The sequence below is a fragment of the Burkholderia latens genome (assembly GCF_902499045.1).
Classification (GTDB): Bacteria; Pseudomonadota; Gammaproteobacteria; order Burkholderiales; family Burkholderiaceae; genus Burkholderia; species Burkholderia latens.
Map to the genome: position 1 here is coordinate 1 of NZ_CABVPL010000062.1, position 44,688 is coordinate 44,688.

The 44,688-nt window shown below is 65.6% G+C and carries 33 protein-coding genes; 10 read left to right on the forward strand and 23 right to left on the reverse strand.

All coding sequences use genetic code 11. The features are described 5' to 3' along the window. The 17 genes from BSE24067_RS28965 to BSE24067_RS29045 all read right to left on the reverse strand — a co-directional run. On the reverse strand, nt 1-2,429 hold a 2,429-nt coding region (locus BSE24067_RS28965), incomplete at its 3' end, for a type VI secretion system Vgr family protein (RefSeq protein WP_174904943.1). Between the two features lie 105 nt (nt 2,430-2,534). Continuing rightward, complete coding sequence (locus tag BSE24067_RS28970) at nt 2,535-3,098, reverse strand: hypothetical protein (RefSeq protein ID WP_151064522.1); 564 nt, start codon at nt 3,096-3,098, stop codon at nt 2,535-2,537. Further along, the gene (locus BSE24067_RS28975) at nt 3,079-3,864 is read right to left on the reverse strand and encodes a TagF domain-containing protein (RefSeq protein WP_244122351.1); all 786 of its coding nucleotides are present in this window, start codon (nt 3,862-3,864) and stop codon (nt 3,079-3,081) included. Before BSE24067_RS28975 ends, BSE24067_RS28970 begins: the two co-directional genes overlap by 20 nt. Further along, a complete protein-coding gene (tssM, locus tag BSE24067_RS28980; RefSeq protein WP_151064523.1) occupies nt 3,861-7,769 on the reverse strand; it encodes a type VI secretion system membrane subunit TssM in 3,909 nt (1,302 codons plus the stop codon). The genes BSE24067_RS28975 and tssM overlap by 4 nt, the downstream gene beginning before the upstream one ends. Nucleotides 7,770-7,783: 14 nt before the next feature. Beyond that, complete coding sequence (gene tssL, locus BSE24067_RS28985) at nt 7,784-9,088, reverse strand: type VI secretion system protein TssL, long form (protein WP_151064524.1); 1,305 nt, start codon at nt 9,086-9,088, stop codon at nt 7,784-7,786. Then, nucleotides 9,085-10,434: a type VI secretion system baseplate subunit TssK gene (gene tssK, locus BSE24067_RS28990; RefSeq protein ID WP_151064525.1), complete on the reverse strand. Its 1,350-nt coding sequence runs from the start codon at nt 10,432-10,434 to the stop codon at nt 9,085-9,087. Before tssK ends, tssL begins: the two co-directional genes overlap by 4 nt. A gap of 1 nt (nt 10,435) precedes the next feature. Further along, the gene (gene tssJ, locus BSE24067_RS28995) at nt 10,436-10,978 is read right to left on the reverse strand and encodes a type VI secretion system lipoprotein TssJ (RefSeq protein WP_151064526.1); all 543 of its coding nucleotides are present in this window, start codon (nt 10,976-10,978) and stop codon (nt 10,436-10,438) included. A 132-nt stretch (nt 10,979-11,110) separates the two neighbouring features. Then, on the reverse strand, nt 11,111-11,593 hold the full coding sequence (locus BSE24067_RS29000) for an Hcp family type VI secretion system effector (RefSeq protein ID WP_059573638.1): 483 nt from the start codon (nt 11,591-11,593) through the stop codon (nt 11,111-11,113). A 204-nt stretch (nt 11,594-11,797) separates the two neighbouring features. Beyond that, a complete protein-coding gene (tssC, locus tag BSE24067_RS29005) occupies nt 11,798-13,297 on the reverse strand; it encodes a type VI secretion system contractile sheath large subunit (protein ID WP_151064527.1) in 1,500 nt (499 codons plus the stop codon). Nucleotides 13,298-13,345: 48 nt separating this feature from the next. Then, entirely contained in the window at nt 13,346-13,882 is a 537-nt protein-coding gene (gene tssB / locus BSE24067_RS29010; RefSeq protein WP_151064528.1) for a type VI secretion system contractile sheath small subunit, read from the reverse strand. Nucleotides 13,883-14,238: 356 nt separating this feature from the next. Next, complete coding sequence (locus BSE24067_RS29015) at nt 14,239-15,912, reverse strand: OmpA family protein (RefSeq protein WP_151064529.1); 1,674 nt, start codon at nt 15,910-15,912, stop codon at nt 14,239-14,241. Next, a complete protein-coding gene (locus tag BSE24067_RS29020; RefSeq protein WP_244130579.1) occupies nt 15,909-16,586 on the reverse strand; it encodes a DotU family type IV/VI secretion system protein in 678 nt (225 codons plus the stop codon). Before BSE24067_RS29020 ends, BSE24067_RS29015 begins: the two co-directional genes overlap by 4 nt. A 60-nt stretch (nt 16,587-16,646) precedes the next feature. Further along, a complete protein-coding gene (locus BSE24067_RS29025; RefSeq protein ID WP_151064550.1) occupies nt 16,647-17,210 on the reverse strand; it encodes a fimbrial protein in 564 nt (187 codons plus the stop codon). Nucleotides 17,211-17,250: 40 nt separating this feature from the next. Further along, nucleotides 17,251-20,076 carry a fimbria/pilus outer membrane usher protein gene (locus tag BSE24067_RS29030; RefSeq protein WP_151064531.1) on the reverse strand — a complete coding sequence of 942 codons (2,826 nt, stop codon included), beginning with the start codon at nt 20,074-20,076 and terminating at the stop codon, nt 17,251-17,253. 36 nt (nt 20,077-20,112) lie between these two features. Further along, nucleotides 20,113-20,844, reverse strand: coding sequence for a fimbria/pilus periplasmic chaperone (locus tag BSE24067_RS29035; RefSeq protein ID WP_151064532.1), 732 nt, complete (start codon nt 20,842-20,844; stop codon nt 20,113-20,115). A gap of 91 nt (nt 20,845-20,935) precedes the next feature. Then, nucleotides 20,936-21,484 (reverse strand): fimbrial protein, encoded by a 549-nt coding sequence (locus tag BSE24067_RS29040; RefSeq protein ID WP_151064533.1) that lies wholly within the window; start codon nt 21,482-21,484, stop codon nt 20,936-20,938. A 441-nt stretch (nt 21,485-21,925) separates the two neighbouring features. Then, a complete protein-coding gene (locus tag BSE24067_RS29045; RefSeq protein ID WP_151064534.1) occupies nt 21,926-23,416 on the reverse strand; it encodes a hypothetical protein in 1,491 nt (496 codons plus the stop codon). Nucleotides 23,417-24,326: 910 nt separating this feature from the next. Here BSE24067_RS29045 and BSE24067_RS29050 point away from each other — a divergent pair. The 5 genes from BSE24067_RS29050 to BSE24067_RS29070 all read left to right on the forward strand — a co-directional run bounded on the left by BSE24067_RS29050 (nt 24,327) and on the right by BSE24067_RS29070 (nt 31,861). Continuing rightward, nucleotides 24,327-27,281 (forward strand): autotransporter family protein, encoded by a 2,955-nt coding sequence (locus tag BSE24067_RS29050; RefSeq protein ID WP_151064535.1) that lies wholly within the window; start codon nt 24,327-24,329, stop codon nt 27,279-27,281. Between the two features lie 266 nt (nt 27,282-27,547). Next, on the forward strand, nt 27,548-28,693 hold the full coding sequence (metX, locus tag BSE24067_RS29055) for a homoserine O-succinyltransferase MetX (protein WP_151064536.1): 1,146 nt from the start codon (nt 27,548-27,550) through the stop codon (nt 28,691-28,693). Next, a complete protein-coding gene (gene metW / locus BSE24067_RS29060) occupies nt 28,690-29,298 on the forward strand; it encodes a methionine biosynthesis protein MetW (protein WP_040142505.1) in 609 nt (202 codons plus the stop codon). The genes metX and metW overlap by 4 nt, the downstream gene beginning before the upstream one ends. A 114-nt stretch (nt 29,299-29,412) precedes the next feature. Further along, the gene (locus BSE24067_RS29065; RefSeq protein ID WP_151064537.1) at nt 29,413-30,834 is read left to right on the forward strand and encodes an AmpG family muropeptide MFS transporter; all 1,422 of its coding nucleotides are present in this window, start codon (nt 29,413-29,415) and stop codon (nt 30,832-30,834) included. Next, nucleotides 30,824-31,861: a M48 family metallopeptidase gene (locus BSE24067_RS29070; RefSeq protein ID WP_151064538.1), complete on the forward strand. Its 1,038-nt coding sequence runs from the start codon at nt 30,824-30,826 to the stop codon at nt 31,859-31,861. The genes BSE24067_RS29065 and BSE24067_RS29070 overlap by 11 nt, the downstream gene beginning before the upstream one ends. A gap of 26 nt (nt 31,862-31,887) precedes the next feature. On the opposite strand, the gene BSE24067_RS29075 is transcribed toward BSE24067_RS29070, so the two are convergent. Continuing rightward, a complete protein-coding gene (locus BSE24067_RS29075) occupies nt 31,888-32,832 on the reverse strand; it encodes an AraC family transcriptional regulator (RefSeq protein ID WP_151064539.1) in 945 nt (314 codons plus the stop codon). 229 nt (nt 32,833-33,061) lie between these two features. On the opposite strand from BSE24067_RS29075, the gene BSE24067_RS29080 reads away from it, so the two are divergent. Beyond that, the gene (locus tag BSE24067_RS29080) at nt 33,062-34,114 is read left to right on the forward strand and encodes an NAD(P)-dependent alcohol dehydrogenase (RefSeq protein ID WP_151064540.1); all 1,053 of its coding nucleotides are present in this window, start codon (nt 33,062-33,064) and stop codon (nt 34,112-34,114) included. A gap of 99 nt (nt 34,115-34,213) precedes the next feature. Here the strand turns inward: BSE24067_RS29080 and BSE24067_RS29085 are convergent, their stop codons facing one another. From BSE24067_RS29085 to gatC, 5 genes are all read right to left on the reverse strand, one after another. Then, nucleotides 34,214-34,987, reverse strand: coding sequence for an exodeoxyribonuclease III (locus tag BSE24067_RS29085; protein ID WP_151064541.1), 774 nt, complete (start codon nt 34,985-34,987; stop codon nt 34,214-34,216). Nucleotides 34,988-35,064: 77 nt separating this feature from the next. Continuing rightward, the gene (locus BSE24067_RS29090) at nt 35,065-35,904 is read right to left on the reverse strand and encodes a polyphosphate kinase 2 family protein (protein ID WP_151064542.1); all 840 of its coding nucleotides are present in this window, start codon (nt 35,902-35,904) and stop codon (nt 35,065-35,067) included. A 126-nt stretch (nt 35,905-36,030) separates the two neighbouring features. After that, a complete protein-coding gene (gene gatB / locus BSE24067_RS29095) occupies nt 36,031-37,506 on the reverse strand; it encodes an Asp-tRNA(Asn)/Glu-tRNA(Gln) amidotransferase subunit GatB (protein WP_151064543.1) in 1,476 nt (491 codons plus the stop codon). A 4-nt stretch (nt 37,507-37,510) separates the two neighbouring features. Then, entirely contained in the window at nt 37,511-39,001 is a 1,491-nt protein-coding gene (gene gatA / locus BSE24067_RS29100) for an Asp-tRNA(Asn)/Glu-tRNA(Gln) amidotransferase subunit GatA (protein WP_060102881.1), read from the reverse strand. Nucleotides 39,002-39,070: 69 nt separating this feature from the next. Beyond that, on the reverse strand, nt 39,071-39,370 hold the full coding sequence (gene gatC, locus BSE24067_RS29105; RefSeq protein ID WP_006407213.1) for an Asp-tRNA(Asn)/Glu-tRNA(Gln) amidotransferase subunit GatC: 300 nt from the start codon (nt 39,368-39,370) through the stop codon (nt 39,071-39,073). A 368-nt stretch (nt 39,371-39,738) separates the two neighbouring features. On the opposite strand from gatC, the gene BSE24067_RS29110 reads away from it, so the two are divergent. The 4 genes from BSE24067_RS29110 to mrdA all read left to right on the forward strand — a co-directional run. Continuing rightward, the gene (locus tag BSE24067_RS29110) at nt 39,739-40,782 is read left to right on the forward strand and encodes a rod shape-determining protein (protein WP_004189550.1); all 1,044 of its coding nucleotides are present in this window, start codon (nt 39,739-39,741) and stop codon (nt 40,780-40,782) included. Nucleotides 40,783-40,921: 139 nt separating this feature from the next. Beyond that, a complete protein-coding gene (gene mreC, locus BSE24067_RS29115; RefSeq protein ID WP_151064544.1) occupies nt 40,922-41,995 on the forward strand; it encodes a rod shape-determining protein MreC in 1,074 nt (357 codons plus the stop codon). Continuing rightward, nucleotides 41,995-42,507, forward strand: coding sequence for a rod shape-determining protein MreD (gene mreD, locus BSE24067_RS29120; RefSeq protein WP_151064545.1), 513 nt, complete (start codon nt 41,995-41,997; stop codon nt 42,505-42,507). Before mreC ends, mreD begins: the two co-directional genes overlap by 1 nt. 72 nt (nt 42,508-42,579) lie before the next feature. After that, nucleotides 42,580-44,688 (forward strand): penicillin-binding protein 2 (gene mrdA, locus BSE24067_RS29125; RefSeq protein WP_174904941.1); only part of this gene is annotated, 2,109 nt, incomplete at its 3' end.

Consider the following 44,688-nt stretch of genomic DNA (forward strand, 5'->3'; position numbering starts at 1 on the left):
GGCGGAGGCGTTTCGCTCGGCGGAGGCGTTTCGCTCGGCGGAGGCGTTTCGCTCGGCGGAGGCGTTTCGCTCGGCGGAGGCGTTTCGCTCGGCGGTGGCGTCTCGCTCAGCGGCGGCGTTTCGCTTGGCGGTGGCGTTTCGCTCGGCGGCGGCGTCTCGCTCGGCGGCGGCGTTTCGCTTGGCGGCGGCGTCTCGCTCGGCAGCGGCGTCTCGCTCGGCGGAGGTGGCTCGCTCGGCGGCGGTGGCTCAACGCTTGGCGGCGGCGGCGGCGGAACAATCGTCGGCGGTGGCGGCGGCGGCGGCAGAAGCGGCTTGGTGATCTTGAACATGAAAGTGGGGAACGGAATCGGCGGAATCGCCCCGCCCCCGCCACCGCCACCGGCACCACCATCCCCGCATCCAGGATTCAGTTGCAGCGGCGAACCCTGAACCACGACCTCGTTACTGCCAACGATCCGGATCTTCGTGCCGACCAGCTTGATCGTGCCGTCAGCCGTCATGTTGATGGCCGACGCACCGCACACGATGGAAAGCGCACCACCGACGTTCAGCGCATAGGCGCCGCCCACCGACGTCGACATCGCACCGCCCACCGCAATCGCATACGCCCCCCCGACGTTCAGCGCACAAGCACCGCCGATCATCGTCGACTCGGCGCCGCCCACTGCGTAGCTTGCGGCGCCGCCCACGATGCTGCTGAACATGCCGCCCACCGCACGCGTGTGCGTCAACCCTACGCCGATCGACAGATTCACACCGACGGTGTGCGATTCGTTGTTCTTCGTCAGGCGGTTCATGTCCCGCTCCGCCTGCATGTGGAATTCCTCGGCCCCCTTCTTGTCTTCGAACCGGATGCCACTGTAGTTTTCGCGGCCACCCGTAATCGTCTTGCTCTTGAAGCCGCTTTTCGTGGCTTCCGCAGGCAGGTCCCACGGCGGCGGCGTCACGGTGTTGTACAGGCTGCCGAGAATCAACGGACGATCCGGATCGCCGTTCATGAAGCCGACGATCACTTCCTGCCCGATGCGCGGGATATAGATGCCACCGAAATTCACGCCCGCCCATGCCTGGCTGACACGGACCCAGCACGAATCCGTCGCATCGTTGCGCGCATATCGGTCCCACAGAAAGCGTACCTTCACGCGGCCGAACTCGTCCGTCCACACTTCGTGTCCCGGCGGACCCACGACGATCGCCGACTGAGGACCACTCGTGGTCGGCTTCGGTGTCTCGCGCGGCATCCGGAACACTTCGCTCGTCGGCTGCACGATCAGCTCGTTATTGCATTCGTACCGGTAACCGCTCCCGGATTCGTCGGCAATCTCGGTCAGCATCAGCGCCGCTTCGATGATCAGATACTCGCGGTTGGCCTCTTCGTGCTTGTGTTTGGTCAGCGTGAAGGTCTGGCCGCACGCGACGCCGCGCACATTGCCCTTGCCGAACGCACGCGTGCCGGGAGCACGGCGCTCTTCCATCCGGACGCGACTGATGAGGTCGCCATGCTTGCTGTCGGTATAGTCGCCCGGCCACTCGAACAACTCGCCTTCGCCCCAATTCGTCTCGCGCGGCTGATGGTTCGACGTCACGAGCAGCGCCCGCGGCCGCGTGAAGTCGAAATCGTCGACTACCACGCGCCCCGGCCGCAGCGATTCATCCGTCGAGAAATAATTCAGATACTCGATGTCGATCTTGCCGCCTTCCGGGTGATGCCGAATTTCGTGATAGGCGGCACTCGGCGAGCGGCGATGCGCGCCGATGTGATCGCACAGCACGAGCCGGTGCTTGCCGTCGGAGTGCTCGAAGAACCAGTAGATCCCCCACTCTTCCATCAGGCGCTGGATGAAATCGAAATCCGTCTCGCCGTATTGCACCTGGAACGCCCGCGGTTCATTGCGCGTGCTCTCTCCCTGCACCGTGTACTTGTCGACGTCGAGGCGCTTGTCGACCGGATACGGGTAATCGCTCAGCACGGTGTCGATGATCTCGACCACCGTCTTGTCCTGAAAGATCTTGTAGTCGCTCGTCAGCGTGGCGAGCCAGAGCCACGGCCGCAACACGATGCGGTAAACGTTGTAGCGCCCTTCCGTGCGCAGGAAACCCGCTTTCACGACGAGGCCGCTGATTTCCCGCCCGCCGGCGCCGACACCACCTTCCACGCCCGTCCCGATGCCCTCCAGTTGCACACTGACGGTCATCTCGGTGCCGATCATCGCCTTCAAATCGAGATTCGCGCTGGTCGACAACGGCACGTGGAAATCGTCCGGCGTGCGCAGCAGCAACTCGTACGCGTAAAGTTTCCCGAGATGCTCTCCACCGCGAAGCGACAGGAATCGGAGCGCGGGCTTGCCAAGCAGCCGTGGCATCGCATCGCTGCGAATCACCACCGTGCGCTCCTGATTGATCAGTCCTTCCGAAGAATTGATTGACATGCGATCTATTCGCTCCCACTCACCCAAAACAAAGATGCGCCCGCGCGCATTGGCCTATATCCGCATGCACGCCGTATGGCGCCGTCGTCATGCGATTCACCTGCATCATCTGCTGGACGCGCGCGCCGGATACAGGACACGGACCGCCGCCAGCTTCAGCAGCACGTCGATCAGCAAATCGGCGCCGATGCTCGTCGCGGCATCGACCAGATAGCTTGCAGCCAGGTCGAGATCGCCCGGCTCGCGCGCATCGACCACTTTCCGTCCGAACGCAACGACGCGGCGCATGCAGTAGACCGCCCGTACGTCCGGAACCGACGGTGCGCCGTCCCCGGGATCGATTCCAGCGACCCACTCGACCGGCGCCGCATGTACACCCAGCCATTCGGCCAGCATGCTCGCGATCGTCGCCAAGTTGCCGTTCGCGCATAGCGCCGCGACTTTCGCGTCGTCCACGTCGCGCAGTTGCCACGCAGCCAACCACAACGTGCGCTCGAGCTTCTTGATATGCGGCATGCGACGAAACGCGACAATCTCTCGATATTCGCGATGCCGGCTGCGCAGGGTCGTGCAATTCGAAGCGATTGCCCGCTCGAGCGCGCGCGTGCTCTGCTCGTGCTCGCACGGCAATTGATCGAACGTGTATGTATCAGCATTCCGTATGTTCATGAGTCCGCTCTTGCTCGATATCGACGGCGCAATTCGATTCCGGTTCGTCCGCACCGCGCGTGATAGCTGCGTCGCGCGCCGGCGAACTGGCGATCCACCACTGATCGACGAAACCGCCGCGATCGTCTTGTTGCCAGAACCATCCGCCATCGCTCTGCGTCGTGCATCGCGGCCAAGCCGCCCAAGGCGCGTTCGACACGCCGGTCAGCACGCGCGCAGGATCGTCGCCGCGGTTCGCCAGTTGCATTTCCGGGCGCGCCGGGCGTGCGGCCGCCTTTCGGCCGCGCCCGCCCATGCGCGGCCACGCGAATGCGTGCGCCGCATCCCATACCGCATCAAGTTGCGCGTACAACGATGACGCCAGGGTGTCCGGGTCTGCCGGTTGCGCACGCGGCGGCACGTACGCGGCCAGCACGCGCGCCATCTGGAACAGCACACCGCGCGGCTCGCGCAGTCTGCGTTCCAGCCAGCGGCGCGACACGGTGCAGCACACGATGCATGGATGCGGCCGTCCGGCCCGATCGCGCGAAGCGGCCATCACGCCGACGACATGCCGCCCGTCGCCGAACGGCGAACATGCGGGCGCCAGCACGAAGCTCCACGGCAACGCATGTGCGCCGTGTTCGCCGGACAGATGCGCGATCCATTCGGGATGACGCGTGAGCCAGTGTTGCCATTGGAGAGCCTGCGCGACGGTCGTGCGGTGCCGGATCTGCTCGACCGACGCGGGGAGACGCCCCCACAACGCCGGTATGCCGACCGTCACGCGAGCCCCCCTGGGCAATGAAAGCCCGTCAGCAGATTGCTCGTCAGAGGATTCGACTGGCCGCTCGTCATCAGCTCGAGCGCCGCATGCCGGCCGTCGAAATCGAATGCGAGCGTCAGACGGCTGGCCGATGCCGTGCCGGTCAACCGGCCGCGCTCGATCAACCGGAACAGCGCCCACGGCCCCGTCGCGACGATCGTCGACGTATCCGGGCGGATCGCCGGCCGTGCCGAGATCTCCGCTATCGCACCGCCGCGCGGTCCGGGCCAACTCAACGCGAACGGTGTAACCGGGCCGTGCACATAGCGCTGCGTCTGACCGTCGACGTCGATCAGCAATTCGGTGATCTCCGGGTCGACCGCGGCCACCTTCGCATCCATCTTCCACGCCATCCGCTTCGCACCTTGATCGCGGAAGAACACCTCGCGGATCGCGGCCGCGCGCTCGAACGGCGCGAGGCTGGGCCCCTTGATCGGCGGCATGCCGGGGCTCAGCGACTTGTAGCGCCACGGCTTCGCGTTCGTATCGACATAGCTCGCCAGCGATTTCTGGAAGAACTCGTCGAACACGCCGCCGCTCGCGAACATCCGGTTGAAGTCCTCCACGTCGACTTCCTGACTGCTGCGCACGAACGGGTATTTGCCGTCGATCGTGCGCCGACAGCTTTGCCCGACGCTCGTGTCGACCTGCATCGCGAGCAGCCCGCCGACCTCCTGCCCGACCTTGTCCGCCACCTGCGTCGCGATACCGCCCAGGACGAGCCGCAATGGCGCTGGCAGCTTTTCGGCTTCCGTCTGCAGTGTCGTGCCGATATCCAGCGCCGGCGGCATGCTGTTGGCCGACAGTGCGTTGCTCGCAACGACGAGACGCGTGTATTGCTCGTTGATCAACGTCAGGATCGCGTCGAGCTGCAAGGCCTTGCCGCCCACCGAAATCGGCTTGTCCGTCATAGCCGGACCGCTGCCGGTATCGGCCTGGCCGGTGGTGACCTCGCGCAGCGCGGCAAAGCGGTTGTCGACGAACTCCTTCTCGAGCCGCGTTTCCGGACGCTGCGCGGCGATCTTCCCGGCTTCGATCGCCGCAGTTCGTGCCGCCGACGATCTCCGGCCAACCGCTGCCAGCGCGAGGTCGTTCAGCGACGACGGGTCCTGCGCATTGATGACCGACAGCGACGTTTCCCTGACCACCGCACGCGCCAGCCTCACCAGCGGCGAATCGGGCGCGGCGAGTGCGCGCAGCGTCGCCTGGTCGAGCGCCAGCGTGCCGTCCCGCCCGTTCTCGCCGCTCGTGGCCGGCCGAATGTCTGCGAGAAATTGCTGCCAGTAGTTCCCGTAATCGATCAGATACTGGCGGCGAATCTCGTCGGCGAGCGACGATCTGGCCGCCACGATACGCGTGCCCTGTATCGATGCCACCAGATCGTTGCGCTTCGACGGCCGCCCCATGACCCAATCGTCATCGTCCTGCGCGCGCGCGAGAAATTCAGGCAGACGCTGGCTGAACAACGCGTGATAACCGTCGTACGTGTAAAGCCCCGGCACGCCTTGCTCGAAACGCGACCCATCCACCAGCTTGAAGAGCGATGCGCCCTGCAACCCGAGCGCCTGCGCGAGCGTGAAGTTTTCGGGCGCCTCCTTCTCCATCGCGCCGATCGCCCGTTCGTACAGCCGCTTCGGCGCGGGATTCTGGCTCAGGAAGAGGCGTGCGCGCTGCACGAGCGCCGCATCCTGCTTCATGGAAGGCTTGACAGGGCGATCGTCGACGAACAGCGCGTCCAGGTGTCGCGTCATCGCATTGCGGCCGCCCATCGCCGCCGCGCTGTCGGAGCGCTCCCAATCCCGCAGCACCCAGGCCCGGACTGCCTTCGCGTCGTAGCGCTCGGCGTCGTACAACATCAGGTAAATAGCCAGCGTCCGGTATACATCGTCCGAGTTTTGCGCCGCGAGCTGCGTGTTCAGGTCGCCTTCGACGCGCGCCACGATCTGCGGCAGCAACGTTTGCTGCAGCAGGCTCAGATAGGTCGTATCCGACGCCGAGACGATGGCCGGGACGACGTAAAGGCCGTAACGGTACGCAAGACCAGGCGCGTCGAGATCGAGATCGCCGTGACGCGGCAGGTCCCTCGATCTGTCCAGCAGACCGCCGATCGCCGCCGCTTTCGGCGCCTTGCTGTATGCCGCAGCCTGCGCAGCCAGCGCCGATGTCTTGCCGGAGATCGCAGCCAGATAGTTCCGGTTGTTTTCGTAGCTCACCGTGAGCGAGAACGCGAGCCAGACGAACAGTGCCATGGTCAGCAGATGGCCCGCCCAGCGCATCGTTCTGAAGCGAATCTCCCACTTCAGATCCGCGCGGACCAGATGCGCCTCCGGCACGATCACGTGCTGGAACACGTTGCGCAGAAAGAAGCTGCGATGCCCGGCGATCGCGTCGTCGCCGCGCGCTTGCGCCGCCGTGTCGCTTGCGGTCCGCAGGCGCGCCATCTTGCGCCTCAGGCGCTGCAGCACCGTGTCGCGGTCGACGGTCATCACTTGATCCGTCTGCTCCGCGCTCGTGAAATAGACGCCGCGCAGCATGCTCTGCAACTGCGCATCGTCGTAACGGGAATCGAGGAACACGAGTTCAACCAGATCCGCGACGAGCGCCGACAGACTACGGAACTCCTGCGCCAGCGGATACAACCGCTTACGGCGATCGCCCTCGTATTCTTCGAGCAAGCGGTTGTTCAAGCCGGCGTCGGCCCGAGCTTCGAGCAACGCCAGTTCGCGCATGCAGTGACGTCGCAGTCCGTCGACACTCGCCGCGCCCGACTCGTCGCACGGCAGCGTGAAACCCCAGATCTGCGTGCGACCGTCCGCCGTCAGCGACTGGAAATACTCGGTAAAGCCCGGCAGCAGATCCAACTTCGTCACGAACACGTACACCGGGAATCGAATCCCGAGTTGCTGGCGCAGTTCGCCGAGCCGCGCCCGCAAGCTCGCTGCGAGCGCAGTGCGCTCGACCTCCGAACGGTTGACCAGATCCGCGACGCTCACGTTCAGGATCGCGCCGTTGAGCGGCGCGCGCGGCCGATGCTTGCGCAACTGGCCGAGCAACTCCTTCCATTCCGCGGCGTTGACGGCCGTAGCCGTTTCGTCCTGCGCGTCATCCTGCTCGACATAGCGACCTGCGGTATCGATCAGCACCGCTTCGTTCGCGAACCACCATTCGCAATTCGCGGTGTGTTCGATCCCGTGTGCGGCCACTGCGCCCATCTGGTCGGTCAACGGAAACTGCAGACCCGACCCGAGGATCGCGGTCGTCTTCCCGGCCCCCGGCGTACCGAGCATCATGTACCACGGCAGCCCGTACAGATGACGGTCCACCTCAAGCAGGCGACGCCATCCCAACGTGCCGCCACGCAAGCGCTTCAACTGTGCAATGGCCTTCGACACCACCATCGCAACCGCACGCACCTCGTCGCGACCGATTTCGGCCGGCTGGTCCCCCTTCGGCTCGAGAAAGCGCTTCAGTAGCGCGTCATTCGACCGCAGCGCCTGCCACAGCCTGTACAGGCCGTAGAGCGCGTAGCAGAACACGATCGCCGCGACGATCAGCACGCGCACCCAGATCGGCTCGAGCGGATGATGCTCCGCGAACCCGAACAGCGGGCCGACGTGCCAGAGCGCAACGCAAAGCGCGATCACCCAGATGGGACTCAGCGGCCACCTTCTCAGCCACAGGACGAGCAGGGCAATCAACAGCGCGATCACGATCGAGCGGATCACCGCGCCGGCGAACGGATGCAGTTCGCCGAACACGAACAGCGGCCCCAGAAACCAGACCACCGCGCATGCCAGCAGAATCGCCACGCACGCCAGCATCCGCCACGAGACCAACCATCTGAAAAGACGTTTCAAATAAGACATGCTGAATTCCGGTACTACAGGGTGACCATGATTTCGACGCGACGATTAAGTGCTCTGCCGGCCGCCGTCGCGTTGTCGCCGATCGGCTGCGTGTCACCCTTGCCGATCGCGCGAATCCGCTCCGCGGGCGTACCGTCTCGTTGCAGGATTTGCGCGACAAACGCCGCGCGCTTTTCCGACAGAACCTGGTTGTTCGCGAAAGCCGCGCTACGAATGGGCTGGTTGTCCGTATGCCCGCTCACGAGCACGTTGCCCCCGACGCGCGCCACTTCGCTCGCGACCTTGTTCAGGATCGGCTCGATCTCCGGCAACACCACGCTCTGGGCCGACGCGAACATCGAATCGCCCTTGAACACGACGATGCTGCGCCGGTCGTCTTCGTCGACGGTCAGCAGGCCGCGCGCGATCTCGTTCCTCAACAGCTGCGACAGGCGCAGACGCTGCGGCGCGGACGCCAGCCGCTCCTTGCCGATCGCGAGAATGCGCGTCTCCAGCAGATGGCGTTCGGTCAACAGGCGGTACTGGTAGAACACGAACAGTGCGAACAGCAGGAGCGCCGCAAACGCGACGGACGCCCATACCGGCACGCTGCGCAGCAACGGCAGTTTCCCGGGCGGCGCACCGCGCCAGTGCGGCGACAGCTCCGGCTGCAGCGCGTCTCGCGCGCCGGTGATCAGTGTCCACAGTCGCTGGCGAATCTGCTCCAGATAGCGGCGCCCGTCGGCCATCACGCTGTAGCGCCCCTCGAACCCGAGACCCAGCACGCGATACAGGATTTCGAGGATGTCGACGTACTCCTGCGGATCGGTCGCCATCCGACCGATCAACAGGAAGAACTTTTCGCCGCCGTCGACTTCGCCCTCGAACGTGATAAGCAGGCTCCGCGCTGCCCATACGCCGCTCCCGCCCCAGCTGGTGCGGTTGGCCGCCTCGTCGAGCGCAGTGCACAGACAGTAGCGGACGACCGCCATGTGCTTCCACGGCAGATCGACCTTGTCGCATACCTTCTGGAACAGGTTGACTTCGCGCACGAGCAGCGTGCGCAGACCTTCCACTGCTTCGGACGTATCGAGCGTCGCCGGCATGTCGGCAAGCATTCTGAGCAACGGGCGCGCCGCCTCGAGCAGCGGATTCGCGGCTGCCCGCACCTCGTCGAGACGCTGCTGAATATCCACGACTGCATCGAACTCGCCAGGATCGACGGGCGCGCTTGCGGCGCGCCTGTCATCTCCGACGCGTTCCTTCTGCGGATCGAGTACCGTCCCGGAATCACTCGCGAGAAAGTCGAACGCGTCTTTATCGAACGTTCCGGAGTTCATTTATGCCGCACCCCCCAAAGTTCAAGTTTCAACTCGGGGAAATGGCCGGCGATGTGCATCGCGAGCCCGCCTTGTTGCGCGATCTGCTCCCAGAACGGTCCGCTGCGTGACAACTCGTAGTAGATGTAGCTCGAATTGAACGGAATCTGCCGCGGCGGCACCGGCAGCGGCACCATCGTGAGCCCCGGAAGGTGCGAACGAATCAACTCGGGCAAACGCTGCGGCTGGCTGATCTTCGTCTGCGCGGCGAATTGCTGCTGGAGCACGTCCGGCGACATCTGCGCGCCAACCGCCAGCACGAGGCTCGAATAGCCCGAAAGTTCGGCCGGCATCACCGCGGCAACGCGGATGCCGTGCGGCTGCTCGGTGAGCGGGATCGGCTGCGCACCGCGGATCAGCACCTGGTTGAGCAGATAGTGGACCTCCTCCACGAGCGGCCGGATGCTTGCGTACAGTTGTGCATGATCGTAGCCGGGAGTCGGGAGAGGACGTCGCGTCTGCGGACGCACGAACGTCGACAGCTCGCCCGCCATGATCGCAAGTTCGCGATAGAGCACCATCGGCGGCGTCTCGCGAATCCGGCAGATATGTTCGAGCAACGGCTCATAGCGATTCAATACCTGCAGAAGCAGATAATCGGCCACCTCGGCCGCCGCGCCCGCACGCCCGTCGCTACCGGACAGACGGGTGGCCAGTGCGTCGGCTCGCAGTTTCGTGAGGCCATGCAGTTGCGTCGCCCATTCCCGCAGCAGCGGATCGGCGCCGTACCGGCTGACCGGCGGAATGTGATCGGTGACGTGCAGCGACACCGATCCGTCCGCGTGCAAGGTCTTGATGCGCGTGAGCGCGATGCCGATCCACGACTGCGTCAGCTCTTTCTCCGGCAGCAGCCGCAGGCGCAGGTTCGCCAGTTGCACGGGCTTGGGCCCCTGCCCGATCGTGTTGCTGTCCCGCAGTTCGTTTTCGAACGCCAGATAGCGGGCCAGCGACGCCGTCTCGTCGCGGAACACCGTCTCCTCGGTATTGGGCTGCCGCAACGGGACGGCCAGATAGATCACCTGGTTCTGATGCTCGGGCACGATCGTCAACGGCGGCGGCGGCGGCGCATGCGCCGGCACGTCGAACGGCGTCCCGTCGGGAAACACGCCCGCACCGCTCTTGAACACCAGCTTGCCGAACGCCAGCGACTCCTGATCGATCTCGAACTGACTGAAGCCCCAGAAGAACGGGCTGAGCGGCGCGGAACGCTTGTGCGCGAAATGTTCGAAATAGCGCTCTTGTTGCTGGAACAGCTGCGGCAGCAGGAAAAGACCCTCGCTCCACACGACCTTGTTATGCCAACTCATGTCAATCCAATTCAGTTACCAGAACGGCCCGCTGGCCGATATCCGCGTTCAATTTGATCTTTGTACGTGCCGTCAGCACTCGAAGCCATGCCTCTTCCGGTGGCGGCGGCAAGCGATACGTGCCGCGCCACACCGATTTGCCGAGGTCGCGGTATCCGGCCAGCACGCCGATCGCCGTCGTCGCGCTATTCACGCGCCGGCGAATATCCCGGACGTCGCCCGGACGCAGCACGAACTCGTCGATCGCGATCGCGTCTTCGCCCAGCACCTTCTTGCTGTCGTTCTGCAGCGAGAAGAAGTCGGCGTTGTCGAACGTATAGGCCGACTTCAATTCATAGATCCGCACCATGATCGGCGCAGGCCGCCCAAGCTCGTCCGGATTGACGCCATCGCTCACCTTGATCTTCAGATTCAGCGACGCGGCCAGCTCCTTCCGGCTCGGCACGCCTCCGCACGCAGCAAGCGACAGAAATGTCAGTCCGGCCGCGATGCGTTTCAGCGCATTGCGGCGCGTCGCCATACCAGGCGGAAATCGAGAAAACATATGGAAGATCCTGTCGTACCCGGGGCAGCCGTTGACCGAGGCCCCCACGCATCGCGAAGACGCCTTGGTCAACGGCTTGCGATGCCGCCCGCGCACGCAGGCGGCATCGCCCTGAACTACGGGCGTTGACGGTTAGGCCGCGTTCCGCTTGATGTCGAACGTCGCCGTGATCGCACCGCCGCTGCCGCCTTGCGCGTTCTGCACGACGTATTCCTGCTTCAGGCGCGAGAACGACAGGCGAACGATCTCGCGCGGACGCGATTCGTCAGCCGCGACGCCAGCCGGGCTCACCTGCGTCACCAGCACGTCGTTCATCGTCAACATGATGTATTCGAGCGGATTACCGCCGGCCTTACGTACCGTGAGCTTCGCCTGATCGATGTGCTTGCCCAGCAGACAGTACTGAATCAGGTTCGGGCTCGCACGGTCGATGTAGTGTTCGAACTGCAGATCGTCGACGGTAGCCCGGCCCGCCCCGCCGCCCGAGCCCAGGTGCATGTTCGATTGCTGCGATACGTTCCACGACCAGCTCAAGACCTCGATTTCGTCATGGTGAGTAGCATCCTTGGATTCGCCGTCGATTCCGTTGATCTTGAGGAAAATGTCGTGTGCCATGGCATCACTCCTTACGTCTTGGTTAAATTTTTTGTACAACTAACTTTGTGATCAGGTGTATTTACAGAGCGCCTGATCACCACTCCCCGGGGTCGAACACCGCATTGGAATATCCCGGACGAAGCCCTCCGTCGACGCGATAGTCAAACGCGCTTGAACGGGTTCCTGCTCAGCAACCGGGCCCTGCGGCAACCGCTCGCCGGATCAGGCGGCGGCCTTGACCGACGGAAGCTTTGCGACAAGGCGCAGCGACACCGTCAGACCTTCCAGCTGGAAGTGCGGGCGCAGGAAAAACTTCGCCTGGTAGTAGCCGGGGTTGCCTTCGACTTCTTCCACGACCACCTCGGCAGCAGCCAACGGACGACGCGCCTTGGTTTCCTGCGACGAGTTCGCCGGATCGGCGTCAACGTAGTACATGATCCATTCGTTGAGCCATTGCTGCATTTCGTCTCGCTCCTTGAACGAGCCGATCTTGTCGCGCACGATGCACTTCAGGTAGTGGGCGAAACGCGAGCAGGCAAACAGATACGGCAGACGCGCGGACAGGTTCGCGTTGGCCGTCGCGTCCGGATCGTAGTACTCGGCAGGCTTCTGCAGCGACTGTGCACCGATGAACGCCGCGTAATCGGTATTCTTGCGGTGAATCAGCGGAATGAAGCCGTTCTTCGACAGCTCCGCCTCGCGCCGATCGGAAATCGCGATCTCGGTGGGGCACTTCATGTCGATGCCGCCGTCGTCGGTCGGGAACGTATGGCACGGCAGATTCTCGACCACGCCACCGCTCTCGACACCGCGAATCAACGTGCACCAGCCGTAGTGCTTGAACGAGCGATTGATGTTCACCGCCATCGCGTAAGCCGCGTTCGCCCACGCGTATTTGCGGTGGTCCGATCCGTCGGTCGACTCCTCGAAATCGAACTCGTCGACCGGATTGGTGCGGATGCCGTAAGGCAGGCGCGCGAGGAAGCGCGGCATGGCGAGACCGATGTAGCGCGAGTCTTCGGAATTGCGCAGCGAGTTCCACGGTGCGTACTCGAGGTTCTGCGTGAAGATCTTGGTCAGATCACGCGGGTTCGCGAGTTCCTGCCACGAATCCATCTGCAGCACGGACGGCGACGCGCCCGTGATGAACGGCGCATGCGCAGCCGCCGCGACCTTGCCGATCGACGCCAGCAGATCGACGTCCGGAGGCGTGTGATCGAAGTAATAGTCGGCCACGAGGCAGCCGTACGGCTCTCCGCCCAACTGGCCGTACTCCTCTTCGTAGATCTGCTTGAAGAACGGGCTTTGATCCCAAGCCACGCCCTTGTAGCGTTTCATCGTGCGACGCAGATCTTCCTTCGACACGTCCATGAAGCGGATTTTCAGCTTCTCGTCGGTTTCGGTGTTCGTCACGAGGTGATGCAGCCCGCGCCACGCGCTTTCCAGCTTCTGGAAGTCGTCGTGGTGCAGGATCAGGTTGATCTGTTCCGACAACTTGCGATCGATCTCGCCGATGATCGCCTCGATGCTCTTGTAGGCATCGTCCGACATCGTCACCGAATTGGCCAGCGCCTGCTCGGCGAGCGTCTTGACGGCGGATTCCACCGCCTCGCGCGCTTGCTCCGTCTTGGGCTTGAACTCGCGCGACAACAGTGCGTTGAAATCCGATTGAGCTCCGACCTGCGCCTCGGCAGCGCGCGCCTGCGATTCACGTACAGCCATTTTTTACCTTTACCTGTGTTAGATCGTGGTTTAGCGTCCAGGGCCGCGTCACTGCTCTTGCGGTTCCTGAGCGTCCGGCTTCCGTGCTTCGGGCTTGGGTGCCTTGGCGAGCGCGCTCAGCAGCGCCGGGTCCTTCAGCACCTTGCTGACAAGGTTTTCCGCGCCAGACTTGCCGTCCATGTAGGTCTGCAGATTGGCGAGCTGCGTGCGCGCGTCGAGCAACTGCGACAGCGCATCGACATTTCTCGCAATCGCCGCCGGCGAAAAGTCGTCCATGCTTTCGAACGTGATGTCGACCATCAACTGACCGTCGCCGGACAACGTATTCGGGACCGAAAACGCGACGCGGGGCTTCATCGCCTTCATCCGCTCGTCGAAGTTGTCGATGTCGATGTTGTAGAACTTCCGATCGCCGACGGGCGGCAACGACTCCAGGGGCTTGCCTGACAGATCGGCGAGCACGCCCATCACGAACGGCAGCTCCACCTTCTTTTCTGAGCCGTAGATCTCGACGTCGTACTCGATCTGGACGCGCGGAGCACGATTTCGCGCAATGAATTTCTGTGCACTGCTGGATATGGCCATAAACTTTCCAGATGGATTCAGATTGGGAAAAAATCAATGAGCGAATGCTCGTCCGTTTCGCCCTTTCAGCGTAAACTCAGCGCATATTAAGACACTCGTCGGCGCCCTTATATAGGACCAGTACTAACTTAATGGGCGATAATTGGAGATATAATAAATATTTGAAGAAACGCTAATCTCAATAAATCGACGAATTGAAAAAAGCGGCCTTCGGCCGAGATAGATTCATATCCGGCGTGACTGCGCGGCCGGCTTGGAGCGGTCGAGGTCATCCAGCAGGCGAGCGCCGCCGCAACCGCGCGGAACACTTCGGCGATGACGCGATGCGCTACCGCGTCGAGCGCATCCCGGCGCCTTCAGCGACGCAAGCCGTCCGGAATCAGCGAAATCTCGACGCGCCGGTTCAGTGCTCGGCCCGCTTCACTACGGTTGTCCGCAATCGGGCGGATGTCGCCCATTGCCTGAATCGCAAAACGCGTGACCGGCAACCCGCCCTCGACGACGAGCCAATCGCGGATCGCGCGCGCACGTGCCTCGGATAGCCGAAAATTCGCATCGGACGAGCCCTCGCTGTCCGCATGCCCTTCGATCAGCACGCGCTGGTCCGGATTCTCTCGAATCAACCGAAGCACATGTGCCAGTTCGCGATGCGCGTGCGCGGGAGAAAAGGTTGCCTTGCCGCTTGGAAACAACGAAAGGCTATCGATCTGCACGGTCGTGAGCGGCGGCCGATAGGTTGCCAGCGCCATGTCGACGCGAGGCAACAGCCCACGCCCCGGATATAGCCCCCAACCCGCGCCGAACGGCGCGCCGTCGCGCAGGTTGCGCGCCACCTCGTCACGTACCGCGCGCAACTGCTCGAACGAGTCGATCGATGCAGTGATCCGGACGGCCGGCGTATTCCAATAGGCGGACAGATCGTCCGCGATCTGCTCGACGAGCCGATAATTCACCGCGCCCGATATCGCCACGGCCGCGGTGACGGTCGTCACGCTCGACAGCAGCACGTGCGACGCGAGCGGCCATGTCCTCCAGCTGACCGCCGACGGAGCCGGCGGCCTCCGGTCCGTATCGGCCGACGCGGACGCGGACGCCGACGCGCGAATACGCGGCAACGGAAGCGGCCCCGCGACCGGCTTCGTCATGCACGGTTGCAAGCCCGTTCTCGCGATCAGCCAGCGCGTCCACGCGCCCGGCCGAACCGGCGTATGGTCGATGTCCGCCAGCGACGCACCCTGCAGCGCAAACGGCACGGTATTCGACAACGCGGAGATCGACGATAGCAACGCCGCTTCGTCGAGCCACTCGAATACCGCAAGCCCGAGTGCGCTTCGGACCGCCGCCTCGGCATGCCGCGACTCGGCAAGTTGGCGACGAATCACCGGCAACCGGTCGGAAAGACCGATCGCGTCCTTGGGGCGCGGAGCGTCGGATCCGAGCAAATCGCCAAACCATCGCGTTTGCGGCATGCCGTCCTCGCCAGGGCCCAGACATGCGTAAACCGCGACATGACACGGCAGTACGCATTCGGGATGGCAGTACGCCGCCTGCAGCGCAATGCGCCACTGCGCGAACTCCTTGCGCAATACGCTTTCGTCGTCCCCCTCCGGTACCACGGGCAGCAGCGCGGCGTCCGGGAAACGGCCTCGTGCCGCCTTGACCTGTGCCATCACGTCGTTGAGCCGCGCCGGCGTATCGGCCAGCAGCCACACCGCCTGATCGTCGCGCGTGAGCGTTGCTCGCCCGCGATCGCGAGGAAACAGCGCGGCCGCGTAAGGCCCGACGACGACGATCACCTCGAGTTCGCGCGCCGCGTTGCCGATTTCCTGTGCAGCGGAGTCGTCCGAAGCCGCCGCCGGACGCCGACGCTCGGACCACGTGACAACCCACATCGCCAGCGCGACAGCCGATCCGATGCATAGCGCGCTCAGCCAATCCGGCAGCCCCGCGAGTGCCCATGCACCACCGAACACGACGATCGGCATTGCAATCCAGACAAGTCCGATCTTCTTGATTGATCGCATGCTCATTGGCGTCCTCCGTCGCTGTTCTGCGTCAAGCGTGGTCCGGAGTCGGGCAGACGCTCCACCGCACGCCGCAACGAGACGTCGCAGAAGATCCAGACGGCCGCCAGCGCCACCGTCGCAAGCAAGATCGGCCGAAGCGGCCCATATGCGCGTGCCGCAACAGTCGCAACGGAGCGCGCCGGCCACGGCAGCCGCTGCGTGCGCACATTCTCCATGTCGGCCGCGCGCGGCTCGACCTCGGATGTCACGCGACGCTCTGCTTCCAGGCACGCCCGAAAAGCGTCTGCCTGATGTGATGGCCCAAGCCCGAGCAGCGCCGTATACATATTCAACAGCGGCGCTTCCGAATACTGTCCGTCCGGCAACGCGCCGATTTGCGCTTCAGACCGCGCCGCGATGCTGTGCGAACGATGAAACCGGAACAGCAGCGTCTCGCGCAGCCATTCGTCGCGCCTCGTCGCCGGCAGATGGCGCAGCGTCACCTCGTCCAGCAGCGCACATTGCGCGATGCCGACGTCCCGGACGACGTCGCTTGCTCGTCCGTCATCGCGCATCGCCTGCTCGAGCCGCTCGACCAGGCCGATGCATCGCGCACGCCACGCATGGACCTCCGGTATCGACGCGCCCTGCGAAAGCAGTGCGACATGCAGTACGGTCTCTTGAAGCGATGCGCTCAACGCGGCGCCTGAACTGTCAAATGTCATGCAAATAGCAGAAAAACTATCGATGGAACGCCATCAAGGCATCTGAATCACGAACGTCGCATACGTGCGAACCGCGCCGGCGCGCGCCGCACCGGTCGCGTAATACTGCGCGCCGAACGGCACCAGTGTTGTAGTCGACTCATCCAGGTTCACCGTCTGCATCGTCGCCGCATTGCCGATCTGAATCGGCGACCCGTCACCGTTCATCAACTGAACCTGGACGTTTTTGGCACTCGCAGGATCGTTTGGGGTCTCGACGTCGAGATTGCCGTTCGCGTTCGTCGTGGCGCCCCGCTGAAAATAAATGCGCACCGAATCGATGCTGCCGTCGCAGCGCAACGGAATGGTGAAGGCAGTGGAACCCGCGGTTTGCCCCGGCGACGTCAGCGACGACGTCGAGATCCGTGGCAGCTTGACCGTCTGATTTTCCTGGCCGCCGACGATCGTGCACGTCACCGAATTGTAGGAACCCTGAAACTTGACCGTGACGGTCGGATTGCCGGCCCCCCAGGCCGTGCCTGCGGCCCCCACGCTCATCGCGACCGCGGCGCCCGATGCAACGCAACGGATCCATTTCGAAGCATGTATGCGAATCATTTTGTCCACGTGTCCCGTGCCTCACCTTGATGCGGGCGCATCATTGCATCGCCGCCGTGTCGCAGCGCAAGCGCACGCGCGTCGCCATCTTGACCTTCCCCGCATCCGCTGTTGCCGCCGGAACCGCATAGGGCAAGGTGCACCGATCGGCAGCGCTGATTCCCCACTTCGCGGTCAGTTCGCCGGAACCTTCCAGCCCGCGCAGGAATGCCATGCCGCCCTGACCGACACCGCCGACCGATTTGCCGGACGCGTCGAACAATTGAGTGCCCATCGGCAGCGGCGAGCCATCGTTCCGCTCCATCGTCGCGAACACGGGGCGCCCCCGCACCGTACTCATCTTTACGAAGACGACCGAGTTGTAGCGCGGCACCACCTCCTCGCTCGTGTTCCCGAGCTCTACGTCGTCGGGGAGCTTGGCCGGGTCGATCTCGACCGTGTTGACGCGATACGGCATCAGTGACGGAATCACCGCGTAGCCGAATCGATCGATTGACGCGCCCTGGCCGTTGACGATCTGCCCGCCGGTTGCGCCCTTCGCCTCGATCAGCGCAGCCGCCTGACCAAGCGGCGGGCTCAACGTGACGCCACCCCGATGGATGATCATCGCGCCGTTGGCGCCCATCGACGCCTGACGCATCCGATTGCTGAGCGACGCGTTCGCACTGTACGTGCCGACGGCCGACCGATAGGTACCGTACCCGCCGAACGACGACAGCGCATTGGTATCGCCACCGGCGATACGCGATGCAGTGATCCCGTAGCTGAACGGCGCGATGGTTCCCTTGCTGCCGGACATATCCATCTGAATGGCGCTGTTCCCGCTCGAATCTCGCGAGGCCGACGTGGTCAACGAATTGAAGAGACTGCTCTTCGTGTACGTCTGCTTGCCAAGCGGGATCGTGAGGTTGATCCCGACCTGAGTGACCGTTCGGTCGTCGCCGTTACGCGCGCGCTGCGCATACACGGAATATGACATCCGTCGGAAAGTGCTGTTGAACCCGACCTGAAACTGCAGATCGCGCCCCCTCTCCCCGCCCCAATAGTCCTGCGAACTGCCGGTGACGTAGATCGCACTGCGATCGCCCAGGCGCTGGTTGACGTTCAGCTGCAGACGTGTCCTGGCCCGATAGTTGTACTGATCGATCGAGCGATTCCAATCGTTTCGTGCGTTGACTGCGTCCTGCAGACTGAAGAAGTTCGACGTCGAATAGCGGTACGCGGCCACTGAAAAATTGGTTCCGGTCGGCACCACCATCTTGCTGTACGTGACACGCGAACTGAGGCCATGGTACGTGCGTCGGCCCGGCACACTCGCGTGTGCGGTTGTGACGTCGAACGCGAACGCACCGACCGACGTATTAAGCGCCATGCCGAACAGGCCCGAACCATAGCCGGCCGATGACAGTACGCCGGCGTACGCGGTCACGAGATTCGTGAGACCTCGCTGATAAACCAGTTGGGCAACCCACGGCTTCGTATCGACCGTATTGTCCCGATACTGGCCAACCGTCACGTTGAAGCGGTGCTGACCGGGCCGCAACAGTTGCGGAACGGCGGCAAACGGCACAGAGAAGCGCCGCACGCGCCCGTCGGATTCGGTGACCGTTACGTCGAGATCCCCGCCGTAGCCGGTCGCCGGCAGATCGTTGAACTCGAATGGTCCCGGCGACACGGTCTCCTCATAGACCGTATTGCCGCCCTGCCGCACGACCACGCGCGCATTGGTGTCCGCTACGCCACGGACGGTCGGTGCATAAGCCTGCAGCGAATTGGGCAGCATTCGATCGTCACTCGACAACTGGACACCGCGTACGCCGAACGAATCGAAAACCTCGCCGCTCGTGAAGCTGTCGCCGAGCACGATCTGGCTGCGTAACGCCGTGATGTCCCGCTGAACGAAGGTTTCGAGGCTGCGCCACGATACGCCGGAACTGCGGCTTGCCCAGTTCAGCGTCGAGCGATGACGAAAGCGCCACGGCCCGATATTCACGCCCGACTGCAGGCCGGTATACAAGCTGCTGAAGTTGTGCCCGAAAAAGTTGCTCTCGCTCGTGTATCCGTTGACGTTGTACTGCAGCAGCCCGACGTTGATCCCTTCGTCCCAGCGCGAAGGATCGACGTAGCCGTGCGCCGTCTTGCTCATCGCCGTCTGCGGGATCGTCAGATCGAGCTTCAGATCCGCGCTGTCGAACGTGTAGGTCGCATCGGGTATCGTCTCGCGAAGTGCCAGGCAGGCGTCGGGCGCTGATTCGTGCGCGGCCGGCGCGCCATCGTCGTCCTGCTTCGATCGCCGAAGTCGGCTCGCAAGCTTGTCGCCGTCGACACCGAATTGCTCGAGCATCGCGAGCGTGAAGCACGGCGCGGCAACGTCGCTGCCGGGCACCGCGACGAACGGCACGTCGTGACGTCCACGCCCTTTGCCGTTGACCGTTACTTCGACAGCGTAATTGCCCGGCTCGACCGGATTGCCTTTCGCGAAACGAGACAGATCGACGCCACCGCCAGCGAACAGTCGCGGGTTGAATGCGACCGCCGCCGGCTCCGACGGCGCGCGAGCCGCTACCTGCATCACCGGCTCCGTCGTCGCGCGAGCCGCTATCTGCATCACCGGCTCCGTCGTCGCACGAGCCGCTATCTGCATCACCGGATCGGACATGGTGCGAGCCGCCACGATCATTACCGGCTCGCCACCGCCTTGCGGCCCGACGTCGGACCCACCGAATTCCGCCGCGCTCGCTTCATCGCCGGGAAAACCGATGCCAAACGCCAGGCCGACCGCCAAAGCCACGCGCCGCCGGCGAAAGACGCTCAGATCGACATCATGGCTACTGCCAAGCGCGATATTTCTTGCTGCTTGAACCACTCTTCGATCCTCATCGTTTCCGAAACAGTCGGCTGGTTATTCGACGGTGGCCGAACCCGCCACCTCCGCACCGTAGTCGTTGAGCAGTTTGTACGAGACCGTGCCTCGCTCGAACGTACGATGCGTCCCCTGCGGTTGCGTGAGCAACACATGGTCGAACGGCGGAACCATAGCCGGATCAAACTGAATTTCCTTGTCGCCGGCCTTCAGCGCCACACGGCCGAACGACACGTAATAGGGCGACGGATTGTCGACGCGCAGGCTGCTTCGCCCTTTGTCGTCATGCGTGACCTTCCACGTCAGCGATTGCCCCGAAGGCCCGTCCTCAAGCGCGGCCGGCCTGAAAAACAACTTGATGCGAGTGCGAAATGCCAGTTGCAGCAGATTCGTTTCTTCCGCGTTGGTGGGCTGCGGCGGAATCTCCTGCACGTTGAGCCAGAACACCGACTCGCGATCCGCCGGCAGATTCGCGCCCGTATACATGATGCGCAACGTCTGCCCCTTTTTCGGCTCGACGCGGAACACCGGTGGCGTCAGCACGAACGGCACCTTGATCTGATCGGGATTGGCATCCGCATTCCCGTCGTCGATCCATGCCTGCACCAGCACGGGCGCCGTCTCGACGTTGCTCAATCGCACGTTGACTTCGCGATTTTGTTCCGGATAGATGACCCGCGTACCCGTAATCACGATCGCCGCCTGCGCCGACAGCGCCATCACGCCCAACGCAAAAGCCGCGGCGACGCCCTTCCATTTCCATAACCGCACGCATACCTCCTTGATCCATCGCCGCAGCGAACTCCGGAGGCCGAACAACGAATTCTCCGGAGCCCGCTTGCGGGCTACTTGCGATTCAAGATCACTGATACGCGAGCGTGTAGCGAGCGAAGGTGTTGACCTTACCCGCCTTGGTGGCGCCGGTCGCGTAGTACTGACCGCCGTAGAGCATCGTCACGCCGCGTGCGTCGCCCGCGCCCGTCACATCGAAGTACGCGCCCGTCGAGCCGGCCCGAATCCCCGTACCGTCGGAGTTCACCAACTGGACGACGACATTCGTCGCCGCGGTCGATGCATCCGTCAGCAGGTTCTTGAGGAAGCCGGTAGCCGGGTCCATGTTGGTCATCTCGAAGTGAGCGGCGACCTTGCTCACGTCAGCGGAGCACTTCTCCGCGGTGATATCGAACGAAGTCGAGCCAGCTGTGTCGCCCTTCTTCGCGAGAGTAACCGTCGAAACCTTCGGCAGCAGCACCTTCTTGTCTTCGTCCCCTGCCTTGATCGAGCACGTGCTCGCCGTCAGTTCGCCGTCGAACGTCACCTTGCCTTGCGTCACGGCCTGTGCGAATGCCGGCGATGCAGCCAGCGCACCCAGCAGCATTGCTACGGAAGCACCCAATACCTTCTTCTTCATTTAACACTCCTACTTAAATAGAAATATGCCGAACAGGTCGACCGGGTTCACGAGGCGTCATGCCGCCCATCTGCACCACGGTTATCTCGCTCAATCGAACCCGCGAAAAATATTATCAATCCCCCAATATCGGGGATATAGGACGAGTTCAAACCTCGAAGGAATACGAGCTGGCCGCTCGTAAAAGACCGAGTGAATTGTGTAATTTGTCAGGAAACGGATGACTCGCCCGTCGATGGCCGAGCGCGATCACGTTCGACGGTACATGCGTTCCGACGCTGCCGAAACGCGCGCCCCGTCGTGCGGGCAGCGACGCATGCTCGATCAGCACTCGGCAACGACGCGCGGCTTGCGCGGCAGTCGCCGCTTCGCCGCCGGTCGATCGTCCGCGTTCGGCCGCCACGCCGGTATCAGGTGGCGCGCGCCCGCGGCGCGGGCGGATCAGAACACGTGACTGATCGTCGCCGCGCGCTGTTGTTCGGCATCGACGGACGGCCCGCTCGACGCCAGGACAACGTTCGTCGCGACGTCGCGGTATGGGCGCTGCGGCGGCATGTCGACCGTGACGCTGCGATGCTGCGCGGCCGCCACCGGCGCCATGACGTTGTCGTAGAGCGGATCGCCTCGGCGAAACCGCCCATACCGTTGGTCGCCCACCGTCGTCATGGCCGCCGCACGCCAGCCGGTCTCACGCCCTGCAGCAACGGCATGCCCCGCGCCGCGTGCGGTCCGCGACGGCCCTCGTGCACCCATTGCCATCCGCTCGCTTGTCCCGGGCCGGACCAGCGCTGCAGCCATCTCCACCGCACTCGGCAAACCGGCGACGATGGCCGGCCGCTCCGGTGCGCGCGATTCGTGCGCCGATACGGTCCGTGTATCGGCAACGATCGTCGGAAGCCCTTCCGAAGCATGTCCGTTCTTCGTGGCCCGCGCACCACGACGGTGCTGGTTCCGTTCGCCCGAGCCATCGCCAAGCACCGCCGCCGTGGAGACACGCATCGCGACGCGCCGCGCTTCGGACGGGAGCGCGGCACCGCCTCGCGGGCGGGCGCCGAACTCCGGCGGCGTCCCGCGCTGCCCACCGATGCTGTCGACCTGGGCTACGAGCTCGGAAAGACTCGCCGACATCGTCGGCATCGCGGCCCGTTGGCCGTCGAGCGGCCGCGTCGATCCGGCCACGCGCACCGAAGGCGACGAGCGCGACGCGATCGCTGCGTCGCCGACCCGCGCTTCGGCGGGCACTGCGCGATCGTGCGCGACCGTCGGGATCGCCCCCGCCGCACGCGTCGCAGGCGCCGGAGACGCAGCCAAAATCGGCTTCAACGTATCGAGCAAGCCGGCCAGCGACCGCGGTTCGAGCGCTGCACGCCGCTCGGACAACGCGTGATAAGCGACCTCCGCGCCGAGCGTGGAGAATGCGATACCGGGCGGCACGGCGCGCTGCGAACCCGACAGACCGAACGGGAACCGCAAAACGAATGACGCGACGTCTTCGCTCGCCTCGGCCGCGACCGAGGACGGCGCGTCGGGCAACGGGTGTGCCCGCGCATACGCGATCTGATCCGCGTAAAACGGCACTCCGCCCAGGGAGCCGCCCGACGCGTCGCCGCCGTCCGCGCTCGCCGTGCGCACCTCGCCGGCCTCGTCGCGCACCGCCGCACCGCCGGACGCCGCATAGCGCGCGAGCGCATCGGCCACCTGATCGGCATAGAACGGGGAATCCGTCGCGCCGGCCAATTGGACCGCAGCGCCGGGCAATGGAGGCAGGTCCGGGGACGCGACGCGCGCCAGGCGCTCACCGTCGAGCATCGGCCCGCGCAACGGCTCGGCAGCGCCTGTATAACTGAGTACGGGGCCGCCGCGATGCGGCCGGAACAGATCGAATCGCTCGTCCGGCAGCGGACCATTCGGCAACGGCGGCCGGTCGGCCAAACTCTCGATCGCGACCGGGCCGCCGAGCAGACGATCGTCGAGCCCAATCGCGATGACCGGACGCCGCACCGGCGCGAACGGGGTCGTGCGAAACGCGGGCGGGATCGGGGCGGGAGCGGCGACGTTCTCTTCATCGACGCGAGACGGCACGGGCGGATCGGTCCGCGCTTCGACATCGCGCATGCGTGCCGGCGACGTCGACATCGCCACGCGCGCCGGCACCCTGCGCGGTACGTCCGACGCAGGCGCGCGTGCCGCCCCGGGGTCGTCCGGCGTACACGAACCGAGATACGGCGTAGCAACCATCAATGCAGCCGTCATGACGCCAGTGCCGCCCGCGCTTCGCTTCGCCCATTCCACCGCTGCGGCGCGCGCGCGTCGGCCTTTCGTGCTCGTTCCGTTCGTCATGCTCGTATCAGCCGCACCCACGCTCGCCGGTGCGCGCCCTGGTCCATTCCGGGTAAGCCGCAAATCTAGCCAAGCGAACCGGCATCAACAATGGGACAGACGTGTGAAACTCGTACCAAGGCACGCAGACACGTCCGATTTATCGACGTAAAACATTGCCTTCGAACGACATCGCATGCGTTGCGTCAGCCGTGAAAAACGCCGTCGCTCACGCCTGCGACCGAACGCCGTGCCGGCGCAGCCGGCGATTTGCCGCGCGAGCATCCCGTGCAACGCGCATCGGGTTCGCTTCAAACGCACCGCACCAGACGTCTGCGACATTGCGACTCGTCCGCTAACCCAGCTCGACGCAAATGCGGCCACCGATCGCCGCCGGCGCGTGATCATCTTCATGCAACTGCCCGGCCCATTGTTCGTGGATTCCGTGAAATTCGAACTCGTCCAATTTCCAACCCCGCCTTTGAAAGCTACTTTTCGCCCGTTACTACGAAGGGGTACACGGGTGAACCACCGCAGACTTCCATTTTTTCGAGCACGCACCGGCCGCCATATCGCGCATTCCGCGCTGATCGCGGGCGCCGTGATACCGTGGCCGCCCGTCGCGCAAGCCGCCGGCGGCCCGCAGCATGCGAACGGCGTCAAGCTCGAGGTCGCACCGGGCGATTATTCGACGACGCAAACCGGCCAATCCGTGCTGTCCGCGACCAACGGCGGGCACCTGGCGACCACCGGCAAGACCCGTGCATTTTCAACGGGCCCCGTCGCGGCCGGCGCCGCCGCATCGGGTGCCGGCTCGCGGCTCGAACTGCGCGATACGGAAATCCGCACGCGTGGCCGCAGCAGCGTCGGCATCGACGTTCGCAACGGCGCCGCCGCTTCCGCGGAACGCTCGTCGATCGATACCGATGGCGACTACGCGCACGGGGCATACGTGTACGGCGCCGGCGGCCGGCTCCGCATCTCGGACAGCGTGATCGTGACGCGCGGCAAGGAAAGTTCCGGCATCGCGGCGAACGGCGCGTCCGGCGGCACCATCGACGTCGCCGATACGCTGATCAGGACCAGCGGCCTGCACGCGACCGGCCTGTCGATCAGTTACGACGGCGTGCGCGCGACGCTGGAGCGCACCGATATCCGCACGGACGGCGACCATGCGTCCGCGTTGTATCTGCCGAATGCCGGCGCGGTCACGTTCCGCGACTCACACCTCGAAACCGCCGGGGACGCCGCCGTCGGCATCGATACCCGCGCGGGCGCCGTTGCGCTCGCACGCACGCGCGTCGTCACGCACGGCTCCAGCGCGCACGGGCTGTACGCGTCGAAGGAGTACGCCGACACGCCTGTGATCGACGCCATCGACACGCACGTGACGACCACCGGTGCCCGCTCCATCGGCGCGATCGCACGGCTCGGCGGCAAGATTGCGATGACGCGCGGCAGCATCGAAACCCGCGGCGAACTCGGGCGCGGCGCGATGTCGTCCGGCACGGGCTCCGTCGCCACGCTCACCGACATGAGCGTCGACACGCAGGGCACGGACGCGGCCGCACTGTATGCAAGCGCCGGAGGCAGGATCGACCTGGTACGCGCAGACGCGCGCACGGCCGGCGACCGCGCATACGCGGCAAGCGTCCACGGCGGCACGCTGACCGTCGACCGCGGCTCGCTCGTCAGCGAGCGATACGGCGCGCTCGACGCGTCCGGCGCGACGATCGCACTGCGCAACGGCACGCGCGCCATCGGCGGCAACGGCACGCTGCTGTCCGTCGATGCGCAGTCGGGCGCACCCGTGCGGCTGACGCTCGGCACAGGCTCGCACGCCGACGGCGACATCGTGAACCAGCCCGCCAGCGTCGCCGGCCCGACGCCTGCGGTGACTGACGTTGCCTTGTCCGGTGCGTCCGCGTGGACCGGCGCGACCGATGCGGTGCGCGCGTTGTCGCTGGACGCGAACAGCGGCTGGACCGTCACCGCGAACTCGTCGGTCGGCTCGCTCGCGCTGAACGACTCGACGATCGCATTCGCCGACCCGGCTGCCGGCGCGCCCGTGACGCCGCGCACGCTCGTCGTGACGGGCGACTACGCCGCCCGCAACGGCAAGCTGATTCTCCATACGACGCTGCAGGACGACGCATCACCCACCGACCGGCTCGTGATCGACGGCGGCCATGCATCGGGCGACACCGGTATCGTCGTCAAGCGCACGGGCGGCGACGGTGCGCGGACGACCATCGGCATCCCGCTCGTCGAAACGCGCAATGGCGGCACGACCGACGCGGCGGCATTCACGCTCGATCCGGGATCGGACGGCTACCGCACCGGCTTCGGCACGTTGTCCGCGGGCGGCTACGACTACATGCTCGAGCGCGGCGGCCAGGGCGGCCGGGAAGACGACTGGTATCTCGTTTCCGCGGCGAAACCCGAACCGCCGCAGCCGCCGGGCCCGGTGAACCCGGACCCGCCGATCGAACCCGAAACCACGCCGCCTGCACGCACGGTGGCCCCCGAGCCCGACGCCTATCTGGCGAACGCGGATGCAGCATCGACGATGGCGGTTCACACGCTGCACCAGCGCGACGATCGCTCGCTGCGCGCCGGAGCGGCCGGCCCGCTCGACGGTGCGGTCTGGCTGCGCGCCGAAGGTCAAATGACGTCGATGTCGGGCGGCAACCGCAGCGTGTCGGGCAACGGCCGGCTGATTCATGCGGGCGCCGATCTGCTCCGCTTCGACGACGGCCGCGGCGGCACCGTGCGCGTCGGCGCAATGGGGATGTACGGCAGCCGGACGAACTGGTCGACACGTCCGCTGTGGAATCCGCTCGAGGGCCGCGTGACGAACGCCACAGCGCGCGGCAGCGTGGCCGGCTACAACGTCGGCGTGTACGGTACCTGGTACGGCAACCGCGACATCCTGTCCGGCCCGTACGTCGATGCATGGTTCATGTACGGCGCGTATGCGAACAGCGTCGGCGGCAGCCTCGCAGCCGATTCCTACCGGTCGCGCACCGTGACCGGCTCGATCGAAACCGGCTATTCGCTCCGGTTCTACGAGCGCGGCGACACGCGGTTCTTCGTCGAGCCGGAAGCGCAACTCGTCGTGTCCGACTATCGCGCCGACGCGCATCGCACCGCCGGCGGCCGTCTCGACGGCCAGGGCGCCACCGACGTGCTCACGCGGCTCGGCGTGCGCGTGCACGGCGTGACCGCGATGTCGCACGGCCGCGAACTTCGGCCGTTCATCGAAGCGAACTGGTGGCACGGCCCCGGCTCGCGCACGCTGACGCTCGACCGCAACGCGTTCTCGTTCAGCGTGCCGCGCGATCGGGCCGCCGTGCGCATCGGGGCGACCGGGCAGCTGGGCCGGCAGTTCTCGATTTCGGCAAGCGTCGGCGTCGAAGGGAATCTGTCCGACTACTCGGTGGTGACCGGCCAGCTGTCGGCGAAATACCGCTGGTGACGCCAGCGGCGCCCGCAGCCGCCGAGCGTGAAATCCTCCGCTGGCGGAATTCCGCTATACTTTGCCGACTGCCGCCCGGATGGCGGCAGGTCGGAAGCGCGCCGATTTGCTGACTCGATTGCGGGCGCGCGAACCGGCCGGGGCGTTGATGTTGCGTTCGTCCCGGCGGTTCACTACAAATGCGGCTAAAGAGGTCGTCAGCCGCGCACCTTCGCCTCCGCGCATCGCCGACACCGTTTAGCCGCCCAGTCATCAAGGCGGAACGAATGGAATCGATCGGCATCGTCGCTCCACAGACCATGCACTTCGCCGAACCGCTGCGCTTGCAAAGCGGCAGCGTGCTCGGCAACTATCAGCTCGTCGTCGAGACGTACGGCGAACTCAATGCCGCGCGCTCGAACGCGGTGCTCGTCTGCCACGCGCTGAACGCGTCGCATCACGTCGCCGGCGTCTACGCGGACGATCCGCGCAGCACCGGCTGGTGGGACAACATGGTCGGCCCCGGCAAGCCGCTCGACACGAACCGCTTCTTCGTGATCGGCGTGAACAACCTGGGCTCGTGCTTCGGCTCGACCGGCCCGATGAGCATCGATCCGTCCACAGGCAAGCCGTACGGCGCAAAGTTTCCGGTAGTCACCGTCGAGGACTGGGTGCATGCGCAGGCGCGCGTCGCCGACGCGTTCGGCATCGAGCGCTTCGCGGCCGTGATGGGCGGCAGCCTCGGCGGGATGCAGGCGCTCGCGTGGAGCCTGATGTACCCGGAGCGCGTCGCGCACTGCATCGACATCGCATCGACGCCCAAGCTGTCCGCGCAGAACATCGCGTTCAACGAGGTTGCGCGCTCGGCGATCCTGTCCGATCCCGACTTCCACGGCGGCGACTATTACGCGCACGGCGTGAAGCCGAAGCGCGGCCTGCGCGTCGCGCGGATGATCGGCCACATCACGTACCTGTCCGACGACGACATGGCCGAGAAGTTCGGCCGCGCGCTGCGCCGCGCGGACGGCGCGCTCGATGCGTACAACTTCAGCTTCGACGTCGAGTTCGAGGTCGAGTCGTACCTGCGCTACCAGGGCGACAAGTTCGCCGACTACTTCGACGCGAACACGTACCTGCTGATCACGCGTGCGCTCGACTACTTCGATCCGGCGAAAGCTTTCGACGGCAACCTGACGGCCGCGCTCGCGCACACGCAGGCGAAATACCTGATCGCGAGCTTCTCGACCGACTGGCGCTTCGCGCCGGCGCGCTCGCGCGAGATCGTGAAGGCGCTGCTCGACAACAAGCGCACGGTGAGCTACGCGGAGATCGACGCGCCGCACGGCCACGACGCATTCCTGCTCGACGACGCGCGCTATCACAACCTGATCCGCGCCTATTACGAACGCATCGCCAGCGAGGTGGGCGCATGAACCAGCAAGCGCTGAATTCCCTTTCCGCACGCGCGGACTTCCGTGCCATTGCCCGCTGGGTCGAACCGCGCGCGACCGTGCTCGACCTCGGCTGCGGCGACGGCTCGCTGCTGTCGCTGCTGATGGAAGAACTCGACGTGACCGGCTACGGGATCGAGCTGAACGACGCGGGCGTGCTCGCGAGCGCGAAGAACGGGATCAACGTGATCCAGCAGAACCTCGAGGATGGGCTGCGCCTGTTCGAGGATCACAGCTTCGATTTCGCGATCCTGTCGCAAACGCTTCAGACGATCCACCAGACGGCCGCGATCCTGCGCGAAACCGCGCGCGTCGGGCGCGAGTGCATCGTGTCGTTCCCGAACTTCGGCTACTGGGCGCACCGGCTGTCGGTGCTGCGCGGCCGGATGCCGGTGTCGAAGTCGCTGCCTTACCAGTGGCACAACACGCCGAACGTCCGCGTGCTGACGATCAAGGATTTCGAGGCGCTCGCGCCGGAAGTCGGCGTGACGATCCTCGACCGCATCGTGCTGCACGAAGGGCAGCCGATTCGATGGGGAGCGAACTGGCGTGGTAGTCTTGCTGTCTACCGCGTCAAGCGCAGCTGAGCCGGGGCCGTTGACGGATGATCCGGCCCACACACGCGTGTGGCCGCCCGCCTGCGCCATCCCGCGCCGCCTGCGCTGCCGCCGCAATCCGTCAACGCTACCCAGTTCCTGTCCATGTCGAAAACGCCACACGAGGCGCCCGCACTCACCGCTCACGAGGATCACCCCGGCTGGCGCGCCTATCTGAACACGCACATGCTGATCTGCGTGTTCCTGGGCTTCACGTCCGGGCTGCCGCTCTTCACGCTCGTCTACCTCGTGCAGGCATGGCTGCGCTCCGAGGGCGTGAACCTGAAGGAAATCGGCCTGTTCGCGCTGATCCAGTTCCCGTATACGTGGAAGTTCCTGTGGGCGCCGCTGATGGACCGCTACATCCCGCGCCTGCCCGGCTGGCGGCCGGGCCGCCGGCGCGGCTGGCTGCTGCTCACGCAGGTGCTGGTCGCCGGTGCGATCGCCGCGCTCGGCTTCGTGTCGCCGCGCGACTCGATCTGGACGGTCGCCGCGCTCACGACGCTCGTCGCGTTCTTCGGCGCGAGCGCCGACATCGTGATCGACGCGTATCGCCGCGAACTGCTGCGCGACACCGAGCAGGGCCTCGGCAACGCGGTGCACGTGAACGCGTACAAGCTCGCCGCGCTGATCCCCGGCTCGCTCGCGCTGATCCTGTCCGACCACCTGCCGTGGGACGCCGTGTTCGCGATCACCGGCGCGTTCATGCTGCCGGGCATCCTGATGACGCTCGTCGTGCGCGAACCCGAAGTGGTCGGCGCGCCGCCGCGCAACCTGCGCGACGCGATCGTGCTGCCGTTCCGCGAATTCATCCAGCGCGACGGCTGGGCCGGCGCGCTGCTCGTCATCGCATTCATCTTCCTGTTCAAGATCGGCGACACGATGGCGACCACGCTGTCGACGTCGTTCTTCCTCGACATCGGCTTCAGCCGCACCGAGATCGGCATCGTCGCGAAAACCACCGCGCTCGTCGCGAGCGTCGCGGGCGGCATCATCGGCGGCGTGTGGCTCGTGAAGATCGGGATCGGCCGCGGGCTGTGGATCTTCGGCGCACTGCAAATGGTGTCGACGCTCGGCTTCGCATGGCTCGCCCATCTCGGCCCCGGCTCGCCGGTGCTCGCATTGCTGTACGACTTCACGGTGTCGACGAGCCACGCGATCGCGGCCGGACTGTCGGTGTTCGGCATCGCGGTCGCGCCGCAGTTCAGCCCCATGACGGTCGCGCTCGCGATCGTCTACGGCTTCGAAACGTTCACGACCGGCCTGACGATGGCCGCGTTCGTCGCGTATATCGCGAGCACGACCGATCCGCGCTACACGGCCACGCAATTCGCGCTGTTCACGAGCCTCGCGTCGGTGCCGCGCACGCTCGCGTCGGCCGCGAGCGGCTTCATCGTCGCGAAGATCGGCTGGTTCGACTACTTCATCGTGTGCACCGCGCTCGCGATCCCCGGCATGCTGCTGCTATTCAAGATCGCGCCGTGGAACGGTGTCGCGCGCAATGGCGAGGCCAGCCGTGCGCAGTGATCGGCCGCATCGGCTGACACGCGCCGCCGTCGCGCTGAGCGTCGGGATCGCGACGCTCGTCATCGCGGCGAGCGCACATGCGTCGTCCGACGCGAGCGGCACGACGACCGGCTCCGCACCGGCCGTGCCGCCTACGCCGTCGGCCGCCGTTCCGCAGTCGGCTGCCGAAGCCGCGCAGCCGACTGGCGGGGCCGTGTCCGCAAAAGCCTATACGCCGGCGTCGCAACAGGTCCGCTACGGCAATGCGATCGCGTTCCGCACGCTGATCCCGTCGCCGCTGCTCGAGCAGCTGACCGCGAGCGAATACGCGCAGATCGTGCAGACGGCCACCGAAAGCGACCGCCTGCTGCCCGCGAACCAGCCGCGCGTGAAGCGGCTGCGCACGATCGTGATGAAGCTCGCACCGTATTCGGTGAAGTGGAACGATCGCGTGAAGAGCTGGGCGTGGGACGTCAACGCGATCCGCTCGCGCGACATCCGCGTCACGTGCCTGCCGGGCGGCAAGGTGCTGGTATACGGCGGGCTGCTCGATCGCGTCCGGCTGAACGACGACGAGCTCGGCGTGCTGCTCGCGCACGGCATCGCGCATGCGCTGCGCGAACACGCGCGCAGCAATTTCAGCGTGGCGTCGCAGACTTCGTTGCGCGCGGCTACGCTGCCGCCGCTGTTCGGCGTCGGCGATCCGCTGCCGCAGGCGCTGAACCTCGGGGCGCGCCTGCAGACGCTGCGCTACGACCCGACCGACGAAACCGAAGCCGACGTGATCGGCGGCGACATCGCCGCGCGCGCCGGCTTCGACCCGCGTGCGGCGATCACGCTGTGGGACAAGCTCGCGGCGGCCACGCGCGCGAACAAGACGTCGGGCTTCATCTACATGCATCCGTACGGCGCGACGCGGCGGCAGGATCTGCTGAACCGCCTGCCGGACCTGATGCCGCTGTATGCGAAAGCGATCGGCAAGCGGGTCGACACGCTGCCCGACTACGCGGGCATCAGCGCGCAACGGCGCAAGATCGTGCGGCGCTGAGCGTCGCAGCCCGCACCGTCGCCGGCCTACGCGCCGACCGGCGAATCGACCGGCCGCGTGCCGTTCTCACGCATCGAGCGCACTTCATCGCCAGGGCTGCGGCCGAACAGCCGCTTGAACTCGCGGCTGAACTGCGACGCGCTCGCATAGCCGACCCGCGCGGCGGCCGCGCCCGCACCGACACCGTCCTGCACCATCATCAGCCGCGCCTGATGCAGGCGCGCGGCCTTCACGTATTGCATCGGCGACGTCGCCGTCACGTGCTTGAACTGCGCGTGAAACACCGCGACGCTCATCCCGGCCTCGCGCGCGAGCGTCTCGACGTCGAGATCGGCCTTCAGGTCCGCATGGATGCGCCGCAGCGCCTTCGCGATGCGGCCGAAATGATGCTGCTGGACGAGCGCCGCGCGAATCGCGTCGCCCTGCGCGCCGGTCAGCACGCGGTACGCGATCTCGCGCATGATCGCGGGCCCGAGCACGCGCGTGTCGTGCGGCGACGCGAGCGCCTCGAGCAGGCGCACCACCGCGTCGGCGAGCGGCGCATCGAGCGGCGTCGAATAGACGCCGTGCGGCTCGCTGACCGCGGCGCCGAGCGTCTCGTCGAGCAGGATCGCGAGCTCCGCGATCACCGCGAGATCGACGCGGATCGAGATCGCGAGAAACGGCTCGTCCATGCTCGCGAAGGTTTCGCACTCGAACGGCAGCGGCACCGACAGCACCAGATACTGCTGCGCGTCGTAGACGAACGAGCGGTCGCCGAGATAACCGAGCTTGCGGCCCTGGCACACGACGATGATGCTCGGTTCGTACAGCACCGGCATGCGCGGCGCCGGACGGCTCACGCGAATGAAGCGCACGCCGTCGAGCGCCGCGAGCGTATCGCCTTCGTTCGGCGCGAGACGCGAATGCAGCTCGATCATGCGGCGCCGCACACGGTCGCCCGAGTCGTCGAAAAGGGGCTGGAAGCTCATCGGCGTCGTCCTGTCCTGCAAGAGAATCTGGCTCGCAATGTAGCACCTTGAAAGCGTTTTGACGGCCGTTCGCGCGCAATTCGAGAGGAATAGGCAAATCTTCGAGATGTTCGTGTATTTCGCCCCGGCGGCTCGCTCCTTACGATGGGCACCTGTCTCGCCGCATCGCCACAAGGTGCGGCGGCAGTCTGTTTCGCCGGATGTCTTTCCCGGACAAGGAGCCCCCAGCATGAGCACTACTTACGCTTACGCGGCGACCGACGCACGCTCGCCGCTCGCCCCGTTCGAATTCCAGCGCCGCGCGCTGCGCGACCTCGACGTCCAGATCGACGTGCTGTATTGCGGCGTCTGCCACTCGGACCTGCACCAGGCCCGCAACGAATGGCGCAACACGATCTACCCGGTCGTGCCGGGCCATGAAATCGTCGGCCGCGTGACCGCGACCGGCCCGCAAGTGTCGCGCTTCAAGGTCGGCGAGCTGGTCGGCGTCGGCTGCCTCGTCGATTCGTGCCGCACCTGCGCGAGCTGCGCGGAAGGCCTCGAGCAGTATTGCGAGAACGGCTTCGTCGGCACCTACAACGGTCAGGATCGCGTGACCGGCGACGTCACGTACGGCGGCTATTCGACGCAGCTCGTCGTCGACGAGGCATTCGTGCTGCGCGTGCCCGACACGCTCGATCCGGCCGGCGCCGCGCCGCTGCTGTGCGCGGGGATCACGACCTATTCGCCGCTGCGGCAATGGAACGTCGGGCCGGGCCAGAAGGTCGGGATCGTCGGTCTCGGCGGCCTCGGCCACATGGGCGTGAAGCTCGCGCGCGCGATGGGTGCGCACGTGGTGCTGTTCACGACGTCGCCGTCGAAGATCGAGGACGGCAAGCGGCTCGGCGCGCATGAAGTGGTGATCTCGAAGGACGAAGCGCAGATGAACGCGCATCTGAACAGCTTCGACTTCATCCTGAACACGGTCGCCGCGCAGCACGACCTGAACCCGTTCCTGCATCTGCTGAAGCGCGACGGCACGATGACGCTCGTCGGCGCACCGGAGCACGATCACCCGTCGCCGCAGGTGTTCAACCTGATCTTCAAGCGCCGCCGCCTCGCGGGCTCGCTGATCGGCGGGATCGCTGAAACACAGGAGATGCTCGACTTCTGCGCGGAGCACCGGATTACGTCCGATATCGAGGTGATCCCGATGCAGCAGATCAATGCCGCTTACGAACGGATGCTGAAGAGCGACGTGAAGTACCGGTTCGTGATCGACATGGCGTCGCTCAAGCAGTAAGCCGGTAACGCGGCAAGCGGCGTCCCCGGACGAAACGGGCCGCATGTTCGGCATGCGGCCCGTTCCTCATCCGGCGGCCGGATTGCACGGCCGCGGCGATTACTTCTTGTAGTCGTAATCGACCGTCAGCGGCGCGTGATCGCTGAACTTGATGTCCTTGAAGATCGACGTGCTTTTCGCGGTGCCGGCGACGCCCGGCGTCGCGATCTGGTAATCGATCCGCCACCCGACGTTCTTCGCGTACGCCTGACCGCGGTTGCTCCACCACGTGTACTGCTCGGGGCGCGGGTCGAGCGTGCGGAACACGTCGACGTACCCGACCTCGTCGAACAGCTGCGTGAGCCACGCGCGCTCTTCCGGCAGGCAGCCCGAGTTCTTCTGGTTGCTCTTCCAGTTCTTGATGTCGATCTCCTTGTGGACGATGTTCACGTCGCCGCACAGGATCACCTCGCGCTTCTTCTTCAGCTCGGCGAGGTGCGGCATGAATTCGTCCATGAAGCGGTACTTCGCCTGCTGGCGCTCTTCGCCGCTCGAGCCGGACGGCAGGTACACCGACACGACCGACAGCTTGCCGTAGCGCGCCTCGACGTAGCGCCCCTCCGGGTCGAATTCGCTGCTGCCGAATCCGATGATCACGTCATCGGGCTCGTGGCGGCTGTACAGGCCCGCGCCGCTGTAGCCCTTCTTCTCCGCGTGATGGAAATAGCTCCTGAAGCCGTGCGGCTCGACGAATTCGACCGGCAAATCGTCGGCCGACACCTTGATTTCCTGCACGCATACGCAATCGGCGTTCTGTTCGCCGAGCCATTCGAAGAAGCCCTTCTTCGCGGCCGAGCGGATGCCGTTCAGGTTGGCGGTAATCACTCGCATCATGTCGGGTTCCGTTGTTCAGTTCAGTTCAATGCAGAATTCAATGCAGTTCTGTTCGATGCGCGTCGCGGCATCGCAGCCTAGCGGATCTTCACGCCTTCGAGTTCCGGCTTCGGCGGCGGGAACTCGAGCTTCATGTCGGTCATCGCGCGCAGAAGCAGCTCGGCGATCATCACGTTGCGATGGGTCTTCGAGTTCGCCGGAATCACGTACCACGGCGCATGCTCGGCCGACGTCGCGGCGAGCGCGTCGCGATACGCCGACTGATACGCATCCCAATGCTTGCGCGCGTCGAGATCGGCGATGTCGAATTTCCAGTGCTTGGTCGGATCGTCGATGCGCGCCTGCAGCCGCTCGCGCTGCTCGTCCTTCGAGATGTGCAGGAAGCACTTGATGATCGTCGTGCCGTTCTCCGCGAGCATCGTCTCGAAATCGCGGATCTGCCGGTAGCGGCGCTCGCACTCCTTGTCGCTGATCAGGCCGAGCACGCGCGGCACCAGCACGTCTTCATAGTGGCTGCGGTTGAAGATCGCGAGCTCGCCCGCAGCCGGCGCCTGCGCGTGCACGCGCCACAGGAAGTCGTGCGCGGCCTCGATCGGCGTCGGCGCCTTGAACGGCACGATACGCAGGCCGAGCGGATCGACGTCGCGGAACACCGCGCGCACGGTGCCGTCCTTGCCGCTCGTGTCCATCCCCTGCAGCACGAGCAGCACGCGCTTCTTCTGCTGCGTGTGCAGGCGCTCCTGCTGGACGTCGAGCTCCGTCGACACGGCGGTGAGCCGCTCGCGGTCGGCCTCCTTCGATCCGGACGAAAACGGCTTCGCGCCCGGGTCGAACGCATCGAGCGTGAATGCGGCAGCTTCCTTCTCGCGCGTGCTGAACGGCACGCGGAAATCGTCGAGCGACGGTTGTTTCGCCATTCGTTCCTCCGTTGGACGGTGCGATGCACACGTACACACGATACCGCATGCACCAAAGCGACGGGCCGCCCCGAACAGGTTCGGCGGCGGCCCGTGCTCGCGCGCGGTTCAGGCGCGCGGCCATGATCAGCCGAGCTTCTTCTTCAGCAGCTCGTTGACCTGCTGCGGGTTCGCCTTGCCCTTGGTCGCCTTCATCGCCTGGCCGATCAGCGCGTTGAACGCCTTTTCCTTGCCCGCTCGGAATTCCTCGACCGACTTCGCGTTCGCCGCGAGCACCTCGTCGATGATCGCTTCCAGCGCGCCGGTGTCGGAGATCTGCTTCAGGCCCTTCGCGTCGATGATGCGGTCGGCCGCGCCGTCGTCGGTCGCCTTCTCGTCCCACATCGTCGCGAAAATCTCCTTCGCGATCTTGTTCGAGATCGTGCCGTCGGCGATGCGCTGCAGCAGCAGCGCGAGCTGCGCGGCCGAGACGGGAATCGCGTCGATTTCGATGCCGTCGCGGTTCAACTGCGACGATACGTCGCCCATCAGCCAGTTCGCGGCGATCTTCGCGTTCGCGGCGCCGGCCTTCGCGACGACCGCCTCGAAGTACGCGGCCATCGCCTTGCTCGACGTGAGGACGCCGGCATCGTACGCGGACACGCCGTACTGCTCGACGAAGCGCTGCTGCATCGCGGCCGGCAGTTCCGGCATCCCGGCCTGCACGCGCTCGATCCAGTCCTGGCCGATCACGAGCGGCATCAGGTCCGGATCGGGGAAGTAGCGGTAGTCGTGCGCGTCTTCCTTGCTGCGCATCGAGCGCGTCTCGCGCTTGTCCGGATCGTACAGGCGCGTTTCCTGCACGACTTCGCCGCCGTCCTCGATCAGCTCGATCTGGCGGCGCACTTCGTAGTTGATCGCTTCCTCGAGGAACCGGAACGAGTTCAGGTTCTTGATCTCGGCGCGCGTGCCGAACTTTTCCTGTCCGACCGGCCGCACCGACACGTTCGCGTCGCAGCGGAACGAGCCTTCCTGCATGTTGCCGTCGCAGATGCCGAGCCACACGACGAGCGCGTGCAGCGCCTTCGCGTACGCGACGGCCTCGGCCGCGCTGCGCATTTCCGGCTCGGTGACGATCTCGAGCAGCGGCGTGCCTGCGCGGTTCAGGTCGATCCCGGTCATCCCGGCGAAGTCTTCATGCAGCGACTTGCCCGCATCTTCCTCGAGGTGCGCACGCGTCAGGTTGACGGTCTTCTCGTACGCGGGCTTGCCGGCCTTTTCGTTCGCGGGCACCTGGATCGTGATCTGGCCGCCCTGCACGACCGGAATCTCGTACTGGCTGATCTGATAGCCCTTCGGCAGGTCGGGGTAGAAATAATTCTTGCGCGCGAAGATGCTGCGCGGCGCGATGGTCGAGCCGATCGCGAGGCCGAAGCGGATCGCCCGCTCGACCGCGCCGCGGTTCAGCACCGGCAGCACGCCCGGCAGCGCCAGATCGACCGGGCACGCCTGCGTGTTCGGCTCGGCACCGAACTGCGTCGATGCGCCCGAGAAAATCTTCGAGACGGTCGACAGCTGCGCGTGCGTCTCGAGGCCGATAACGACTTCCCACTGAGTAGCCATATGCTTACACCCCTGCCGGAACTTGCTTGTGCCAGTCGGTCGCGCGCTGGAACGCGTCGGCGACCTGCAGCATCCGGGCTTCGTTGAAATAGTTGCCGATGATCTGCAGGCCGACCGGGCGCTTCGCGTTCGCGCCGGCGCCGAAGCCGCACGGTACGCTCATGCCGGGCAGACCGGCGAGGCTCACCGACAGCGTGTAGATATCGGCGAGATACATCTGCACCGGATCGTCGCCCTTCGCGCCGAGATCCCATGCGACCGTCGGCGACGCCGGGCCCATGATCACGTCGCAGGACTTGAACGCTTCCTGGAAATCGTTCGCGATGATGCGGCGGATCTTCTGCGCCTGCAGGTAGTACGCGTCGTAGTAGCCGTGCGACAGCACGTACGTGCCGACGAGGATCCGGCGCTTCACTTCGGGCCCGAAGCCTTCGGCACGCGACTTCTTGTACATGTCGAGCAGGTCGCCGTACTGCGCGGCGCGGTGGCCGAAGCGCACGCCGTCGAAGCGCGACAGGTTCGACGACGCCTCGGCCGGCGCGATCACGTAGTACACGGGAATCGACAGCTCCGTCTTCGGCAGCGACACCGGCACGAGCGTCGCGCCGAGCGCTTCATATTGCTTGAGCGCCGCGTCGATCGCCGCGCGCACGTCGTCGGCGAGGCCGTCGCCGAAATACTCGTTCGGCAGGCCGATGCGCAGCCCCGCGAGCGGCTTGCCGGCGTCGTTGCCGGGCGCCCACGGCTGGCCGAGGTGGCGCGTGAAGTCTTCGTCGTCGCGCTCGAGGCTCGTCGAGTCGCGCTCGTCGAAGCCGGCCATCGCGTTCAGCAGCAGCGCGCAGTCGGACGCGCTCTGCGCCATCGGGCCGCCCTGGTCGAGCGACGACGCGAACGCGATCATCCCGTAGCGCGACACGCGGCCGTAGGTCGGCTTGATGCCCGTCACGCCCGCGAACGACGCAGGCTGGCGGATCGAGCCGCCGGTGTCGGTGCCGGTCGCGGCCGGCGCGAGGCGCGCGGCGACGGCGGCCGAGCTGCCGCCCGAGCTGCCGCCCGGCACCGCGTTCGTGTCCCACGGGTTCTTCACCGCGCCGAACGCGGAGTTCTCGTTCGACGAGCCCATCGCGAACTCGTCCATGTTGGTCTTGCCGAGCGTGACCATGCCGGCCGCCTGCAGACGCGCGACGACGGTCGCGTCGAACGGGCTCTCGTAGTTCGCGAGCATCTTCGAGCCGGCGGTCGAACGCCAGCCGCGCGTGACGAAGACATCCTTGTGCGCGATCGGCAGGCCGGTCAGCGCACCGCCCGCGCCGCGCGCGAGTTCGGCGTCGGCGGCCTTCGCCTGCGCGAGAGTGAGATCGGCGTCGACGTGGACGAACGCGTTCAGGTCGCGTGCCGCATCGATCCGTTTCAGGTAGAGCTGCGCGAGCTCGACGGCCGAGCATTCCTTGGCGGCGAGCGCGGCGCGCAATTCGGTCAGGCTTTTTGCGTGCATTGAGTGGTTTTCCTGGGAATTCTGGGTGGCGCGCGGCGCTGGACGGCCGGCGCGCTGGTCATCGAACGCTTACTCGATCACCTTCGGCACGAGATAGAGGCCGTCCTGGACGGCCGGCGCCGGACGCTGGTTGTCGTCTCGATTGACGACTTCCGTCACGGCGTCGTCGCGCAGGCGCTGCGCGACTTCCTGGATCTGTTCGATCGGGTGGGCGAGCGGCGCGATGCCGGCGGTGTCGACCGCCTGCATCTGCTCGACGAGGCCGAAGAATTCGTTCAGCTGGCCGAGCGTATGCTCGGCGTCGGCGTCGGCCATTTCGAGTCGCGCCAGATGCGCGATGCGTTTCACATCGGTCAGGGTCAGGGCCATGCGATCACCGGAAAAACAAGACTGCGCAGCGCATCGAAAGCAGCGCTGCGGCGGGGGGTTGGAGGGTGCGATCCCACCCTCAAAAATCGGGGCCGAAGCGGCAAAAATACCGCCCGTTTCGATTCAAATACCGAGAAATTATAAGGTATCATTACGCGTTCGACCCAAACCCGGCAGCCTTTTCCCGCACCGTTTCGCCCTGTTCCGGCAAAGCCGTGCGTGCTTCGTGCGATCCCCGGTAGACATCACTCGCAGCTTCGTGCGCCGCGGCGGCCGCTTCCGCCACGTTTCCCGAGGCTGTTATTTTTTCCGCTGCCGCCCTCAGCGCTCGCTATGCAGGGCCGGCCCAGAGCGAAACAGGATTCTGAATGTTCGGTTTTTTGCGCAGCTACTTCTCCAACGATCTCGCGATCGACCTCGGCACCGCAAACACCCTGATCTACATGCGCGGCAAAGGCATCGTGCTCGATGAGCCGTCCGTCGTGTCGATTCGCCAGGAAGGCGGCCCCAACGGCAAGAAGACGATCCAGGCGGTCGGCAAGGAAGCCAAGCAGATGCTCGGCAAGGTGCCGGGCAACATCGAGGCGATCCGCCCGATGAAGGACGGCGTGATCGCCGACTTCACCGTCACCGAGCAGATGATCAAGCAGTTCATCAAGACGGCGCACGAGTCGCGCATGTTCTCGCCGTCGCCGCGCATCATCATCTGCGTGCCGTGCGGCTCGACCCAGGTCGAGCGCCGCGCGATCAAGGAAGCCGCGCACGGCGCCGGCGCGTCGCAGGTCTACCTGATCGAGGAGCCGATGGCGGCCGCGATCGGCGCGGGCCTGCCGGTGTCGGAAGCCACCGGCTCGATGGTCGTCGACATCGGCGGCGGCACGACCGAAGTCGGCGTGATCTCGCTCGGCGGCATCGTCTACAAAGGCTCGGTGCGTGTGGGCGGCGACAAGTTCGACGAAGCGATCGTCAACTACATCCGCCGCAACTACGGGATGCTGATCGGCGAGCAAACCGCCGAGGCGATCAAGAAGGAAATCGGCTCCGCGTTCCCGGGCTCCGAAGTCAAGGAAATGGAAGTGAAGGGCCGCAACCTGTCGGAAGGCATTCCGCGCAGCTTCACGATCTCCAGCAACGAAATCCTCGAAGCGCTGACCGATCCGCTGAACCAGATCGTGTCGTCGGTGAAGATCGCCCTCGAGCAGACGCCGCCGGAACTCGGCGCCGACATCGCCGAGCGCGGGATGATGCTGACGGGCGGCGGCGCGCTGCTGCGCGACCTCGATCGCCTGCTCGCGGAAGAAACCGGCCTGCCGGTGCTCGTCGCCGAAGATCCGCTGACCTGCGTCGTACGCGGTTCGGGCATGGCGCTCGAGCGCATGGACAAGCTGGGCAGCATCTTCTCGTACGAGTGATCGCCGAGTGATCGCCTAAGCAGTCCCGTTTGATATGACGCACCCGCGGCGTGGCCGGCTCGCTCGTTCAGAACGAACCGCCACGCCGTTTGCGCGTCTGAGCATTATTTAACCGATCACCACGCGCCCGGCGCCGACCATGGAATACAGTCCGCCGCCCCTCTTCAAGCAAGGTCCGCCCGCGCTCGCGCGGCTCATCTTCTTCGTCGCCCTCGCCATCGCGCTTCTCGTATCGGACGCGCGCTTCAGCACGCTCGAAATCGTCCGCGGCGTGCTCGGCACGGTGCTGTATCCGCTGCAACGCGCGGCGCTCGTGCCGCGCGACCTGTTCATGGGCGCAGCCGACATCGCCGTCACCGGCGCGTCGCTGCGCCATGAAAACGATGCGCTGCGCAAGCGCAACCTGCAGCTGTCCACGCAGGCCAACCAGGCCGCGGTGCTCGCGCAGGAGAACACCCATCTGCGCGCTGTGCTCGAGCTGCGCCAGCACATCGCGACGCAGTCGACGCCGGTCGAGATCCAGTACGACACGAGCGATCCGTTCACGCAGAAGATCGTGATCGGGCAAGGTTCGCAGCAAGGCATCCAGAACGGCGCGCCGGTCGTCAGCGAGGACGGCGTGGTCGGTCAGGTCACGCGCGTGTTCCCGCTGCAGGCCGAGGTCACGCTGATCACCGACCGCGATCTCGCGATTCCGGTGCAGGTGCTGCGCACCGGGCTGCGCAGCGTGATCTACGGCACGCCGAAGGGCGACTCGCTGGATCTGCGCTTCGTGCCGACGAGCTCGGACCTCGTCGCGGGCGACGAGCTCGTCACGAGCGGCCTCGACGGCGTCTATCCGCCGGGGCTGCCGGTCGCGAAGGTCGTGCACGTCGACAAGCTCGCCGATACCGCATTCGCGCGCGTCACGTGCGCGCCGGTCGCCGCCGTGCGCGGCGCGCGCCAGATGCTCGTGCTGCATTACCAGAACGACGTCCCGCCGCGACCGGCCGAGCCCGACCCGGCCGCCGACAAGAACGCGAAGGGCAAGAAGGGCGCCAAGGCCGCCGCGAAGGGTGAAAAAGGCGATAAAGCCGACAAGGCCGATGCGAATGCGAAGCCGGCCGCCGCGGCCGCGCAGGGTGCGAAACCCGCGTCGGCTGCGCCGGCCGCACCGGCCAGGCCCGCCGCCGCGAACGCGAAGCCCGCGGCCGGGCAATCAGGAGCCCAGTGATGAACCGCCCGCAATACATCCTGCAGCCGGTCAATCCGTACTTCATCGTCTTCAGTCTCGCCGCCGCGTTCCTGCTGAACCTGATGCCGTGGGGCCGCCTGCCCGGCGTGCCCGACTTCGTCGCGCTCGTGCTGCTGTTCTGGAACATCCACCAGCCGCGCAAGGTCGGCATGGGCGTCGCGTTCGCGCTCGGCATCCTGATGGACGTGCATGACGCAGGGCTGCTCGGCGAGCATGCGCTCGCCTATACGCTGCTGTCGTACGGCGCGATCACGATCCACCGCCGCGTGCTGTGGATGCCGATCGGCGTGCAGGTGCTGTACGTCACGCCGCTGCTCGTCGGCGCGCAGCTGGTGCCGTTCCTGATCCGCCTCATGATGGGCGCAGCGTTTCCCGGCTGGCGCTATCTGGTGGACGGCTTCGTCGAGGCCGCGCTGTGGCCGATCGCGAGCCACCTGCTGCTGATGCCGCAACGACGCCCGGTCGACCCGGACGATACGCGCCCCATCTGAGCCGGGCCGACCTTGAATACCCGCCGCCCTGACGCCCGCCGCACTCCGGGGCTATGTAATAGACCCTAGCGCATGACCGAATTCAACGACACCCAACAGCAGCTCTCGAAGTTCCGCCTGCGCGTCGCGGCGGCGGGCGTGTTCGTGTTCGTCTGCTTCGGGCTGCTCGCGAGCCGCTTCTTCTACCTGCAGCTGATGCAGCACGGCAAATACGCGCTGCAGGCCGAGGAAAACCGCATCTCGGTCGCGCCGATCGTGCCGAACCGCGGGATCATCACCGACCGCAACGGCGTCGTGCTCGCGAAGAACTACTCGGCGTACACGCTCGAGATCACGCCGTCGAAGCTCGACGACACGCTCGACAACACGATCGACAAGCTGTCCGAGATCATCCCGATCGACGCACGCGACCGCCGCCGGTTCAAGAAGCTGCAGGAAGACTCGAAGAACTTCGAGAGCCTGCCGATCCGCACGCGCCTCACCGACGCGGAAGTCGCGCGCTTCACCGCTCAGCGCTTCCGCTTCCCCGGCGTCGACGTGCGCGCGCGGCTGTTCCGCCAGTACCCGCTCGGCATGACCGCCGCGCACGTGATCGGCTACATCGGCCGGATCTCGAAGCGCGACCAGGATCGCATCGACGCGATGAGCGACGACAACGACAGCGATCAGGAACACTACGATCCGCGCCGCGACGCGAACAACTACAAGGGCACCGACTACATCGGCAAGATCGGCGTCGAGCAGAGCTACGAAACCGAGCTGCACGGCCTCACGGGCTTCGAGGAAGTCGAGGTGACGGCCGGCGGCCGGCCGGTGCGCACGCTGTCGCGCACGCAGGCGACGCCCGGCAACAACCTCGTGCTGTCGCTCGACATCGGGCTGCAGCAGGTCGCGGAGCAGGCGTTCGCCGGCAAGCGCGGCGCGCTCGTCGCGATCGAGCCGAAGACGGGCGACGTGCTTGCGTTCGTGTCGTCGCCGAGCTTCGACCCGAACTCGTTCGTCGACGGCATCGACCAGCAGACCTGGGACGAGCTGAACAACTCGCCGGACAAGCCGCTCTTGAACCGCCCGCTGCACGGCACCTACCCGCCCGGCTCGACGTACAAGCCGTTCATGGCGCTGGCCGGCCTGACGCTCGGCAAGCGTTCGCCCGGCTGGGGCTTCCAGGATCCCGGCTACTTCACGTTCGGCGGCCACACGTTCCGCAACGACGTGCGCTCGGGCCAGGGCTGGGTCGACATGAACAAGGCGATCATGGTGTCGAACGACACCTACTTCTACATGCTCGCGCGCGACCTCGGCGTGAACGCGATCGCGAACTTCATGAAGCCGTTCGGCTTCGGCCAGATCACCGGCATCGACATCCAGGGCGAGGCGCGCGGGATCCTGCCGTCGACCGACTGGAAGAAGAAGGCGTTCAAGAAGGCCGCGCAGCAGAAGTGGTTCGACGGCGAGACGATCAGCCTCGGGATCGGCCAGGGCTACAACTCGTTCACGATCCTGCAGCTCGCGCACGCGACCGCGACGCTCGCGAACAACGGCGTCGTGATGAAGCCGCACCTCGTGAAGGAAGTCGAGGATCCGATCACGCGCGCGCGCCATCTGACGGTGCCGAAGGAAAGCGACGTGATTCCGCTGAAACAGGCCGACATCGACGTCGTGAAGCGCGGGATGGAAAACGTGATCGAGAACCCGTCCGGCACCGCGTACAAGGTGTTCCGCGGCACGCAGTATCTCGCGGCCGGCAAGACCGGCACCGCGCAGGTGTTCTCGCTGCAGGGCTCGAACTACAAGGGCCATCTGCTCGCCGAGCACCTGCGCGACCACGCGCTGTTCATCGCATACGCGCCGGTCGACCATCCGCAGATCGCGCTCGCGCTGGTCGTCGAGAACGGCGGCTGGGGCGCGCAGGCCGCAGGCCCGATCGCACGGCGCGTGCTCGACTATTACCTCGTCGAGCGCCAGAACCCGAAGAACGAGGCCGCGGCGGTGGCCGCCGCCGCGTCCGCGACCGAACCGGTGAGCGCACCGGTGATCGGCGACGCGGTGAAGCCCGCCACCGTCGCGGCCGGCTTCACCGCGCTGCCGCAGCCGGTCGTGCCGACCGCGGCCAGCGCGGCGGACGCTGCGTCGGCTGCGTCCGCACCCGATGCGTCGGGCACGGCAGCCGCGAGCGCGGCG

Excerpts from the sequence above, each read along its gene's own strand:
- BSE24067_RS28970 (WP_151064522.1), bottom strand. The coding sequence starts at position 3,098 with ATGAACATACGGAATGCTGATACATACACGTTCGATCAATTGCCGTGC.
- tssM (WP_151064523.1), bottom strand. The coding sequence starts at position 7,769 with ATGTCTTATTTGAAACGTCTTTTCAGATGGTTGGTCTCGTGGCGGATG.
- tssL (WP_151064524.1), bottom strand. The coding sequence starts at position 9,088 with ATGAACTCCGGAACGTTCGATAAAGACGCGTTCGACTTTCTCGCGAGT.
- tssK (WP_151064525.1), bottom strand. The coding sequence starts at position 10,434 with ATGAGTTGGCATAACAAGGTCGTGTGGAGCGAGGGTCTTTTCCTGCTG.
- tssJ (WP_151064526.1), bottom strand. The coding sequence starts at position 10,978 with ATGTTTTCTCGATTTCCGCCTGGTATGGCGACGCGCCGCAATGCGCTG.
- BSE24067_RS29000 (WP_059573638.1), bottom strand. The coding sequence starts at position 11,593 with ATGGCACACGACATTTTCCTCAAGATCAACGGAATCGACGGCGAATCC.
- tssC (WP_151064527.1), bottom strand. The coding sequence starts at position 13,297 with ATGGCTGTACGTGAATCGCAGGCGCGCGCTGCCGAGGCGCAGGTCGGA.
- tssB (WP_151064528.1), bottom strand. The coding sequence starts at position 13,882 with ATGGCCATATCCAGCAGTGCACAGAAATTCATTGCGCGAAATCGTGCT.
- BSE24067_RS29015 (WP_151064529.1), bottom strand. The coding sequence starts at position 15,912 with ATGAGCATGCGATCAATCAAGAAGATCGGACTTGTCTGGATTGCAATG.
- BSE24067_RS29025 (WP_151064550.1), bottom strand. The coding sequence starts at position 17,210 with ATGATTCGCATACATGCTTCGAAATGGATCCGTTGCGTTGCATCGGGC.
- BSE24067_RS29040 (WP_151064533.1), bottom strand. The coding sequence starts at position 21,484 with ATGAAGAAGAAGGTATTGGGTGCTTCCGTAGCAATGCTGCTGGGTGCG.
- metX (WP_151064536.1), top strand. The coding sequence starts at position 27,548 with ATGGAATCGATCGGCATCGTCGCTCCACAGACCATGCACTTCGCCGAA.
- metW (WP_040142505.1), top strand. The coding sequence starts at position 28,690 with ATGAACCAGCAAGCGCTGAATTCCCTTTCCGCACGCGCGGACTTCCGT.
- BSE24067_RS29065 (WP_151064537.1), top strand. The coding sequence starts at position 29,413 with ATGTCGAAAACGCCACACGAGGCGCCCGCACTCACCGCTCACGAGGAT.
- BSE24067_RS29075 (WP_151064539.1), bottom strand. The coding sequence starts at position 32,832 with ATGAGCTTCCAGCCCCTTTTCGACGACTCGGGCGACCGTGTGCGGCGC.
- BSE24067_RS29080 (WP_151064540.1), top strand. The coding sequence starts at position 33,062 with ATGAGCACTACTTACGCTTACGCGGCGACCGACGCACGCTCGCCGCTC.
- BSE24067_RS29085 (WP_151064541.1), bottom strand. The coding sequence starts at position 34,987 with ATGATGCGAGTGATTACCGCCAACCTGAACGGCATCCGCTCGGCCGCG.
- BSE24067_RS29090 (WP_151064542.1), bottom strand. The coding sequence starts at position 35,904 with ATGGCGAAACAACCGTCGCTCGACGATTTCCGCGTGCCGTTCAGCACG.
- gatB (WP_151064543.1), bottom strand. The coding sequence starts at position 37,506 with ATGGCTACTCAGTGGGAAGTCGTTATCGGCCTCGAGACGCACGCGCAG.
- gatA (WP_060102881.1), bottom strand. The coding sequence starts at position 39,001 with ATGCACGCAAAAAGCCTGACCGAATTGCGCGCCGCGCTCGCCGCCAAG.
- gatC (WP_006407213.1), bottom strand. The coding sequence starts at position 39,370 with ATGGCCCTGACCCTGACCGATGTGAAACGCATCGCGCATCTGGCGCGA.
- BSE24067_RS29110 (WP_004189550.1), top strand. The coding sequence starts at position 39,739 with ATGTTCGGTTTTTTGCGCAGCTACTTCTCCAACGATCTCGCGATCGAC.
- mreC (WP_151064544.1), top strand. The coding sequence starts at position 40,922 with ATGGAATACAGTCCGCCGCCCCTCTTCAAGCAAGGTCCGCCCGCGCTC.
- mreD (WP_151064545.1), top strand. The coding sequence starts at position 41,995 with ATGAACCGCCCGCAATACATCCTGCAGCCGGTCAATCCGTACTTCATC.